Consider the following 57,671-nt stretch of genomic DNA (forward strand, 5'->3'; position numbering starts at 1 on the left):
CTCGATATTGTGGAATTGGTTTAATAGAAGCTATTTCTACTACTCCTTTAATTTGCTCATTGATTTTTAGGGGAACTATTAATATGCACCTTGGCAGTGTTTCTCCCAATCCGGATTTTATTTCAACAAAATTCTCAGGAACTTCTGTTAGATAAATTTTATCTCCTTCCTGAACAGCCTGGCCTATTAAACCCTCGCCAATGCTGATCTCTTTGTTTAGTCTTTTCCGTCTTTCATAAGCATAAGCTGCTTCAAGAACAATTTTGGGCTCTTCATCGTCATTCAAATCTGGCTCGGTAAGCACAAATAAAGCACCTTGATTGGCTTCCATGTATTTCACCAAATTTGAAATAATTTGATAGGATAGTTCTTCTATATTGTCATTATTGTTTCGCAGGATGTCTGCAAACTTGGCCAAACCTTCAGTTACCCAATTCCTCTCTCTGTCAGCTATTGCTGATTTCTGCATCTGATCACGCATTTTTAAGAGGGAATTAGCCAGTGAATTGCTATCATTTTTATCCACTCCCTGATAATCTGCATCCAATTTCCCTTCTCCTATTTTAGTAGTAAAATCAGTAGCATGTTTTAAAATGTCAGCTAAAGAATTGATATTTCTGGCTATATAACCTAATTCATTTTTACTGTCAAATTTTATCTGTTCAGATAGGTTCCCCTTTGCCAGTTCCCTGGAAGTTAGGGAGATTTTATAAATTGGACTTAAGATCAGGTAGCGTACAATCCAATAAATAAGGAAAATTAATAATACAATATAGGCTAATAATATAATTAGAGCGACATTCTCTTCCTTCTCTTCTGCTTTTGCCAAATTATGCACATCCATTTCAATAGCATTAGCTTCTTTCATAAAAGCAGCATACTTTGAAGTAAGCTCATCCGATAATTCGGACAGAGACTTTTGGCCATCTTTCCAGGAATAAATGAGGTTTTTATAAGGATCCCACTTTGCTCTTAAATCATCAAGTGATGCTTTTAATTCCTTGTCTGGTGCCGATACTTTAATGGTTTCCTTACCTTTCAAATATTTACCACCTTGTTCAAAAGTATACAATAGTTTCTCAATTTCCCGCACTATATTTTCTGCTTTGGCTTCATTCTGAGAGAGCATATCAGGGTGGAGTGGGAGGGCTATCTTATTAATGTTGCCTAGTTTTTCCGAGCGTAGCAGGCTTTCCTCTGTGTAACCCAAATTTGATATAATGTAAAACACAGCAATTGCCAGAAGAATCATACCTGCACCCATAATGTAGGTTAGTCTTCTGATTTTCCAATCGTATAAGTTTCTTGTAAATTTTCCCATTATCGTTAATTACTAAAAATGTATTCTTACTTTATTTTCTGAATATTAAAATCGATTGCCTGGTCCAAAGCATTAAAGCGAATATAGAGTGCCCTAAAATATTGATCACTATAATTTTCACATTTTTTTCCAGGTTCTAAGTAATATATAAAAAACTTTTGACTTCTTTCGTACAATTCGTGCTGGTCTGCCTGGCCCAATAAACTAATTATTTCTGTTTGAGACAGCCCTTTCAGCTTCTTTTTCTGGTTTATTATTTCGTTGGCAACTGAAATACGGTAGGAGTTACACCCATTTTTATCACTTTTCCATTGGTTTAAATCTATATTGTTTAATTCAGGCATGCTTGAACAGCCGTATAAAATACATAAGAGTAAAAGTGATAATAGCTTGTTTTTCATTAAATAGTTTTAGTTGATTGTTGTACTGTACTTACAGTTGTTCTCTTAAAAAACAAAAGAATTCCAATGGAGAGGAATGAATAAACGAATAATCCATAAAAGAAAGGATCGAAATTTCCGCCCAAAATGAGAAACCCGATAGAAACAGGGGTCACTATCAGTCGAAAAACTTCTAAAGTAAAACTATACTTATTTTCTTCCAGCAGCAATCCACAGCTGAGTACACTAAGAATGATGAGTGCTACAGCTATAATTTGTTGTAGCATGGAAAGTTTCTCCGCCTGAAATAGAAACAAAGCGGTTCCTCCCAGAATGATAATATACTGAACCAAAACATATAAGCTAATGGCTGCACCTGCTTTTTGATTATATTTTTGATCGTCTTTCTTTACTTCAGGAATGGGCATTTGGCCTCCCATTTCTTCCGGACGCCATCCGGGTTTATTAAAAATGTAATTTAATTTATTCTTAAACCCTTTCATTTGTTTTAAATCCCCGGCCATTTCTACATAATGCTGCAAGTTTACCCACACAGGGTTCCAGCTTGCTGTGGGCTTGGTAATACCATAAGTTGGCTTTTCTTCTTCTTCCTGAAAGGTGCCAAACATTCTATCCCATATAATAAATACGCCAGCATGGTTTTTATCAATGTATTTTGGATTTCTCCCATGATGTACCCTATGATGAGAAGGGGTGTTCATAATCCATTCAAAAGGGCCTAGTTTACCAATGGTCTCAGTATGAATCCAAAACTGGTATACAGTCACCAAACCTGACATTAGCACAAAACTTAAGGTGTCAAATCCTAAAATGGCAAGTGGAAAATAAAAGAAGAATGTCCAGATAATCTGAAAAGAGCCTTGCCTTAAAGCCACAGAAAAATTGTAATCCTCGCTTTGGTGATGAACCACATGGCCACCCCAGAACAAGTTGATTTCATGGCTTTTACGATGTGCCCAATAATAGAAGAAATCCGCTAAAACGAATAAAATAATGAGATTGTACCATGTAGGTAAAATTTCAAATAGTGCAAAATTTTCATACACAAACTGATAGGCGGTTATACTTAATATTTTAAAAAAAATCCCCGTTACCTGCTGGGTTATCCCGCAGCTAATATTTGTAATAGCGTCATTTAAACGATAAATTCTATATTTTCTAATTGCCTGAATTAATAATTCAATCCCAATGAGAGCGAAATAAATCGGAATAGATAATATAATTGGATTGAAATCCATAAAATATAATTTTGTGAAACTTACAAGCAATTAAATGCTTCTCTTGCGAAATATAACATTTTGTACAAAAACTTCCTCAATAAATGGGGAAATACTCGACAAAGCCTTTAATTTTGTCATCAAATAATATCTATGGAAAGAATAGCACGCGCATTTCTCCTTGCAACAGGATTAGCTTATACAGTTTTACTTTTTTACGCATATGCTTATTTTGCAGATGCATCGTATGTAAGATTAAAGATCACTGATGAATTCTATGAAATCAGTAATAATACCTTCTTTTATACGGGCTTGATTCTTCCTGCAATAGTTATCCTTGTGTGTTACATGCTGGCCACTATCATTAAAAAACAACCTATTTCCCCTAGTTCTTATTTTAAAAACGAGAACTCTCGCAAGAGCCTCTATAGCTGGAGTATAAGTTTGGCCGGTGCTTTTAATTTATTCTTTGCATCGCTTCTTACAGTAGTTATTTTTATAAATAATGAGGAAGGTCTTCAGCAAAATGGTTATGTTCCCCTTTTAATAGTTAGCTTACTGATCATTGTATTCTGGATTCTATGGTTGCCATTGATTTTAATCAAAAATAAATAATTTTTTTTCATTGTATCAGAGTCAATTATAAGGCAGTTGTTAAGATTGCCTAAATAGCTCATTATCAATTTAATTTGTAGTCTTAATTAATGTAATACTTCATTTAACAATAAAGTATTGTCCTCCGTTTAAGGCTGGTTTTATTCAACCGACTTCAGATCAAAAGCTTTAAAATTTCAAAAAGCTTTGTAATTTTAAAATTTGAGTCCGATTTATCATTCAAGAAACATAACAGATGGCAGAAGTTCAATATACCGAAGATAGTATCAAATCATTAGATTGGCGTGAGCATATCCGGCTTAGACCCGGGATGTACATTGGTAAGCTGGGAGATGGTTCTTCTCCTGACGATGGTATTTATGTACTGGTGAAAGAGGTGATTGATAACTCCATTGATGAACATATGATGGGCTATGGCAAAACCATAGAGGTAAAAATTACTGACCAGCGCGTGGAAATCAGAGACTATGGAAGAGGTATTCCATTAGGCAAAGTTGTGGACTGCGTGAGTAAAATCAATACTGGTGGAAAGTATGACTCCACGGCTTTTCAAAAGTCAGTTGGTTTAAATGGAGTAGGTACCAAAGCTGTAAATGCTTTATCAGGGTATTTCAAGGCTCAGGCTTTTCGGGAAGGCAAAACCAAAATAGCGGAATTTGAAAAGGGAATTATTAAAACTGATGGTGAAATTATTCCTTCCAGTGGAAGAAATGGCACCTTCATTGCTTTTGAGCCGGATCCTACTGTATTTAAAAATTATAACTTTATTCCCGGCTTTTTAGAAGAGCAAATATGGAATTATGCTTTCCTAAATGCAGGTCTGACCATTAATTTTAATGGAGAAAAGTTTCACTCTGCCCGTGGGTTGTATGATTTGTTGGAGCATAAAACCGATGAAGAAAACAACCGCTACCCGATTATTCAGATAAAAGGAGAGGATATTGAAGTGGCTATGACACATGCCAACCAATATGGAGAGGAGTATTATTCTTTTGTGAATGGTCAGAATACCACTCAGGGAGGTACTCACTTAATTGCCTTTAAAGAGGCAATAGTACGAACTATTCGTGATTTCTATGGGAAAAATTATGATCCTTCAGATATCAGGCAAAGCATTGTAGCTGCAGTTGCAGTTCGGGTGCAAGAGCCCGTATTTGAGTCACAAACGAAAACCAAACTAGGTTCTCAAAGCGTTGGGCCTGATGGACCGACTATGCGGACATTTATTAATGATTTTGTAAAGAAAGCGCTGGATGATTACCTTCATAAAAATCCTCAAACTGCTGATGCCCTGCAGAAACGAATTATGCAATCGGAGCGGGAACGTAAGGACATGGCAGGCATTAAAAAACTGGCCAATGAAAGAGCCAAAAAAGCCAATTTACATAATAAGAAATTAAGGGATTGCCGGATCCATTATGATACAAAGCACGAAAAGCGTGATGATACCATGATTTTTATTACCGAGGGGGATTCTGCTTCCGGTTCTATCACTAAGTCACGTGATGTGCAAACCCAGGCAGTATTTAGTTTGAGAGGTAAACCATTGAACTGCTATGGTAAAACCAAAAAACTGGTGTATGAAAATGAAGAATTCAATTTATTACAGCATGCACTGAATATTGAAGAAGGCCTGGAAGGATTACGCTACAGAAAAGTGATTATTGCTACTGATGCCGATGTAGATGGGATGCATATTCGCTTATTGTTGATGACTTTCTTCCTACAGTTTTTTCCTGATTTAGTAAGGGATGGCCATTTATATATTTTAGATACTCCTTTATTCAGGGTGAGAAATAAAAAAGAAACTATTTACTGCTATACCGATGAGGAGAGGAGAAATGCCATTGCCAAGTTGGGCAATAAACCGGAAATCACCCGATTTAAAGGTTTAGGTGAGATTTCTCCTGATGAATTTGGTGCTTTTATTGGCGAATACATCAAACTAGATCCTATTATTTTAAATAATCAGACCAAAATAAAAGATTTGCTAGGCTTTTATATGGGTACAAATACCATGGAAAGGCAATTGTTTATTATTGATAAATTAAGAGTAGAGAAAGATTTAGAAGAGGTGATTGCCAGTACAGCTGAATGATTTTATTGTAAAAAAATTGCAAAAACATATTATTTGTAATATTTTTACAAAATGAAATCTCATATAATAATGGCTGATATCATTAAAAGCTCTGATCATAATGGTTCGGAACTAATGTCAGCATTTAAAAATATAGTAAAACAGGTAAATGATCAGATGGCAAATGAAATTATCTCTCCTTTAACCATTACTTTAGGAGATGAATTTCAGGGAGTTGTAAAATCATTGCCGGCCGGTATAAATTTGGTTTTTCAATTTGATAGACTTTTGCTTGAAAAGGATTTCAATCTTAGGTTTGTTTTAAATTATGGAGAAATAGAGACAGCTATTAATCAGGATAATGCTTACGGCATGCTGGGAGAGGGCCTGACTCTGGCAAGGGAACAGCTGGAAACTGTAAAAAATGGAGATAACAGATTCAGCATCAATGGCTATAATGAAGAAATTGTAAGTTTGCTGAATAAAGGATTCAAGCTATACGATTATTTTTATAGCCAATGGACTACAAAAGAACGAATGATTGTAAGTGAGTTTTTGAAAGGAAAAGACTATAAGGAAGTAGCTAAAATATTTGAAAAAGATATTTCTACCATGTGGCGTAAAGAAAAGAGTTTAAATATTGCAGAATATAATACAGCAAAAGAAATGATTCAAATAATTGGTAAAAATGCAGCTTAACGCCTACCATGTTATAGGAGTGATTATTTTAATGGAATTATTAAGTATCCTGTTTTTTTGGATGCTTGCTAAATATAATAGCGGAAATATAAGCCTGAATAGTATACTAAAGGGGATCATGGAAAGATTTTTCGTGACTTTTGCTCTATGCCTTGGCTATCCGCAGGCTTTAACCTTATTTGCAGCTTTGAAGATTGCTACACGGATTAAAGATGATTCCAGCATTTCAAATGACTATTATTTAATTGGCAATTTGATTTCGATATCATTCGCCCTATTTTATACAGAATTGATTAAAACACATATCCTTTAAAGATAGAATGGAGGAAAACAACGAAAATAACGAGCACGAAAATCAACCAAACGGAGAAGAGAAAGCTAAAATCACGAACGTTATCCCGGTATCCGGAATGTACGAAAACTGGTTTTTGGATTATGCTTCCTATGTTATTCTGGAACGTGCAGTACCAGCCAACGAAGATGGCCTAAAGCCTGTTCAACGCAGGATCATGCATGCCATGAAAGAGATGGATGATGGTCGTTTCAATAAGGTAGCAAACATCATTGGCCAAACCATGCAGTATCACCCTCATGGGGATGCTTCTATTGGTGATGCCATTGTGAATTTGGGCCAAAAGGATCTGCTCATAGAAACTCAGGGGAACTGGGGAGATATCCGCACCGGTGACAGCTCAGCAGCACCAAGGTATATTGAGGCGCGTTTATCTAAATTTGCCCTCGATGTGGTATTTAATCCACAAACCACTAAATGGCAGCTCTCCTATGATGGACGTAAAAAGGAGCCTGTCACACTTCCGGTTAAATTCCCTTTGCTATTGGCGCAAGGGGTGGAAGGTATTGCTGTTGGGCTTTCTACAAAAATATTGCCCCACAACTTTATAGAATTGATTCATGCCTGTATTGATATCCTTAAAAATAAGAAAGTTGAGATATTTCCTGATTTCCCGACAGGAGGAATGGCTGATTTTTCAGAATATAACCAAGGCTTAAGAGGCAGTAGAATAAGAGTAAGAGCAAGAATTGAAGAAGGTGATAAACGTGTTTTATTAATAAAAGACATTCCATTTGGAACTACTACTACCGGTTTGATCGAATCTATTATCAAGGCTAATGATAAGGGCAAGATCAAAGTGAAAAAGGTGGTGGACAATACTGCCAAAGATGTAGAAATTGAAGTGCAATTGGCACCAGGACAATCTCCGGACATTACCATTGATGCCTTATATGCTTTTACGGATTGTGAAGTATCCATTTCACCTAATGCTTGTATCATTATAGAGGATAAGCCTCTTTTTATGCCGGTAGATGAAATTCTGAGAAGGAATGTGGCCGATACGGTCGACTTACTTCAGGCAGAGTTGGAAATCAGGAAAGCAGAACTGATGGAGAAAATCCTCTTTTCTTCCCTGGAAAAGATATTTATTGAAAATAGAATTTATCGGGATATAGAAGAATGTGAAACCTGGGATGCTGTTTTAACCACAATTGATAAAGGTTTAGAGCCATTCAAACCGCAGTTTTATAGAGAAATCGTGCAGGATGATATTCTTAAACTTACAGAGATCAAAATCAAGCGTATTTCCAAATTCGATAGCTTTAAAGCTGACGAAATTATGCGCAAGATGGAAGATGAGCTGAAAGAAGTTGAACACCATCTATTGCACATTACTGATTATGCCATTGCTTACTTCAAAAAACTATTGGAGAAATACGGTAAAGGCCGCGAAAGACAAACTGAAATCAAGAATTTTGACACCATTTCGGCCAATACAGTGGCTGCCAACAATCAAAAACTATATATCAATAGGGCAGAAGGCTTTATTGGTTATGGAATGAAAAAGGATGAGTTTGTCTGTGACTGCTCCGATTTGGATGATGTGATCATTTTCAGAAGGGATGGCGGTTATAAAGTAGTGAAGATTGATGAGAAAGTATTTGTGGGTAAAGATGTAATCCATGTGGATATTTTCCAGAAGAATGATGATCGAAAGGTATATAACGCAGCTTATCTGGATGGAAAAACCGGACGGACAATGGTAAAGCGCTTTCAGGTGCTTTCTGTCACACGTGATCGTGACTATGATCTGACAAAAGGCAGCAAAGGATCCAAGGTGTTGTACCTGGCAGCTCGTGCTAATGGTGAGGCGGAAGTAATTAATGTAAAACTTTCCAATTCCTGCCGGGCAAGAGTAAAGGTTTTTGATTTTGATTTCGCTGAACTGGAGATCAAGGGACGTGGAGCCGGAGGGAATATTTTAACCAAGCATCCGGTTAAAAAAATAGAGTTCAAACTGTTGGGAGAAAGCAGTTTTGGTGGGCTTAAAATCCATTACGACAGGTCTATAGGGAGATTGAATACAGATGGAAGGGGAGAGTTGATAGGATCTTTCCATGGAGATGACAATATATTGGTTATCAATAAAGATGGCTCCTACGAATTGAGCAACTATGAACTGACCAATCGATTTGATGCTGATAAAGTCCTGCTGATTCAGAAATTTGACCCTAAAAAAGTGGTCTCATGTGTGTATTTTGATGGCGCTTCAAAAACTTATTTCGTAAAGAGATTCCTTATTGAAACACGTACTCTCAATAAACCTTTTGTTTTTATTAGCGAGCATAAAAATTCGGAATTAACAGTAGTTACCACAGAAAAGGATCCGCAATTGGAAATTGAATTCAGAAAGGGAAAAGGTCGTGAAAAAGAGACTGCTATGTTTGATTTCGATATGCTGATAGATGTGAAAGGCTGGAAAGCTATAGGGAATAAACTCTCTCAGTATGAAGTAACTAAAGTCAACTTAATTGCTGGTAAAGCTGAAGAAGAAGAGAGTGATTCCAAGGATTTCAAAGTTGGCGACTCTGTTGATTTAAGCTTACGAAATGATGATGACCAGTTAAATTTATTTTAGTGGAACCCATGGATACTCACTTACAGCAATTTCTTATACAGAAATACAGCGAGTTTTTATCCGAAGAACGAAAGAATTACATTCATCAAGTACTTAGCAACAGAACAGAGTACATTCGTGTAGTACTGGAAGATCTGACAGATCCTCATAATGTAAATGCGGTTTTCCGAACGGGGGAATGCCTGGGTATACAACACTATGATGTAATCGAAAATAATAATCCCTTTAAAATAGGGAAAGGAGTAAGTAGAGGAGCTACAAAATGGATAGATATTCATCAATATAATCAGCAAACAGAGGGTAATACTTTATTTGCTTTAAAGAGTTTGAAAAAGAAGGGATATAAAATTCTGGTGACCAGTCCTAATGAAAAGGCCAAATCAATGGAAGAAATTGATATAAGCCAACCTATAGCCTTGGTTTTTGGAAATGAAAAGGAAGGAGTAAGTAGGGAAGCCCTGCAAATAGCAGATGAAATAATTAGTATACCCAATTATGGATTTACTGAAAGCTATAATGTTTCTGTTTCAGCGGCTATTTTACTCTATAATTTAATACACCGAATGTACAAAGAAGTGAACAGTTGGCAGTTTAGCCCTGAAGTGTATTCGAGATATCATTTAGCATGGCTCAAAAAATGTATGGCAAGACCTGACTATTATCAAAATTATTTCGTTAAGGCTTTTGACGATCAAAACAATATATGATTAAATTCATTATAAGATTACTTATATTCTTGTTGCTATTAGGAATTGTATTCACTATTTTTTCCAATGTATTGATTATAAGTAAAACCAAGCACAAAATTTATCACGACCTCTCTGAAGTACCCGCAAAGGAAATAGCTTTAGTTCTGGGCACCAGCAAGAACAATATTAAAGGAGAAGCCAATTCTTTTTTTGATAACAGAATTAAAGCTGCTACAGAACTTTATAATCGGGGCACTGTAAATAAGTTATTGCTTAGCGGGGATAACAGAACCATTTATTATAATGAGCCCAATGATATGAAAAAGGCTTTATTGAATAATGGAATTCCTGAATCTGCCATACTAATAGATACTGCAGGTTTTAGAACTATAGAAAGTATTTCCAGGTGTGCAAATGTATTCAACCACAATGATGTAGTGATTATTACGCAGGAATTTCATGCTTTCAGAGCTTTATATATTAGTCAGTATTACGATATGGATGCCATTGCTTTTTCTGCTGAAGAAGTTCCTGTATATTCGTCCACTAAAGTAAATATCAGAGAGTTTTTCGCAAGACCTAAAGCTATATTCGATTTGTATTTTCCCGGAAAATACAGCCGCACTACCATTCAATAGTACCATCAATGAGAAAAATATACTTTATTACTTTCATTCACCTTATTATATTGTTGCTTTCTACCAGGATTTATGCACAAACAGAAGTATATGGTTATGTAAAGGATGCAAATACACAAGAAGTTCTACCTTTTGTTAACGTATATTTTCAAGGTACCCAAACAGGTATAACAACTGATATCAAAGGCTTTTTTGAAATAAAAACCACCAAACCAGTCGATACTTTGGTAGTATCTTATATTGGCTACAAAAGCAAGAAAATTGATGTTCCTGCTAATAAAGTAACGGAAATAGAAGTGTTTTTAGAGCAGGATATTATCAGCTTGAAGGAAGTTCTGGTAAGGCCGGGAGAAAATCCTGCTTTTAAAGTGATGAGGAAAGCAGTTGAAAAGAAAAAAGATTATTCTGAAAAAAAATTAGAGGCTTATGAGGTGGAGAGCTACACAAAAATTGAGGCTTATATAGATAAAATGACTCCAACCCTGGAAAACAGGAAAGTTATTCAAAAAATCGTAGCTACTGTAGATAGTATTGCCCCGCTTCGAAATAAAAAGGGACAGAAAATGATCCCTATCTTTTTCTCGGAAAGTATTTCAAAACTCTATCTTAGAAACAATCCTCAATTGAGTAAGGAAGAAGTAATCAATAGTAATATCAAAGGGATTTTAGTGGGGGATAATTCTATTGCACAACAATTTGTAGGGTCTGCTTTTCAAAAATATGATTTTTACGATGATTGGATGGAGTTGTTTGGGAAACAATTTGTATCACCTTTGGCTAATGGGTGGAAATTGTATTATGATTACGAATTGACCGACTCCATTGAAATAGAGGGTAATATTTATTATCAGATTGAATTTGAGCCAAAAAACAAAAAAAACCTGGCATTTATTGGTAAAATGCTTATTGAGAAAGGAACATATGCGCTAAAGAGCATCAATGCCAATATTACGGAAAATACTAACATCAATTACCTCTCCGGAATGCAAATTGATCAGGAGATGGTGCTTTTTGAGGACAATAACGTTTTACTGCCTGAAACCGTTAATGTTAAACTGGATGTAGATCCAATTTTGGGAGTATATCCTGGAATGTACGTACAATTCAATTTATCCTATCAGGATTATTCGTTTATAGATCCCAAACCTAAAGATTTTTTTGATGTACCTGTGAAGGTTTTACCAAAGCCAATTTTGGCTGAAGAGGAGTTTTGGCAACAGAAAAGACATGTGCCTTTAAATGAAGGTAACCAACAGATTTCCAGTATGATTGACGATATCAGGGATATCAGAATGGTGAAGACTTATGAGGATTTGCTTGAGTTTGGTTTGACGGGCTATTTTGAATGGGGAAAATTGGATGTGGGTCCGTATCCGTATTTGTATACTTACAATGATGTTGAGGGAAGTAGGATCCAAATTGGAGGGCGTACTAATGATTTATTAAGCAACAAGTGGGAATTGGATGCATACCTTGGATTTGGTGAACGTGATGGTGAATTTAAATATAAAGCTTCCTTAACTCATATTCTATCAAGGGCACCCTGGAGAACTATTAACTACACACATACCTATGACCTTAACCAACTGGGACTAAAGGATGTAAATCCGGATGATAATCCGTTTTTCTATGCTTCTTCCAGATTTGGAACCTTGATCAAACCCTACTATAATAGAACTAATCAATTGAACTTTAAAAGTGACATCAGAAATGGCCTGTCAGTTGAAACTGGCATTAAAACATCTGATATACACCCTGACTTTGACTTTGGATTCTATGAAAACAGTATGGATTCAACAGGTTTTCAAAGCACTTTTAAAACAAGTGAATTAAGTGTTGGTATAAGATATGCAAAAGGGGAGAAGTTTTTGATCGATGGCAACAGAAAGTTGGTTGTAGGAAGAAACTCGTGGCCGGTATTAACATTGAAATATAATGCAGGGATCAAAGGTTTGTTGGATGGAGATTTTAATTATCATCAGTTGACAGCAGGAATGTCCTATTTTATTACATATGACGGTATTGGCCTGGGTAAATTAAATATGGAAGCCGGCAGAATGTTTTCAACTGTCCCTTACCCACTATTGAAAGTACATACTGGGAATGAAGGATATTTCTTTTCAGGCGCAGCTTTTAACCTCATGAATTTTTATGAATTTGTAAGTGACTCATATGTTTCTATGAAATATACACATTACTTTGAAGGTATTATTCTCAACAATGTTCCCCTCCTGAAAAAGTTGAATTGGCGACTGGTGGGTATTACAAATGTGGTTTATGGTGGCATGTCTTCTGAAAACAAAAAGTTGGCAGGGGAAGAATTGGGCACAGAAAATGGATTCCTAACACTAAATGAAAAGCCTTATGTGGAATTAGGTTATGGAATAGAAAACATCTTTAAAGTGATCCGGGTAGATTTTTATCATAGACTTACTTATCTGGACAATCCCAATATTTCAAAATTTGGTGTAAAGATAAACTTCCAAATTATATTATAGAGGGTTGAGAGAGTAGTAAGAGTTCAACTTAAGAAGAATAGAGTAGAACTATTGAGTCTTATTCTTAATGAGACTTATTCAATAGTATCATCAATCTCAAGAGTTTCTAAAATATCAGCCAATTCATCAAAATCCTTAAATCCCGGCCTGATTTCTTCTCCACCTTTTAAGGAAATTCCTTTGATAGCATTTTCCTGAGTTAATTGTAACACATTTTCCTCTGACACATTAAACCCCAGAATGATGGGAAAATCTTTCGCCCAATCTAAAACCTGATTTAAAATGTGTTCTTTGTAATGGATTCCTTTAACTGATTCAAAAAGGAAATAAGTGGCAAGGCCGGAACTTTTTTCCATGATCTCAGTAATTTTATTGGCATCCTGTATAACATCTACATTAAATCTTAAGATCAATTTTTGAGGAATATCAGTAAGCTGTGGAAGAATAGCCGGGTTATCCGTTTGTATATAGTGGATTTCATACTCGGGTAAAGATTTTTTAATTTCCTCTTCGCTTGCATCTCCAAATTCTCCTACAAAATCAACTCCGGAAACCCATCCTGTAAGCTCCATGAAATTCGCAGGATTTACATAAGAAAGAGAGCTTTCTACCAATGAAAAACCCATTAAATCAACAGTCATGCCAGCGCAATAACGGGCATCACTTAAATTATTTACTTCAGAAATTTTTACGAATGTTTTTAACGCCATCTTTTGGGATCAATCAGATTAAAAACACAAATTAAGGCATTTTGAATTTTAAAATGGAGTGTTTGCCTCAAAGTATTCTGAATTATTCCTCTTTAGGATGAATCTTAAACTTTATAAAAAAACAGCCCCTTCCAAAATAATTGGAAAGGGCCTTCCTGATAGAAAAAAACACCTAATTATTATTCAGGAATATTGTAGTATGCCATTGTGGCTTTATAGTCAGTATAATCCGGAGATTTGGTATTTGTGCGTGAAGAAGTACTTTGTTCTCCGGGTATTATAATATATCTGTATGAGCTAAATACATCGAATTTTCTTAAGTTTCCTGATATTGATGCTGCTGAAAGTAGAATGGAGCCCTCAGCAAATACGAATGTATAATAATCACCAATATTAGTATCAAGATAAGGTAATATTGTAGCTAAACCATCCTCTCCATACACTAGCACTACATCCTTATCTCTGTCAAAATTTATATTTTCTGCTAAAATCCCTACTTTAGAGGTTGCCAAAGCATCATCCCAAGGCGTCTCTATCCATTCAGAATAAATTACATTAGCTGTCCCGGGCTCTCCCTTATCTCCTTTTTCACCTTGCTCACCTTCAATTCCCGGATCTCCTTTAGGGCCTGGCTCACCATCTTCCGCACACCCTGTAATTAGTAATAAACTTATTGTAAGCAGAAAGCCTGCTTTAAGTAATCCCTTTTTCATAATATTATTATTTTAAGTTTAATTATGATGCAATTTATAATGAGTTTTTGTCATCATGATAGGATGATTGATGGATAAGCTATTCTGTTTGATGAATGATGGTATCGGTTTGATTCTTGAATAGCCCAAAATATTAAATGGTGCTGAGGAGAAACTATTTATAGAGCAAGCTATCTTAGTTGTGACATTTTCAAAAGAAATATATCCCGTTTTCCTTGAGAAATACTGATTTGTGCATCATTTTTCATTAAAATGTAGCCTCCTTCTGACTTTATAAACTTTTTCACCATCTCAAGATTCACTAAAAAGCTATTATGTACTCTCATAAATTGGTGGTTTTCAAAAAGGTGTTCATATTCTTTAAGGTTTTTACTTACCATCAGTTTTTTATTATCCACTAAATGAAAGTTAGTATATGAGCCACTAGCTTCACAATAGATTATATCTTTTATTGCTATAAACTCAAGTCCATCACCTGTAGCAAGGCAAATTTTGCTTTTCTCGTTGGGTTGTTCGGAAATATTTCGAAGTAGCAATTCTAGCTTTTCTTTATAATGCTCTTTGTCTTTCTTTAGTCTGACCTTAGCTATAGCCTGTTGTAATTCTTCCAGGTCAATCGGCTTCAATAAATAATCAATCGAACTAAATTTAATTGCTTTTAAGGCATATTGTTCAAAGGCGGTGGTGAATATGACTTCAAAATTCCGCTTTTTAATTTTTTGCAAGACTTCAAAGCCTGTACCTGTTTGTAACTCTATATCCAGAAAAATTAAGTCCGGATTATATGTTTCTATTATGCTGATGGCAGATGAAACATCATGAGCCATGTCAAGTACGGTAATATCTTTGCAAAACTTGTTTAATAGTAATTTTAAATTTTCTCTGCTTTTGAGTTCGTCTTCAATAATTATAACGTCCATTTCCCTATATTTTAGGTATAATAATATTTACAGTTGTTCCATTAGGTGAGTCTTCAAATATCACACTTGTTTTTAAAGATTTATTCTTGTTTAATATTTGTATTCTTTTTTCTGAAACAGAAAGTCCTCTAGGTAAGTAGTGTCTCACTTTCTCTATCAAAGAGGCTGCTTCTCTTCCAATTCCATTGTCCCTAATAATACATTGGATGTGTTCAGGAGCATCTATAAAAATAATAGTTAATGTTTTAGTGCCGTTTTTTTTTGGTAATAGACCATGTATAATAGCATTTTCTACATAAGGCTGAATGAGGAACAAAGGAATCTCCTGGTTATCGGTGTCCAGTTTATTATCAATATCAAATTCAAAATGAAATGAATTATTGAAGCGAAGAGATTCGAGTTCCAAATAGAGTTTAAGTAATTCAATTTCTCTCTTTAAAGAAACATTTAGCTCAATGGAGTTTTCCAGAATTTGCCTTACAAGATGTGAGAATTTACCCAAATATTTTAGCGCCCCGCATTTGTCATCCGAGCTAATTAAGTATTGTATAGAACTTAGGGAATTAAATATAAAATGTGGATTCAATTGGGCTCTTAATACACTTTGGCTCAAGTAGGAGGCTTCTTTCTCTATATTGTATTTCTCATCATACATGGCTTTAATTCTATACGCCAAACCTGTGGCGAAAACTATACTTTCCAGTCCGGCACACAAAATCATATATTCAATAGAACCAGTAAATAAAGTAATAAGCGCACCACTGAGAAAAATTAAGGTGGCAATAATCACGAAATAAACAAAGTTTGATTTTTTATTTAGATATAAATAAAAGACTCCAAATATTGTGAATAGTGTCATCAGCAAGCGATGAGCATTCATTATAAAGGGTTGGTATGCCGAATTAGGAGTGCTTACCAATAAAATAATCTCAGTCAGTATTAGGGCACTTAATATATATATTAAAATAGCGATTAATCTGTTGAGAAATGGATAATCCTGTTTCATATTCAGAAACGCCTTAATGAACAGGAGGTAAGTTAAGTTGATCAATATCTGGGATAGAGGAATTAAAATCCTGAAAAATAAGGGAAAGTAATATTCCCAGAAGCCATGTAAAGCTGTTGTCAGTCTTAAATAATAAAAAGCCTGAAAGAAAATAAACAGGCTATAGTATAAGTAAACTTTATTTTTTGAGTTGAAGTAAATCAGTATATTTAGTAAAAAAAAACCAATTGCCAGTCCTGAAAACAAATAGGCATAAAACCGTGGGGTAACTAGCTCTGGTAAAACTTTATTTTCTTGTGAAATCTGATGCTTATTGTGATGAAGGTAAAAAGGTATTTGCCTCCAATTATTTCTTCCAAAAATTTCGGTAACTTTTACTATAATATATCTATCGTTGATCAATTCAATTTTCCTAATGGGAAAAAATGAGCGGGTAATTAAAGCACTTTTATAGCTTGGCTTTGTGTTTAACCCCATCCTCTGTTTGACAATAGAATTGTCCATTTGTTTGAAAAAATATGCATTGTCAAAATTAATAGTGACCAGGTAGATAGTGTCATATTGATCAAATAAGTGAATAAATTCAGTGAAATCAAATTTTAACCAATAAACCATTTTAGGATCAATATCATGTATACTATCAATTATGGAGAAAGTAAGGCGGGGCATCTTGATAATTTCTTCCACACTCATGTTATTGAGTTTAGGAACAACTTCCACTTCGGGTTTAATGACTGTTTCTGTAAAATAATAATATTTACTTTGCCCGAGTATGGAGGTAATGGTTGCAAGTGAAAGTAACAGAAGAAGAAAAAAGCGATTCATTAGGCAAAAATGGTACTTTTAATTGAATAAATATTCCTTTTTAATTATTTTTTCTGAATCATTTGATCCTTAAGTTGTGCTTTTGCGAAAAGTATTTATTTTCAGTGATATAGGAGGTCCAAATAAATTGGGGAATTATGATCCAGCTTCCTCTTTTTTGGTGTAATAGTTGAGGAAGGCACTAGTGTATATTCTAATTATCTTAAACTTAATATTTAACATCATGAATAAAATCAAAACAACAATCCTTTCTTTTTCATTTGCTTTAGCCCTTAACGTTGGAGCGTTAAATGCACAACAATTTCTCACACCTGTAAATACCTTGACCGGAGATGCAAAAGTTGAAACAACAGATGGAAAAGTAATTGAAGGAGATATACGGACAGCCATGTTTGGAGGAAAAGGCCTGATGAGTTTCCGTATTAAAGATGAAACTACAGGTGATGTCACACGCTTTAAGGCGGAAGAGGTAAAATCTTTGAGAGTTAAAATGGACGGTTGGGGCAAAATGGCTATGCTATCTGAACAAACTTCAAGTCTGCAGAAAATGTCAAATGCCAATTTTGATGAATCTGTGGATAGGGAATATATTTACTACCACACCGTAAAATGGCCGGGTAAAAAGAATAAATACAGATTGGTACAACTCCTCAATGCAGGATTTGATAATGCCATAAAGGTGTATGACTATCCTGGAAAAAAAACAGCTTCGGTAGGCATGGGTGGAATGACCATTGCCGGAGGAAATGCTAAAACCTATGTAGTAGCTTATGGGGGCGAAACTGTTCTGGTGGAAAAGGGGAAGTACACTAAAAAACACTTTGATGAATTGTTCAAGGACTGCCCATCCTTAAATGAGTTGGATAAAAAAGATAAAGATTGGAGAGAATTTGCCTCCCATGTTTTTATCAATGAAACCTCATGTCAATAATTTATAGAACAAGCTATTGCTTTTTGGTCTATTCTGAGAGCCTTTAAATAAAAATTAAAGGCTCTTTTTCTGTTCTAAAATGAGTGGAAATAATTGTGTAGGTTTTTCAAAAGACCTCAAATATCTTCTTTTTTGATAGGTTTTACCCTCCATTGGTACTTTAGGATTTAAAAAAATAAAATTTTATAGAATTCTCCCGGTTTTTTACTATTTTGATTAAATAATCAGAAAAATAGGGGGGTGTTTAAATATTTCAAACTATATAATTGGTCAGGAATTGATAAAACTTTGCAGCAAAAGCCTAATATCTTCCTTTCACAATTTTCTATTATTGCAATTATAGCCTGCTTAATCCAGATAGTTAATGATACCATTTATATTAACTACGTAGCCATTTTATTGGATTTGATTGTTCTGCTGATTCCTTTAACAGCGTTGATCCTAAATGAAAAGCATAAGCATATGCCTGCCAAACTGGTTTTTACAGTGCTAGGCACAACCGTTTTATTTCTTTATGCTGCTGTTATACCTAAAGAAATCGGTGTTTACTTATTATTCTTTCCCATTCTCACAATTATTTTCCTGATTTTTAATAATGAGCAAAGAATCTTTAAATATGGTACGGCAGCTTTTGCCATCTCATTACTTGCAATTCTGGAAATAACCCACTACCAGCCATTTGGACAATATAATGTTACTGATGGATTGTCTGTTGAATCCTCATTTTATGTCAATCTCGCCATATCTGTTTTCATCATGGTTTTTTCTATGTACAATATTGATGTCATTAATAGGCAAATTGAACAGGTGAGGTTAGATGCAGAAATAGAGCTGAAGCAAAAAAACCTTGATTTGAAACAAGCCAATGAAGAACTCGACCATTTTGTATATAGTGCTTCGCATGATTTGAAAGCACCCCTTTCCTCTATTTTAGGCTTAATCAATATTGCCAAATATGAAGTTAAGGAAGATAAGGCCATGGATTATTTTGGTAGGATTGAAGACCGGATTCAACGACTTACTAAGTTCATCAAAGAAGTAATTGCTATATCAAGAAATACACGTACCCAGGTAGAGAAGACAGAAGTGAATTTAAATGAGTTAATTCATGATATTGTAGAAAACAATAATTATGTAGATTCTGTCAGTAACATTGAAATCACCAGGAAAACACAGGTCAATCATACCTTATTGCTGGACAAACCCCGATTGGAAGTGGTTTTGAATAATTTGATTTCGAATGCCATTAAATATCAAGATCCTGGCAAAGAGAACCCCCGTGTAATTATCTCTTCCAAAATTTCTGATGACATGCTTGAAATTTCCATTGCAGATAATGGAATAGGAATAGCCGCTGACCAACATGATAAAATCTTTGAAATGTTTTATAGGGGAGAGCAGAGTAAGGAAGGATCAGGATTGGGTTTGTATATAGTAAAGAATATGATTCAGAAACTTAAAGGCAATATCATGTTCAGCTCAAAAGTGGGGGAGGGAACAGAAATAATTATTCGATTGCCTGTTACTCAATTATCCTCGTTGAAGACAATGACGGCATAGTACTTCAGAATTTCCTCAAAATTCAATCATATTTTTGATAAATTCAATTTTTCGAATTAAAGCTGTAGTAGATTTTATAGGCATTTTATAAAAAAATAGAATTTATTATACTTGAATGTGAGTAGATAATTGAATATTGTCTACAATAAACGTATCCCTCATCGGAATGAAAGTACTGGTAGTAGAAGACGAAATAGAATTATCAAAAAATATTAAAGATTATCTCCAAAAGGAGGATTTTCAAGTAAGTTGCGCTTATGATTTTTTTACGGCAACAGATAAGATAGCTTCTTTTGAGTATGATTTAGTCATTATTGATTTAATGCTTCCTGATGGCTATGGGATGGATTTACTTTATTCACTACGGGCCAATCAAAAAAATGTGGGCACATTGATTTTATCCGCTAAAAATTCCCTTGATGATAAAATAAGAGGCCTTGATGCCGGGGCTGATGATTACCTGGCTAAACCTTTTCACCTGATAGAACTGAGTTCCAGGTTAAAGGCCATATATAGAACCCGAAAACTCCAGGGAAACAACAGTATTTCCATAGGGGAGATCGTTATTCTCACAGATAAACATGAAGTACACTGTAAAAAACAGTTAATCGAACTGACAAAAAAAGAGTATGAAATGTTGCTGTTTTTTGCGACAAATTCAAAGCGGATATTAACCAAACAAAATATTGCAGAGCATCTTTGGGGTGATTACATTGACCAGGCAGACTCCTTCGATTTTGTGTACCAGCATATTAAAAACCTAAGAAAGAAAATCCAAAAAATCAGTCAATTGGATGTAATAGAAACTGTATATGGGGTAGGCTATAAATTGAAATCCTTTTAAGCTATGCGATTAATCAATAAAATTATTCTAATATTTCTGGGAGTATCTTTTATAGTATTCCTGATTGGAGGCATGATGACCTACCAAATTATTGGAAATGAAATAAAAAAAGAAGAGCAATGGTTTTTAATGGAAAGACTAAGGTCAACTGAAAGGTTCATAACGAAGAAACAGCCAAAAAGACCCATAATTAGGGATAAAGTAATCATATTACCTCACTCAAAGCCTATTGAAACCGATAATATTATATTTTCAGATACTATAGTATACCACAGTACATTGGAGCGCCCGGAACTTCATAATAAGTTGGAGGTAGGTAAAAAAATTGAAGGGCGATACTATCAAATTACCTTATATGATATTATTATTGAGCAAGATGATATCATAGATGGCATTGTTGAGTCCCTTTTCAAGACCTATCTGATATTGCTGGCATTGGTATTAATCATGGGGTGGATTCTTTCAAAAAAGTTGCTAATCCCTTTTGAGAGGACACTTGAATCTATACAGGGTTTTGACATTAAAGAAAATGAAGCCATTGTTTTACCTAAAACAGGAACAAAAGAATTTCAAAGGCTGAATAGTTTTGTGGAAAATATGTCTTCCAAAATCAGGAATGATTATCAGTCATTAAAGGAATTTTCAGAAAATGCTTCACATGAAATTCAAACACCTTTAAGTGTTGCCAAAGGTAAACTTGAAATTCTACAAGACACCCAATTAGATGAAAATCAACATCTATTGGTAAAAGAAGCACAGAAAAGTATCAATAACCTTTCTAAACTGGGGAATATGCTTACTCTCCTGGCTAAAATTGACAACCGTGAATTTGAAAACATGGAAGAAATCAATTGTAGCAATCTTTTAGAGGATATATTGGAGGACTACAAAGAGCTAATACACCTTAAAGGCTTAAAGCTAAATGTTTCTATTGAAGATAATGTAGTGATTGTTACCAATACGGTCCTTTTTGAAATCCTGGTTAATAATCTTTTGAAAAATGCGGTTAAACATAATCTTGTATCTCAAGGTTATATCTCTATCAGTTTAAATAATGAACTCATGGAGATAAAAAATTCCGGTATCCCACTTAAAACAGATCCTGATAAATTGTTTGACAGATTTAAAAAGGGCAATAACAAAACCAACTCTCTGGGACTTGGCCTTTCAATTATCCGGAAAATTTGTCAGGTCAGCAATATGGGTGTAGAATATAAATGCCTTGAGGAAGAACATATATTAAGGATCAATTTTAGGTAGTTCAAATTGTCTTCAGAATTCAATCCTATTTTTGTAATAACATAATCAATTAAACCTTTTATACGGAATGATAAAGTCTTGTATTATTAAATATAATTTATTAGTCATTATAAGCTTTCTAACCATCAACATGGCTTTTTCCCAGAACACTACTGTCAAGGGAAAAGTAGTTGATCAGGCTACCAATGAGCCATTGGCCTATGCCAATGTGAGCCTCTTTGATGAGCAGGAAAACCTGATAACAGGAATGGTTACACCGGATGATGGTACGTTTCAATTACAAGTTCCGCAAGGGGAGTATATCCTTCGAATTCAGTTTGTTTCCTATAAAACAGTGAGCTTACCGATAGATGCCAATAAAAGTGTTACAGATTTGGGTAAAATGAGCTTGCAGGAGGATGTGAATCAGTTATCTGAAGTAGAAGTGGTTGCTAAAAAACCACAAATGGAAATGAAGCTTGATAAAAGGGTTTTTAATGTAGGTGAAGACTTGAGCAATATAGGCGGAAGTGCTGAGAGCATTTTGGATAACCTGCCAAGTGTAACAGTAGATGTAGAAGGCAATGTTTCCTTAAGAGGAAGCGGAAATGTTCGCATATTAATTAACGGGAGGCCTTCTGGTTTGGTGGGCATTAGCGGTGGTTCTGCTTTGCGTCAAATTCAGGCCGATATGATTGAAAGTATAGAAGTAATTACTAATCCATCTGCCAGGTACGAAGCAGAAGGCAATGCGGGGATTATCAATATAATTCTTAAAAAGGATAAAAAAGGTGGATTAAATGGAAGTTTCAGTACCAATGTTGGCTACCCGGCTATATATGGAGTAAATGCCAACCTGAATTATAGGAAAAACAAAATTAATATATTTGGTAATTACGGTGTCACTTACAGGGAGAATTTTGGAGGTGGATATATTGATCAATCCTTTTTCCCTAAAGATAGTACTGCCTATTTTACCTACGTAGACAGAGAAAGAGAAAGAAGTGGAGTTTCCCAAAATGCCAGATTCGGTATAGACTACAGCTTTACTGATAATACCACACTTACCGGTTCATTCTTGTATAGAGTGTCTGACGAAGACAATATTAGCTACAACTATTATTCGGATTTTGATGAAAACAGGGAACTATATAAAAAATCTGTAAGGATACAGGAAGAAAAAGAAGATGAATCCGTCCTTGAGTATGATTTAAATTTTACGCACAAGTTTAGTGGGGATGATGACCATAAACTAACAGCTGATTTCCAATATAGGAATAACAGTGAACAGGAAGATTCTGATTTATATAATAGATTATATAACCTGGATAGAGAACAATATGAGGATAGCATCTATCAACGCTCATTAATTGATGAATTTTCAGAAAATATAATGGCACAAGCCAATTATACAAAACCATTAGGAGAAAGTAGGTCCTTAGAGGTAGGCTGGAGAAGTACTCTAAGAACTATTACAAATGATTATTTAGTGGAGCAGGAACAGCAGGATGGAAGTTTTGAGAACCTTACTGATTTCACAAATGAATTCATCTATAATGAAGATATTCATGCATTGTATGCTATCTATAATAGTGAATTTGACAAGTTTACTTATCAGGTAGGTTTAAGAACCGAGCTAACTGATGTTAGAACTGAATTGGTTACAACAGATACTGTAAACACTCAAAATTACTTAAACTTGTTTCCAAGTCTTTTTTTGACCTATAAATTTAATAAATTAAACACATTGCAGGCCAGTTATAGCAGAAGATTTGACAGGCCCAGGTTTAGAGAATTGAACCCCTTCTCAAATTTCAATGATGATAGAAATATAAGGATAGGTAATCCTAACTTACAACCGGAATTCACCGATTCTTATGAAATAGGATTACTCAATAATTTCAAGGATGCTACTTTCTATAGCGGTTTATACTATAGACGTACCACAGGTGTTACGGATAGAATACAGACTGTTGAATACCGGGAAATTGAAGGTGAGACAGTTGCTGTAACTATACATAAACCTCAGAATTTGGCTGAAAGGAATTCAATTGGGCTGGAAAATACGTATTCACATGATTTAAATGATTGGTGGAGATTGAATGCTAATTTAAACGTATTTTATTCTGAGACATATGGAGAAGTAGAAGGGAAAGTGTTTGAAGCGGAAACTTTCACCATGTCCTCAAGAGCTACTTCTCAAATGACATTCTGGGAAGATGTTAGTTTTCAGCTAAGTGCTTTTTATCGTGCGCCTCAACAATCTACTCAGGGGACAAGAAAAGCCTTTTATATGATAGATTTGGGCCTGAGCAAAGAAATATTAAATAAAAAAGGAACCATTGCTTTGAATGTGAGAGACTTGCTAAATTCCAGGAAATGGAGAAGTACTACAGAAGGTGAAGATTTCTTTTATGATTCCGAATTTCAATGGAGAACAAGAACCTTTACTTTAACTTTTGATTACAGACTTAATAGCCAAAAACAAAAAGAAGGAAGAGGAGAAAGAGGTGACAATGATTTTGGAGGTGATGAGTTTTAATCCTTTTAAGGTAGATCGAATCACTATTCGAAACACTTTTTATAATTAATTTTGATTTACTCTTTAAATATATTACCTTAAAATTCTCAACGATATAAACATTCCTGTCACATGAGAGTGGATTTATAACGGAATGTGTTTGGCATAATTTTTGACTATAGTTCCCCAAAATACTCCCCCTTAGTAAAAATTGAATTTAATCAACCATAAAGTATAACGCAAATAAATTGCGTTATACAATTATTCTGTCTATAATTGCAATGTTGTTGCATTAGTAACGTTGTTTAGATATAGTCATAAGGAAAAGCAGTCGGTAGGGTTGAGGCAAGTAATTTTGTAGGTTTTTGGTTATAATCGATAAATAAACTCACTCACATCCTTCGACTGTTTTCCTTTTTTTATGAGAGAGTAGCGTTCCATTCCAAGGCCGTAAGCACAAAAGTTGATATGAAGGGTATTAGTGGCTTTTATTATATGCTTTCTTCATTGTGTTATGCTATTTCAGCACTGAAAAGTTCCCCTTAGCCAATGAAAAACTTGTACTTGAAAGGTCTTTAAATTTAAACTACAACAGCAGGTGAGACTCTTTATCTGAATTCTTTTCTTGGGCTATGGACTCAAGAAACTCTGAGAAATTACTCTCATGCTCAAGGTTCAACTTTTTACGGATTCTGTATCGCGCAGTTTCCACTCCCCGCACGGAAATATTAAGCAGTGGTGATATTTCTTTGTTCGTAAGGTTCATCTTAATAAATGCACACAACCGCAATTCTCTTAAAGTCAAACAAGGATAATGTTCTTTTAAATTTTTAAAAAAATCTTTATGAACCTGTTCAAAATTTGTTTCAAAAACATGTAGGTATTCTTCACCTATTAAATGCCGGTTGAGCTTTCCAAACATTTTTTGAAGCTTCTTTTTGGAGTTGTCATTACGCACCAACCCCCTTAGTTCAATGATATCCTCTCTTATTTCGGCAAAAATATCCTTCTTTTTCACCAGTAACATAGTGTAATTGGCCAACTCTTTACTTTTTATAATTACATCTTCCTGAAGCGATAATTTATCTTCATTTATTTGATCTTTCTCAGCTTTCAGCTTCATTTGAGCTAATTGTAGCTCTAATAGCTTCTTCGATTTTTGTACCTCTGCCTGTGCTTTTCGATTTTCATGTTCAATCTTTTTCCTCACTAACTTAATGGTAACTGCTATAAGAAAAATAGCTGCTAAAATAAATATAAACATCATCCATTGGGTTTGATACCATAATGGAACTATCTCGAAAGAGATACTGGCGATGTCTCCCTCAGTTCCCACCAAACTTCTGCTCTTTACCTGAAAATCATATTTCCCAGGTCTCAAATGTGAATATTCTTTATAGGATGCAAACTGCCAGGCAGACCAATCCTTGTCAACATTATCCAGCTTATAGGCATATTGAATATCTGCATCATTTTGCATTTTCGGAGTAGCAAAATCTATGCGCAATGAGTAGGTGCTGTTGGGGAGTTTAACAGGATTTTCAGCATGCAAAGGCAACCAGTTTTCTTTCTGATCAGTAAGGTATCGGGCACCGGTAATAAAGGTGCGGACTTTTTCATTCTTGTTTTTGTAGGTAAGATCAAACAAGTATAAACCCGTTTTTGTCCCTAATAGCACATGATCATTAGTAAGAGGCTGGATGTATTCCATACCACGATTAAAAGCTCCTTTGAATTGAAGAAAATAGCCTTTTTCCAGAACAGGATTGTCTGTATAAAAATACCCTACTTCATCGTCCTGTACAAACCATGTTTTATCCTGATGCTGGAATAATTTTCTGGTATTTTTAGTAGAATCAAGGATTTTGTTCAATGGTAAATAAGGAACAAATTGATTTTTATGCTTTTCATAAGTATAAATACCCTGATTAGAAGTGAAAACAATTTCTTTTCCCCATTCAAAAACATTAATGCTATATGGAAAAGTGAATCCGTTTTGCGTAGTAAAATGCTCAAATGAAACTACTTTTGTATAGTCCTCATTTATTTTTATGCGAAAAACACCTTTATAGCCATGACAAACCCAGAAAGTACCGGGAATTTCTGATTCAAGAATATCTCTGGATGATTCATCAAAACCTTCAATTTTGTGATCTACCCTCCACAACCCCTCTTTTTTACTGATTACATAAATTCCATGGTAACTGGCAGCCAAATAAATCCCTTTTTGTTTAGCTACAGGGACAACTTTCCAGATTCCACTGATATTTCCAATTTGTTTACTTTTCGTTTTATCTACTACAAACAAGCCTTTGTCATGTCCGACTAATATATCATTTTCTATTTTTTGAAGTGTCCATCCTTGCCCTTCAAGCCCTTTTATCTTTTGAAATTGAGGCTTTATTTCTTTTATATTTCGGGTATAGAACATTCCCTGATTAGTGGCTAAGTAAGCTTCATTTCCTGTAATTAACACATCATACAAAGAAGCCCCTTCAAATAAGGTGGTAACTGGCGAGTTAAAAGTAATGCAATCAAGTCCATTGTTTAGGAGTGCCCAAATGTTTCCCTGCCTGGTTTCAAAAAGGTTAAGGACACTTTTATCCTGTAAATCTTCAAAGGTAGGCTCATCTTTTAATACAGAGGCATTTTCATTGAGCGTAATTATACCACTGCTAAGTGTACCCAGGTAATAAACGCTGTCGTTTACTTCTACAGCGCACTCAACTTTATTAACTTCTGAAGGTCTGAACAGTTGTTTGTATAACGTAGCACTTTTATTGATAAGATCCAGCCGGAAAATTTCACCGGAAGCAGCTACTCCTAATACAATATTTTTTTGTTGGGTGCCCAGAAAAGCAATGATATCCTTTCCCTGGATTTGAGCATCAGAGAAATAGGGGATAAATTTCATGTTATCTATATCTAACCTAAGAATACCTCTTTTCTGATCCTGTACAAAATACTGACTATTTACCTCAAAAGATTTTATAAAATTACTGCTAGCGGGCAACTTAGTGATCTTACTACCATTAATTGCAATTAACTTACTAAAGCTTCTATAAATAATGGTGTTCTTAATAACATGTACCTGCCAAAGGTTTTCCATTTCATCATCATGAAATTTAAGCGGGTCAAGCAATGATTTATAATAAAACTGACCTGTGGAATCCTTCTTTATTAAACCAAATTCGTTAAACCCCCCGGCATACACATTTCCGGTTGAATCAGTTGCAAGGCAGCGAATGGAGGAATTGTTAGGAAGTACAACTTTATGCCACCTTTCCCCATCAAAAATAATTGCTCCATCATTATTACCAAAATAGAGTACCCCTTCATTATCTTCACAAACTGACCAGAATTGCGGATCTGCATTAAACTCATGACGGGAATAATGTACTACCTGGGGCAAACCCTTTAATACGGGAGTGCCAGTTTCCTTTTGCGAATCAATTTGCTCACCAAAAGATGATTCAGTGCAAAAAAATGTAAGTAATAAGATTAACCAATTTCTAAAATCCACTAAAGTATACTTAAAATAATATGTTAACATAGACATAATATTGTTTATTGGCAAGTCTTGTTCCCTGAAATGTAGTGATTTTACTATAATTTATCTAAATATAATTATCTGAATTTCATGAAGTTATTTTATTTGACGTAGTAATGACGTATTACTAAAATATTGTGGTGTAATTGAAGTGTAGAGTTCTTTTTTGATGAGCTAAGTAGTTAAGATATGTTTATACCCATGAACTGCAAGCAATTGCAGTGGGAACGATTAAACATATTATTAAACTAACTTAAATAATAATGAGAACAAAGCTTTACTTAATTGTATGTCTCCTATGTTGCTCTCAGTGGGTTACAGCTCAAACTGTCACCTTAACAGGGAAAGTATTGGATTCAGAAAACTCAAGTACATTGCCGGGAGTAAATGTCCTGGTGAAAAACACTGCTCAAGGAACCACCACTGACTTTAATGGAGAATTTACTCTTCAGGTAAACAAAGCTGATGTATTGGTTTTTTCTTTCATCGGTTACAAAAATACAGAAGTTACTGTAAGTAATCAATCCTCTATTGAAGTTGAACTGGAATATGATATTGAAACACTCCAGGAAGTGGTGGTGGTTGGATATGGTACTCAAAAGAAGAAGGTAGTTACAGGTGCTATCAGTAGTATTTCCTCCGAAGATTTAGAAACCTTGCCTATTAATAACGTAGGCCAGGCACTGCAGGGGAGAACTTCCGGTTTAACCATTGCTTCAAATTCAGGCCAACCTGGCTCAGGTGCTACTATCAGGGTAAGAGGTATTACTACCTTAAATAATAACGATCCGCTTTGGGTGGTTGATGGTGTAGTAGTTGATAATGGAGGGATTGGCTACCTGAACCAGTCAGATATTGAATCCATTGAAGTATTGAAGGATGCAGCTTCACAAGCTATATATGGCGCTCGTGCGGCAGCCGGGGTAATACTTGTAACAACTAAAAAAGGGAAAAAAGGTAGAATTTCTGTTAATTATAATGCCTTCTACGGCACTTCTTCCCCCGCAAGAAGGCTTAATTTGTTGAATGCTACAGAATATGCTACCCTACGAAATGAGTCTTCTATTGCAGCAGGCGATGGTGTGGTATTTGAAGACCCCGCCTCGTTGGGAGAAGGAACTGATTGGCAGGAAACTATTTTCAATAATGATGCTCGCAGACAAAATCATGAATTGAGTGTTAGCGGAGGAAACGATGTATCAACCTTTTATTTGTCTTTTGGCTATCTGGGACAAGACGGTATAGTAGCCACTGAAATTTCTCAATACGACCGCTATAATGTACGCCTTAATTCTACTCATAAAATCAATGACTGGATTACCGTTGGACAAAATCTCGGTTACTCTTATGAAAAAAGTACAGGATTGGGAAATACTAACAGCGAATTTGGCGGTCCTTTAAGCTCTGCCATTAATTTAGATCCAACCACACCTATTTACGAGACTGATCCTGCCAGGTTAAGCAGTTCCCCTTTCAATCAGGATTCTTTAGGTGCTGTGCGAGCTCCTAACGGTGCTTATTATGCCATTTCAGGACAAGTAGGCCAAGAGATGTCAAATCCGCTAGCCTATATCCAAACTCGATTGGGAAATTATGGCTGGTCTGACAATATAGTTGGTAATGCCTTTGTGGAGATGGAACCACTTAAAGGATTGGTTTTCAGATCAACTATTGGAACTAAGTTGGCATTTTGGGGTGGAGAGTCATTCACTCCACGCTACTATTTGAATGCTTCTACCAATACTAGCCAAACATCTTTTAATCGGAGTACCAACAGAAGAAGAGATTATAATCTGGAGAATACACTGGCATATACCAGAGAGTTTGGTAATCATAATTTGAATGTGTTGGTAGGTCAGGGCGCGTACCGCGATAATTTTGCTTATGGTGTGAGTCTTACCGTTTTTGATATCCCCGTAGACAATTTTGATGATGCATCTCTTAACTATGATGTACCTGTAGCTTCTACCAATCCCGGAGGTTATGAAAATGCACCTCACACCGTCAGCTCCATTTTCTCCAGAATTAACTATAATTATGATGAAAAATACCTGATGACAGCAGTCATAAGAAGAGATGGTTCCAGCCGTTTCGGAACTAATAATAAATACGGTTTCTTTCCATCTGCTTCTTTAGGTTGGGTAACCTCATCGGAGAATTTTTGGGTTGATAATGGAATTGTTGACTTTCTTAAAGTGAGAGGTAGTTATGGTGTAGTTGGCAACGACAACATTGGTGACTTTGCTTATATCTCAACCATCAGTGGTGGAAGAAACTATCAAATAGGTACAACTCCTGATGGGTACACAATCGGTTACAGCCCCGATGCTCCTGCAAATCCAGATTTAAAGTGGGAAGAAACCACACAAATGAATGTAGGTTTTGAAGCAACTGTTTTCACCGATTTTGATCTTACTTTTGATATCTATAAGAAGATTACTGAAGGTATTTTGCAAAATCCGCGTATTCCGGGCTACGTAGGGGCAATTTCAAATCCTGCTTCCAATGTAGGTACAATGGAAAATAGTGGTATTGAATTGGAGTTAGGATATCGTAAAAGTATAGGTGATTTAAATCTTAGTGTGAATGGTAATGTATCTTACCTGCAAAACAAGGTAACCTATTTGGGTGAGGGTGTTGAGTTTTTAGATGGAGGACAGTCCTTTCAGGCCAGCAGTGCACCAATTACCAGAACAGCAGTTGGCCAAGCTGTTAACTCCTTTTATGGGTATGAAATTCTGGGAGTCTTCCAAACTCCGGAAGAAGTGGCTGCTTATGTAAACTCTGAAGGTGCCTTAATACAACCTAATGCACAAGCTGGTGATTTTAAGTGGGCCGATAATAACAATGACGGTGAAATTACCGAAGCTGACCGCGATTTTTTAGGCAGTCCGGTACCGGATTGGTCGTTTGGCTTAACTATACGAACAGAGTATAAAAACTTTGATCTGACAATATTTGGTCAGGGCGTAGCGGGTAATCAAATTTTTCAAGGACTAAGAAGGTTGGATATCCCTAATGCTAATTACCAAAGCAGAGCCCTGGGAAGATGGACAGGTGAGGGGACTTCAAATGATTATCCAAGACTTAATGATGATGATCCGAACGGTAATTTCAGCCGCCCTTCAGAATTCTATTTGGAAGCAGGTGATTATTTTAGGATTAAAAATATCCAGTTAGGATATACTCTACCACAATCCACCAGCTTAAAAGCAGGTATGCAACAAGCCAGGGTTTATGTAATGGCTGAAAACCTATTCACATTCACTAACTACACAGGCTATGATCCTGAAATTGGAGGTGGGGTTTTTAGCATTGACCGCGGTATTTACCCGCAGGCACGCTCTTTAATGATGGGGCTTAATGTCACCTTTTAAAACCTGTAAGCTAAATTACTATGATGTTTAAATTAAAAAACACAGCAATGAAAACAAACTTAAAATATATAGCTTTACTGCTCACCGGCATGTTTTTGACGGGAGCTTGTAGCGATGAGTTCCTGGAAGTAGAGCCTAAAGGCAGAAGCCTGGAAGATAATTATTACAGAAATGCTGAAGAAGCCTATAAAGGTTTGATAGCAGCATATGATCCTATTGGTTGGGTAGGCGGTAATTTAATTACTAAAACCTTCGCTACTAATTCTGCCTCTGACGATCATGTGGCAGGTGGCGGAAACGCCAATGACATCACAGCGGCACAAGTGTGGTCTAGCTATAGTTTAGATGCCGCTACAGGTCCCCAGGATGTATTATGGAGCAAAGGTTTTTCCGGTATTTTCCGCGCGAATAAATTACTTGAAAAGTTGCCTGAAGCGGAAATGAATGAAGGTGTAAGGGAAAGATTTGCCGCGGAAGCCAGGTTTCTGAGAGCTTTCTACTATTTTGATTTAATCAGACTGTTTGATCTGATTCCTTTATTGACAGAGCCAATTCCCTCTTCCGAGATGTACAATGTAGAGCAAGCTAGCAGAGAAGCCGTATTTGAACAAATTGAGATAGATTTACTAGCAGCCATTCCTAATTTACCAACACAAGTTGATAAGACTACTGAGGCTGGAAGAGCCTCGGCAGGTACAGCTCTTGCCTTATTAGGTAAGGTGTACTTACAGCAAGAAAAATTTGGTCAGGCCACTGAACAATTGGCTAAAGTGAATGGAACCCCTGGCGCTACCAGTGAGTATGGATATCGTCTGGTCGATAATTTTGCAGATTTGTGGGACAGTAATAATAAATTCAACAGTGAGGCCATTTTAGAAGTTTCTCATACCTCACTTTCCAACGGTGTGTGGGACTGCATTGGTTGTACGGAAGGAAATGTGCTTAATATTATGTTGGCACCTAGAGGTTATTCCATAGAGAATGAAAATGCCGGGGCTCCTAATTTTGTATCAGGGTGGGGATTTAATCCTGTCACAGAAAGCTTAGCACAGGCTTTTCAATTGGGAGGGGGCTTATATGACCCTCGATATACTGCTACAGTTGTTAATCTCGACAGCCTGGAAGCTGCCGGTGTAGTGAGCTATGAAAAGTCCTATCAAAATACCGGTTACTTTCTAAGAAAATTTGCAGGAAAGCAAGATGATGTGTCAGAAGGCGGAGGAAACTATGAGTTGAATTTTTTCCAGGACACCTACGAAATTAGATTGGCAGATACTTACCTAATGGAAGCTGAGGCAATAGTAAGAGGGGGAGGAGATGCTGGCAGAGCACAAGCATTATTGGATGCAGTACGTGCCAGAGTAGGTTTAGGATCTGTTCCTGTCAGTTTTGATAATATCATGAGTGAAAGAAGGCTGGAATTAGCAGGTGAAGGACATAGATGGTTCGATTTGGTGCGTACAGGACGTGCAGCCCAGGCGCTGGAAGATAGAGGGTATGTGGAAGGGAAGCATGATAAACTGCCTATTCCTTTACTGGAGTTGACTAACACTTTACTAGAGCAAGACCCGGCTTATTAATCTTAAAACTGAAATAATGAAAAAATTAGATATAAAATTAAGAATCAAAAGTTTTGTAGTCCTTGGACTTTTGTTGATAGGGATTTCCTGTACCCCTGAAAATGAGGATTTATCATTGGGGCAAAAAGCGGAAGCTGCTTTTACTGTGGAAGCCATTGAAGGCATGAGAAACACCTATTTACTTAACAGCAGCACACATAATGCTTTCTTGTATGAATGGGATTTGGGAACAGGTGCCGAGCCTTTCGCAGGCGGCCAGACAGATACCGCCTTTTTTGAAGATAAAGGGTCTTATACCGTAACATTAACTACCTTAAGTGCAGGCGGACATTCCACTTCCTCAGAAGAAGTAGAAGTTGCTACGGATGCTGTGGCAGGTACCAGCGCTGTGGTGGGTGGAGATATGTCAGATCCTTCTGTCTGGAATTTTATGAATACAGGCAGCACTGAAACTGTTTATGAGTTTCAGGATGGAGCTGTTCATTTCTCAAACAGCGATCCTGCTCAATCTAATATTGCCATGTGGCAGGAAGTTACATTAAAAGGAGGCAGAGCATATACATTTGATGCAGATTTGCAAGGTTCAGGCATGATGAATTCATGGATGGAAGTCATACTGCTTGATGAAGCTCCGGAAGAAGGCATTGATCCGCAAGGAAGTGTTTTTACAGGTTTAAATACCTGGACAGGCTGCGGGACAGACGCTTTCGATAACGCTTTATCAGAGCTCTCTTGTTTGGGTGACGGTAATGTAAACATAGCTGAAGACGGTGAATATTATTTAGTCATCAAAATAGGAAGTTGGGATGGCTACTTAGGCACGGAAGGACTCATTTTGGACAATGTTGAATTTATTGCTCAGGAAAGACTGACAGAAGGAGCCAACATCTTAAGTGGAAGCAGTATGGACGATGCAAGCTTATGGACCATCACGGACATGGGTATGGCTTTAACTGATGTTGAAATTGCTGATGGTGTGATGAATTTCTCCAATGGCACAGAATCCACTCAAACCAATGTGGGGGTATGGCAGTCAGTAGAAGTGGAAGCAGGGCAAATCTACAAATTGAAAGCCACTGTAGATAATGCAGGTGCAACAGGCTCGTGGACTGAGTTTTATGTTTCTACCACTGCACCGGTAGATGGGGTAGATTATACCACTGGCAGAGTAGAGCCGGGAGCCACTAAATCCTTTGCAGAAGCAGGGACGGTTTATGTGCTGATAAAAGTAGGCAGCTGGGATGGTAATCTCGGAGCCGATGGAGTCACGATAGACGATGTGGAATTAGTAGAAATGAATTAAATAGAGCCTATTAGGCAATTAAATGAGAATCGATGGTATCCACTTAAAGTCAGCCCCGATAGTTATAGTGGGTGGCTATCATATTAAGTTAAGACAATTCTCCTTCTCACCTTGGGGAAGGATACAAGGATGGGGTATAAAATATAGCTTAACTTAATAGCATTGAGGGGGAACGTCTATCTTTTGTGTAATTTAATTTTAGTAAGCATAATTGTTTAGTTTAATTGCCGGCAGGATTTTTTTCTGTCGGTAATTTTTTAAAGAAATATATAAATATAAATAACTGATAATGAAGATTTTAAATTGTCTAATTCGATCATTTTCTTTTGGTCTGGTTTTGCTTTTATTGTTATTTGCTCAAAAAAGTCATTCTCAAGGCTTTTTAAGAGCTAATGGCACTCAGATTACCAATGAAGATGGTAATGAAATCATTTTCAGAGGAATAGGCTTGGGTGGCTGGATGCTTCAGGAAGGATACATGCTGGGCACTTCAGGACCTCAGCATGAATTGGAAGCCCGCATTGTAGAATTAATAGGATCAGAAAAAAAAGCAGCATTTTATGATGCCTGGCTCGCTAATCATGTACGAAAAATAGATATTGATTCCATGGCTTCATGGGGTTATAACCTGGTGCGATTACCTATGCATTATAAACTTTTCACACCTCCCATTGAGGAAGAAGCCGTGGAAGGTGAAATCACCTGGATAGACAAAGGATTTGAAATGACCGATGCGCTCCTGGAATGGTGTAAAGCCAATAATATGTACCTGATTTTAGATTTACATGCCGCGCCTGGCGGACAAGGTGAAAATGCTGATATCAGTGATTATGACCCTTCCAAACCTTCTTTATGGGAAAGCGAAGCCAACCGTGAAAAAACTGTTGCGCTCTGGAGAAAACTGGCAGAGCGATACAAAGACGAACCCATGTTGGCAGGTTATGACATTATAAATGAGCCCAATTGGGGATTTCAAAATCATGAATCAGACCCGAATGGATGTGCTGAATCTGAAAATGCATTGCTTTGGGAATTACAGCAAGATATTACTGAAGCCATCAGGGAAGTAGATGAAAACCATATCGTAATTATTGAAGGCAATTGCTGGGGAAATAATTATAGCGGACTCCCCACTTTATGGGATGATAACATTGTGATCAGCTACCATAAATACTGGAATGCGAATACAACCGAAGCTATTCAAGGGATGTTGGATATGCGTGAAGAGCGCAACGTGCCTATCTGGCTGGGAGAAACGGGAGAAAATTCTAACACCTGGTTTACGAATGCCATTTCGCTTTTTGAAGAAAACAAAATGGGCTGGGCATGGTGGCCGCTTAAAAAACTGGGAAGCAACAACCCTTTGCAGATTAAGAGAAATACCGGTTATGAGGATATTCTGAACTATTGGAACAATGACGGAGAAAAACCTTCTGAATCTGAGGCCTATGAAGCTCTCATGCAAATGACAGAAGATTTGAAGCTGGAAAATAACATCTACCATAAAGGGGTAGTGGATGCCAAAATCAGACAACCTCATACTGATGAAACTATTCCATATAATTCTAATCTGATTACTCCTCAGGGAGAAAACATCATTTTTGCGGTGAATTATGATTTGGGTAAGGAAGGATTCGCTTATCATGATAATGTATCATCCAACACCACAGGTAATGCCGGTGGCGCTACCTGGAACAGCGGTTACAGTTACCGAAATGATGGCGTAGATATTGAAGCCACTGAAGATGAACCGGGCAATGGCTACAATGTTGGCTGGATAGAAGATGGAGAATGGTTACTTTATACCATTAATGTGGAAGAAGAAGGCAACTATCAATTGAATATCAGAACCGCCTCGACTAATACAAGCGGTAAAATGAAAGTATTGATAGATGATGTTGCCGCTACAGAAGTGATTGCTTTGCCAAATACTTCTGATTATCAAACGTTTGAGACAACCACAGTAAAAGATGTTTACTTGAAAGAAGGAACACAAAAGCTTAAGCTGTATTTTGAAACCGGGGGATTCAATTTGAACTATTTCCAGTTGGAGGGGCCGGAAGCCTCCGTTGAGCAGCCAAAAGCCATCGAAAAGAAAGCAACCCATAAAAAAAAAGAGGTAAAACTAATCTTTAACCAGGCCTTTAATGAAGTTCCTGAAGATGCTGGTTTTTCGGTGAGTATTAACGGAGCAGATGCTACTATAAATTCTGTTGTTCATGACTCTGAAAATCAAAGAGTTATTACCTTACAGCTGGAGGAACAATTGCTTTACCATGATACGGTTTTAGTAAGCTATTCCGGATCTTCTGTCACTACTCAATCCGGAGTGGTGATGGAAGATTTCACCAATGAATCAGTCACAATAGAACTGGAAAATGGCGTAATTCCTCATGTGGTGCCTGGGAGGATTCAGGCAGAGGATTTTGTTTTGAACAACGGATTTGAACTGGAAGAAACAGAAGACAGTGGTGGAGGAATGAATGTGGGCTATACCGACAATGGCGATTATCTCGATTATATGATAGATGTGGAAGAATCAGGCAGTTATTCTGTGAAATACAGAGTGGCTTCACAAGATAATGGAGGCGCTTTGGCACTTAAATTAATCCCTGATGAAGGAGCTGAAGAAACTTTAAGTGAAGTAGAATTCTCCGCTACCGGAGGCTGGCAAACATGGGCCAGTGCCGAAGGAAGTAATGCCACACTGGAAAAAGGTTTGCATAAAATCAGGTTATTGGCAAAAGCTTCTTTATTTAACATCAACTGGTTCTCTTTAAGTAAAATTCCTGATGGGGAAGTACCTACAGCCAATCGGGAACTTTTGAAAGATGAGCTGGTTACTATCTTTCCAAACCCCTCACAATCTTCCTTCACCATAAAATTTACAGGTTCAGAGCGCCCGGAATTTATATTTATTCATTCAGTTGATGGTGAAACTTTAATGAAATTGATGCCTGAAGATGGAGCAGAAGAATTAGTAGTAAACCATCAGTTGGATTCAGGTTTATACCTGCTAACTGTTATAACTTCTCAATACAGGGCTGTCCAAAAAGTATTGATTAAATAAATCCTTACAAAAACCTTATAAAATAGTAGAATGCAAAATTTTAGAGTAAGCGTATGCCTGCTGTTTTTAGCGGTTGTTTATGGATTGTCGGCTTGCCGGTCCGGTAAAGCAGAGGATGAAAAAACCGAAAAATCAGTAATTGTAATGCGTAGCACAGCAGATGAGTCTAAGAAACTTTTTGAGGAGCAGATTAGCTTTTCCAATACAGAATCTGATGAGCTTCCGGTCATAATTATACAACCGGACAGCACCTATCAGGAAATGGATGGCTTTGGCTTTACGTTGACAGGCGGAAGTGCCAAGCATTTATTTTTAATGGATTCTGCCATCCGTAAGGAATTGTTAAAGGAATTATTTAGTGCTCAGGAAGGCATTGGGGTGAGTTATTTGCGCTTGAGTTTGGGCGCCTCCGACCTGGATGAACAAATATTTTCCTATCATGATGTAAAAGATGGGGAAACAGATCCTGAATTAAAGCAATTTGATTTAGGCTATGATAGAAAGTACTTAATTCCTGTATTAAAGGAAATCCTGACTATTTATCCTGAGTTGAAATTGATGGCTTCGCCCTGGTCTCCACCGGTTTGGATGAAAGACAATAATGATACCCGGGGTGGTAGTTTATTGAAGGATCATTATCCGGCCTATGCTTTGTATTTCGTAAAATATGTACAGCAAATGGCCAAAGAAGGGATTACTATTGATGCCATCACAGTGCAAAATGAGCCTTTACATCCGGGAAATAACCCAAGTCTGTTAATGCTCCCTGAAGCACAGGCTGTGTTTATTAAAAACCATCTGGGACCGGCTTTTGAGTCTGCAAGCTTGAAGACAAAAATCATCATCTATGATCATAATGCAGATAGGCCGGATTACCCGATCAGCATTTTGAATGATCCGGAAGCCAACAAGTACATAGATGGCTCGGCCTTTCATTTATATGGCGGTGAAATTGAAGCGATTTCTGAGGTGCATGAAGCACATCCGGATAAAAACCTCTATTTCACTGAGCAATGGATAGGTGCTCCGGGAGATTTCCCCGATAATTTGTCGTGGCATACGAGGGAGCTGATCATTGGCGCCACCAGAAATTGGTGCAAAACTGTGTTGGAATGGAATTTGGCCGCTGATGAAAATCAGGAACCGCATACCGACAGAGGCGGTTGCGACAGATGCCTGGGCGCTATCACGATTGATGGCAATGAGGTGACCAGAAATCCTGCGTATTACATAATTGCCCAGGCTTCTAAATACGTTAGGCCCGGTGGCAAAAGAATAGCTTCCAATATACCGGAGCAATTGCCCAATGTAGCATTTCGAAACACCGATGGCAGCACGGTAGTGATCGTTTTGAATGATGGCACAGGAAGCAAACAATTTAATATTTCACTGAATAAACAAACAGTTCAAACAAAACTGCAGGCTGGGGAAGTGGCGACTTATGTGCTTTGAATAGTCTATCAATGGTCTGTGAGCCACAGACCAAGGCCGACATTGTAGGAACATTAAAATAATTAAAAACGACATTAGAACACAACGGCCTGATTCATTTTAGGTATTTTTCATTAAACATTGGATCAGAAATGAAAGTGTCTGACCGCAGGGAGTTTCTTTCATTTCCCAATGGATGATGAAAAATGGCGTTAAAAAATGAATCCAGCCTTGATCTTTTTGAATACTTTTTCCATCAAGGGAAAAAGTATTGCCAGCCCGGCGAGGGCATATAAAGAGGATTAAACAAAACTTAAAAAAGATAAGAATCAATGGTCTGTGAGCCACAGACCATGGCAGAGATTAGTAATTCTTTAAAAGTTTAAGAGAAATTAAAACAGAAGTAGAATCGCTCCCCCTAAATAAAAGCCTGTCCCGACCGCATCGGGAGGGGATAATGGGGGATTTTTTGAAATAAGGAGGTTAAAAATAGTGAAACCGTGGTCTGTGGCTCACAGACCACCGTAAATGAATAAACTAAACATAATTAAAACAACACAATCAAACAGCATGAACTATAGAATAGGACTTATAATAAGCTTGTTTATCGCAAGTATTTGCATAGTAAAAGGCCAGTCACCAAACGAAAAAATAGAAAAACTCCTTCAGCAAATGACGCTGGAAGAGAAAGTAGGTCAAATGGCCCAAATCACCCTGGATGTGGTAGGAAAAGGGCAAACCCGATTTGCCAGCGATGAACCCCTGGCTTTGGATCCCGATTCCCTGAGACGTGCTTTGGTGGATTATCATATCGGATCCGTATTGAACACCGCCAATAACCGTGCACTTACGACTAAAAAATGGTATGAAATCATCAGTGAAATACAAAAAGTAGCGATGGAAGAAACCCGTTTGGGCATTCCCATTATTTATGGAGTAGATGAAATCCATGGAGCCACTTACACGGTGGGTGCTACCATGTTTCCGCAGCAAATTGGTCAGGCTGCCAGCCGTAACCGTGATTTAGTAAGAAAAGGTGCTGAAATTACTGCCTATGAAACCCGTGCGAGCAATATTCCATGGAATTTCTCTCCAGTATTGGACTTAGGCCTCGACCCGCGCTTTTCACGCATGTGGGAATCTTTCGGGGAAGATCCTTATTTAAGCACAGTATTAGGTGTGGAAATGATCAATGGTTACGAAGGAGAAGAAAACAATATTGGTGATCCTACGCATGTCGCTTCCAGCTTGAAGCACTTTTTAGGCTACCATGCTACTGTTTCTGGTAAGGACAGAACACCGGCTTATATCTCTCCTGATGCATTGAGGGAATATCATTTGCCCGCTTTTAAAGCAGCCATTGAAGCCGGAGCACATACCATTATGATCAATTCAGGTATTATCAACGGCATTCCGGTGCATGCGAACTACGACTTGCTGACCAAGCTTTTGAAGGAGGAGCTAGGCTTTGAAGGTTTGGTGGTAACCGACTGGGCTGATATCGAAAACCTGCACAGACGTGACCGAGTAGCACCCAACAACAAAGAAGCGGTACGAATGGCCATTAATGCCGGAATCGACATGTCCATGATTCCCTACCAATATGAGCCGTTCTGCGAAGGTTTGGTGGAACTGGTGAATGAAGGAGAGGTGAAAATGGAGCGTATTGATGATGCGGTAAGAAGAATCCTGAAGGTTAAAATGGCCTTAAATCTTTTTGAGAAGCCCAACACGCACTACAGTGATTACCCGAAATTTGGCAGCCAAGAATTTGAAAAAGCAGCTTATGACATGGCAGCAGAATCCATCACTTTATTGAAGAATACTGAGAATATTCTACCGCTGGCTAAAAGCTCAAAAGTACTGGTAACCGGTCCTAATGCTAATTCTATGCGGACTTTAAACGGTGCCTGGACTTATTCATGGCAAGGGGAGAAGACGGAGGAATATGCCGGTCAGTACAATACCGTTTTAGAAGCGGTGCAAAAAGAAATAGGAGAGAAGAATGTGTATTATAAGCCGGGTGTCAGCTACAAAATGGATGGCGCTTACTATGAAGATCATTTGGATGGACTGGAAGAAGCTGTTAAAATGGCCGCTAAAGCAGATGTGATTTTACTATGCGTAGGGGAGAACACCTACACCGAAAAGCCGGGCGATTTAAATGATTTGTATTTGTCTGATAATCAAACCGAGCTAGCCAAAAGATTAGCAGCCACCGGCAAACCTGTTATTTTAATCCTAAATGAAGGCCGTCCGCGCATCATTAGTAAGTTTGAGCAGGAAATGGACGCCATTGTGCAGACTTACCTGCCGGGCAACTTCGGAGGAGATGCATTGGCAGATATCATTTTCGGAGATGTAAACCCAAGTGGTAAATTACCTTATACCTATCCTCGCTACCCCAACGCGACCATTTCTTATATTCATAAACCCTCTGAAGAGCAGAAAAAAGCAGAAGGCGTGTACAATTATGAAGCAGATTATAACCCGCAATTCAGATTTGGGGAAGGCTTAAGCTATACCACTTTTGCGTATAAAAACTTAAAGTTGGCTAAAAACACCTTTTCAAAAGGCGAAACCATTAAAGTGAGTGTGGACGTGCAAAATACCGGAAAAAGAGCCGGAAAAGAGGTGGTTCAGCTGTTTAGCAGCGATTTATATGCCAGCAAAATTACGCCTGATGTAAAACGCTTAAGAAGGTTTGAGAAAATTAGCCTGGCAGCGGGAGAAAGCAAAACGGTAACTTTTGAGTTAACTGCAGACGACTTAAAATACTTTGATGCCACCGGAAAAGCGATCACAGAAGCCGGTGAATTTGAATTATCCGTAGCTGATTTGATTGTTGAATTTGAACTGGTTGATTAAATATAAATTACACTCTTATAGAAACTCCGCAGTGCTTGAGAAAGGGGCTAGGGATTTTAGCACCTGTTAGCAGTTTGTACATTTCTTTTAATAAGCTTTGTCCATTGCATCATCGATTTCTTTTAGTACTGAAAGCTTAGTTTCATACTTTCGAGAGAATTCAATAAAACGAATAATCATAATCCTGACACTCCGTTGAAAAATTGCAAGATCATTAAGTTGAAATTCTTTATTCTTTCCATGGTGCACGATTCCACTACGAACAGCATACATGGCTGGTAATATACGTTTCATGAGAGCTCGATCTTCTGTATTCTTGGTAACAATTTTGGGGAAATACTTGGTTAAAGAACTCAATATTGGTTCGGTCTCATTCTTTATTAAAAAGGATTCAACGATAATAAAAAGATCCACAATCCTTCTGTATGTATCACCTGTTGACATAGCTAGCGCATACAAATGAATCCCTTTCTTAACCAACTGACCGATTTCGTTCTTTGATGGACTAGCAATAAATTTTGAAACCACCTCAAAACCTTCTTGTACCATCATCTCATAATACTCTTTAATGAGTATGAAATGGTTTGGGTTTCTTTGGATATGGTCTTGTAGATCTTTAGGGTTTATTGCAACTCCTTCCATTTCAATTTCCATTGACAGAAAGTTCATACTTGGATTCAACCTTACTCGGTATTCAATGTCGAAATCTGTATATATAGATGGAAAATCTACAGTTTGACAATACATTTTTATACCATCAATTGCTAAACCACATGCTTTAAAAGCTTCAATTTTTGCCTTCTCCCGATCGTAAAAACCTAGGGCAACAGATGCCATTACTTGACCAGAAAATCTCTTTTTGTAACGATCAATAACTTCACTTTTCAAGCCAATGGATTTACCGAAAGAATCAAAATCTGAATCCTTCAGAAAGTCGATGCTGACTTTTCCCGATTGAAAACCCTTTTCAATTTCCAGGAACATTACAGGAAAGAAAAACCAGTAAGTCTTGAAGTTTTCATTCAGCGTACGGAGTAAATAATCTGCAAAGCTTGGAATATTTTCCTCCTTGTAAGTTCTGATCATCCAATCAAAGCAGGTTGATTCTACTAAATCATATGATATGTGCTTTTGAATCTTATTTTGTTTGTAGATAGATCTAACGAATTTTAAATATTCACTCCTTGATTCGTAATCCAGAAACCCTGTGATTTCTCCTTTTCTATTTGTGGCGTAAGTTCCAAATTCATCTTTCCAATCCATTCCATCAATTGGTCCAAGATTAAGGATAGGATGTTTGTGTAAGATTGAATTCTCTTGCTTAGGCGTGTTACTTTTCGGCCTATCTTTAGTCGATTTGATTATCTTAATCAGCTCTTTACTTTTCGAGTTATAATGATCCTTTGCCTTTTCTGGTAATTCTATCATCTAAGTGGGATAACTGTTAACGGTCTAGTATAAGAATAGTAGCGTAACTTTTCGCTTTAATATAGACCTTTTTTATATTTTCTTACTGTCGTTCTATCACTTAAACCGCTATAATTTCTTAAACATTGTTAGGTGCTGGCCTTTCTCCATATTTATCTTAAGCGAACACATCCGCAATTAATTTTTTGATTGTTAGGTTTTCCAATTTTGCTGCGATTGGTGAAACATTATCTTGGTTCAACTTCCAATGCATCCCTTCATTATATATTATTCCTAATAAATAGTGAGATTCTGGTGAGGTAAAACCAATTTCTTCTGCTTTTTCCAATTTACTTCTAGTTTTATGAGTACCTAGAAAGGCAGATCTCGCATCAGGACTTTGAAGTTTGTTATAAGCAATTTCTTCTATTCTTATTCTTAAACCACCACATACAGCAAAAGGGTCGAAAGGTTGGTCGGATAAATAGTTTTGTACTTCATTGTTTAAGTGATTTTTGAAATTGTCATTTTCTCCCCAAAGTTCAGGTATATTTAATGCTCTAAATTCATTCCGCTTGTTAATTGTTGCTGGGTCGTAATGAAGTAAATATTTAGACACATCATCTTTGATAGACAAATCTTCTCTATTTCTCAAAAGGTTAATTATTCCTTGTGCAACTTGAATAGTGGACTTGTTGAGATAATAGACCTTTTGATTACTGAATGTGAAATTTTTAAAATAATTAGGATTTAAATGTGTCAATATTAATGGATAAATATTTTTGTCGGCAAGCTTAAAATCTTTTATAAATTGAGTAATGTAATATTGAGCTGCTGTTAGATTTGCATCATCTAAATAATCAAATACTTCATCAATTATTAAAATATTTGCACCTTTTTTTAAATGTCTTTTAGCTCTAAATAGCATTGATATAAATGTCAAAATATCCCTTTGACCATTTGAAATATGTATCGCTTGTGGAAATTTCACTACTAGTTTTCCAGCTGTCTGACTTGTGCTTATATTTCTCCAAGTACAATTAAAAGTTGTAAGAGTTTGGTCAAAACGTTGCTTGTCTAAACGGTAATTACTAAAAGTACAAGCGGCTTTAAAATTATTTGGGTCGTTGTTATAAAGTGAAATTACTTGAATAGCAGCCAAATAACTTTTGGTTTCACAATTGTAACCAATATCAAATTCATTAATTAAATTTCCAATTGTGTTTAAATAGTCAATCTGTTTTAAGTCGTCTAAACAGTTTAGAGAAACCCAATTATTTAATTCGTTGGCTGTTGCTTTTGAATCTTGGGTATTTATTGAGTCGATTATGAGATTTAACCTTTGTTGTATTCTATTTCCATTTGCACGTTGTAATGCCAGGTAGTTCTCACTCAATTTTTCTACCAAAACTAAATTTGTCAAAACAGAATTTGCATTTGGAAGAACTTTACCACAATTACCGAGATCAGTTTGATTATTTCTATAAGAATAATTGAATTGTGTGTTTGCAGGAATTCTATCAACTAAAACAACATCCTTTATTTCCAATCTTGCAGTTGCATTGCCGAAACGTGAACCAATTCCCTTTGGTTTAGTTAAGTTATTTATCACGAAATAGTCAAAATGCGAGCTTATCGTATTAGAATCATTGGTTGCCTCTAAATTATGCGTTGTTCCATTTACATCAATATATTCAATTGCTATTCGTGGTAGATTTGCAACATTTTCAGCGTGCAAATCATCTTCGGCAAGAACAATGCGATTGTTATTCATAGAATTGAATGCAGTAGCTAACGAACTTTTTCCAAAACCATTTGGTGCAACCAATAAGCTTGGTTTATTAGGATAAATTCCGAGGTCAAGAGTTTTTTGTGCAATCCCTTTTATATTTTCAATTTCAATTATCTTAATCATAAATTTTAACTGGTTGGTTTTTTCGGCTTGGACCTAACGTTTAGTATATGAAAAGTAGGCGATTTCGAAGCATTGAACTTTCGGTTAAGCACAAAGTTTGACACGAGCCAAAAGCCTTGATTTTACTGCTATTACGCCTATTTTTATATACATTGCTGGCATTTCGTTTTTATTTCATTCGGAAATATATTTCCCCTGTTTGAGATGCGTGTCTGCGTTTTATCAAAATCAATTCATTTAATCTTATTCGACCTTCCAAAACTTGCATTAAGTCCATTCCGTCCATTAAAATCATTGATTTGGTAATTGGGCTTCCCGTTTCAGTGCAATCGTTAGAGTAAGGCCCAAGAGAAATAAAAAGTCCTAACGTATTTTTTAACTTCCCTGATATTTTGCCGCCAAAAGTATATAAGTCAGCAGCATTAATTTCAGTTTTTTCTTGCCATTTCGCTTCTAACAAATAATCATTATTGTCAAACGTGAATGCACCGTCAATCTGTTCTCCTGTTACTTTAAATGCTGATTTTGGGTCTAAGTCAAAGAAGATGAATAATTCGTTGAGAAACTTTTCAAATTGAAAACCTTTTTTTTGAGCATTTGGATTCGAAGCAATTTCATAAAAATTCATTTTCAAGTCATCTAATTTTTGTTGGTAAGAGATGCTTGATTTTAATTTCTCTTGATTAGATTCACGCCTTTCTTCTGCCTTTTTTAATTCCGAAATTGTTGCGAAATATCCTTTTGCTTGGTTTCTTAATTTGGTGACTGATGCTTTAGCCTTTTCAATTTTTGTTTTTGAATCGTCCCAATATTCCAAATGTGAAAAATCATTTATGTTTCCAACTTCTTGAACAAGTTTAAGTAAGTCGGTTTGGTACATATCTTGTCTTTTGGTCATTCTGTCAACTAGCTGAGAAACACTTTCATATTTTGTGTTTTCATTCCAATCTATTGTAGAAACAATTAATGGATTCTCAAGTGTCAATTCGATAAATTGTCTTAAATCTTTCTTTCTCCAATAGATAGCAACTAAAGCTTCTTTTAGAGCTAAAATTGCAGATGCTGTTATTTTCTTGTTTATACTCAAACTCTTCGTATTTATTCGTGTTGTATGTAAAAACGTTCTAATAAATCCATTATCAAATCTGACGGGTCTTCATTTCTGTCTTTAATCAATAGCATTTCTTTTAACTGGTCTTTTGTCATAAAAAGAACAACTTTATTGTCCTGATTAAATACAATATTTCTTTGTCGATGCGCTGCTTCATTGGGTGTTTTACTGCAAATCATGATTGAAAGCCGACCCATTGCTGCTGTCATATAGTTCCGCGTTTGATTGACTTCATCGTGTCCAATTTCAGTTGCATCATAATTTTTGAATTCAAAGAGAATCATTCTTGCATCTAATTCAATATAGAGGTGATGCCAATTTTTAGAATTAGGGTCGTTGTTAGATGTAATATTTCGATTTGGCATTATTGCATCTCGTCTATTTACACCTGAATAGGTTCTTCCTTGTCTTGTAGCAGGATTTAGAGGTGGGACAAGCAAGAAAGTTAAAATATCTGTACATAAATTCTCAAATTGAGACCAACCTGCGTTACCTAATGGGCAAGCATCCAATCTCTGAATGAAATCGTTTACTTGGCTCATCTTAAGAAGTATTTATTTAAAAGTCGCTTACGTTTTGAAACTACTTTTTTAAGTTTAGCTCCATCTAAAACTTTTATTTCAATATTTCTATTTCTTTGTGTTTCTTCAATGAATTCTTCTGCAACAGAAGTTAACACACTGTTTGTTATAAGTAATATTTTTGCGTCAATCCTATTTATGTAGTTAAAAGACTCTATAATTCTATGGAGTGAGTTTATACTAAATCTTTCCTCTCTATAAAATTTAGTTTCAATCATCCAAACTTCTTTATTTGGAAAACCAAAAACATCTTTAGTGTATGATTCTGCAATAAAATCAACTCCAAAGTCATTTACTCTTTGTTCTCGTTGAATATTTTTAAAACCGTATGCCTTCAGTAAGTCATACGTGAACTCTTCAAATTCCATTGGACTGAAGCGGTCGAATGAAATTTCAGGGATAATTTTTAATTTTTGAACGATTCGTTGTAGCCCTTTTTCAAAATCATTAGTTAGGTTTATTATTTCGTATTCAAGAAAATCACTAGGGATTTGGCATTTTTCAACTAGTATGGGGATAATATTCACCTTTCTTTTTCGAGCTTCATCAAAAAAATATTTTGGAAATTCATATCTGAAATAGTCAGAGGTAAAGAGTGATTGAGACAAAAGAACTATAACTGTTTCACTGGTCTCATACATATAACGTATTTGGTCGAAAACATTTTCTCCAACACTTATGTCTTTATAATCAAAAACGACATCAATGTTTTCCCTTTGCAAAGAATCCGATATTCTGTGAGCAATAGAGCTATCATTATGATTGTAGGACATAAAAACTCTATTTCTATTGTTTGTCATTTATCGTAATCGTTTTAAAATGAATGCCAACAGTGATATAATAACACAAAAGTTGTCATTATATCACTTATGTTTTTCCTGCACCCGACTACAAACGCTTGTAAATGCTTAAGACCATTTAAAAGCCATTCTTTGTATTAGGTTCATAAAAGCTCTCCAACATACTTCCATTCTCTATTAAATCCTAACTGTTCATCGAACAACAATGCAAAATACCTATATGTAGGTAGTGGTTTTTACAAAAAAGCGGGGGAATGGCAGAAATAATCTAAAACCTGGCCAACACATCTCTTTCTCACAAATTATCCTTCGTTTAAGCTTAAAAATCACTTAATTTGCCTTTTGAAATAAATAAACAATATGGCTTCAGGATTTTTTGCCATCTTAGATGATGTGGCTACGTTGATGGACGATGTGGCAAGTATGACCAAAATTGCGGGAAAGAAAACCGCAGGTCTTTTAGGGGACGATTTGGCGGTAAATGCTGAAAAAGCTTCAGGTTTTATGTCTGAAAGGGAACTCCCGGTACTCTGGGCTATTACAAAAGGTTCCTTACTTAATAAAGTAATCATTTTACCTGTTGCCTTTTTATTGAGTGCATTTGTTCCCACAGCCATTATCATTATTTTGTTGATTGGCGGCTTATACCTGGCCTATGAAGGGGCAGAAAAAATATATGAATACCTCGTACCACATGCTCATAAGAAAGCTGCACCAACAGTTAAAAAGCTTCCGAAAGAGGAAATACTGACTGTAGAAAAAGAAAAGATAAAATCAGCTATTGTCACTGATTTTATATTGTCAGTAGAAATAGTAATTATAGCATTGGGCACGGTCACTCAGCAATCGCTGTCAATACAGATCGGAGTGGTGACCATCATTGCGCTGATCGCCACTGTGGGTGTGTATGGTGTTGTGGCGCTTATTGTGCGTATGGATGATTTAGGAATCAGGTTGATCAACCGTAATGAGGATGATAATAGCTTTTCTGCTAAGATTGGAAAGTTTTTAGTAGCCGCCTTGCCTAAAGTGATAAAAAGTCTCACAGTAATAGGTACCATCGCTCTTTTGCTGGTTTCCGGAGGTATATTTGCGCACAACCTGGATTTTATCCATCACCTGGGAGAAAGTATTCACATTCCCGCTCTGCTATTTGAATTTCTGGTTGGGCTAATAGTTGGAGCAGTGGTGCTTTTGGTAGTGATGCTGGGTAAGAAATTGTGGAAATTGATGAAGAAGTAGGGAGGCTTTTGAAGTCACCCTACACTGATATTTATTGAACCAGCCAGAGGATGGCAGAGCAAGACCTTCTCGCATCTAAACAAAGGCATCTTACAATATAACAATGCCTGCTTACACTCAAACAATGACCTCTTACAGTCGTACAAGGCCTTCTTACATCCAAACAATGCCTGCTTACAGTCATGCAAAGTCTCCTTACAGTCATACAAAGACCTCTTACGTTCATACAAGGCCTCCTTACATTCGTGCAAAGACATCTTACAGTCGTGCAAAAGAAATTTAGCGATTTGCCCCTGGTGAGCTATCTGCGTAATATTTTAGATGATTTATGAGACTTCAGCTTTCCCCAACTCATCCCGATCCCGCTACGCGGAACCACCCTTCTTACCGATGGGTCGGCACATGCTTTTTGGGAAGAGAAGGGAATATTAGTAGCAGTCATTTTTAAATGGTAATTTTTGTGCATATAGTTTTTTAAGGATTACATAGATTATCACGAGATTTCTCCCCTCTTTCCTCGGGAGAGAGGGGAAAGATTTGTCGAAGACGAATCATGGGTGAGTTTTGAAAAATACGGCTTAGCAACTGACTATCCAGTTTAGGGTACTCTTGATAAATACTCCACTGTTCAAAAACCAAATAAACTTTACTCGAGAAAGCGGGTGGGAGGACAAAAAGGCGGGGAGCGCGTGGAATTGCAGCGTGGAAGCCAGCCAAAGGCTGATCAGCCTCTGGCTGACATCTTTTGTCCCGAGTACTCGGGACAAAAGATGAAGAATAAAACTTGGTTTAAAAATGCATAAAATTTAAGTTAAACCTTAATATTAAATGAAATTCCTGTTTTCTGAGGTTTTGTACTTAGATTTTAATTTTCATACACACTAATAAAAGCAAGAATATCCAATTTATAGGTAAAATTTATCTCATTAGGAGCCTACTTATCATCAACATATTCCAAAATATCTCCTGGTTGGCAGTCTAAGGCATTACAAATAGCTTCCAAGGTGCTAAACCGGATGGCCTTTGCCTTTCCTGTCTTTAGGATAGATAGATTAGATAATGTCAACTCAACTCTTTCAGAAAGTTCATTCAGAGAAACTTTTCGTTTGGCCATCATCACATCTAAGTTTACAACAATTGGCATAGGTTAAACAGTTAAATCGTTTTCGTTTTGGAGTTCAACTCCCTTTTTAAAAATAGTCGCAATCACATAAATGATAGCTGCCATCAATATAAATGCCTGACTATCTGCCCAAAACCCGTTTAGGTTGTCAATCATATACCCATGATGTTGCAGGTTTTTGACTGTTTGTCGTGCTATAAAACTAAATATTCCAATGGAAAAAGTGTAGTAACTAATTTGTATGATTTGTTCAGAAACAAAACTGTTGAATGGCTTTGATAAATTTAATTTGCTTAATAACCTGATAACTACATAAAACAAATATGCTTTCAGAAGCGAGATGAACAAGATAAAACTATACATACTAAAAAAGACCCATTTGCTACGACTATACATTTCACTTAAGTCTAACTTTTGATACAGGTTTTGTACAAATGCAGGATTGTAGATACTAAAGAAAAAATTGACCAGCAATCCACCGGCTTCTATGCATAAGCCAACGAAGATGATCCATGCAACGATGTGTAAGCCTTTAAATACGAAAGTGTTTCCTTTTGACATAATTCATAATAGTTAAAATTATGATGCTAAGGTAATAGTTATTTATTGATAAACAATAAATATATATCAATATTCAAAATATTTTTTCAGAATTAGTCGATGAATTCCAGTCATTTGCTTTCGAAGTCAATGGCTTATTTATATAGTGTGCTATAGGATATTTTTGGTTTTTTCTTTTTTTGTCCCATTTGTAAAATATTTAAATGAAGCAAATATTATTGCACCTCCAATTCCTTGTTCTACTATATGATAAATTGTATTGGTAATTTCATATGAAATTGAAGACTCGTGTATTGCAGCCATAGTTAATCCATGAGGAAATACCCACAAAACACCGATTATCATTCCAATTCTAATTCCTTTTAATAATGAGTCATTATCTTCCTTTGAATTCTTATAGAAGTAGCTCATTAATAATCCAAGTAAGATGTACGCGATTAGTGTAATACCAAGGCCTTCATGATGAGGATGTATATTTTCATTTACTGCAGGCATAATTAAGTTATGATAAATCCCGCCAACAACCCACATCACAAATCCTGAAAAAACGGAGGATATTACCCACCTGAAAATGTTCTTTTTTGTGTCCATAATTTTAAAATTTAGAAACCTGAGTTTTATTTTAAAATTGACGTAAAACTATATTAGGACGTCATCTCGGAAATTTTCTTTTTACATTTTTCAAAAAAAGAAAATTATCCGTGATCTCATTAATATTTAGCATGAGATACTGGATAAATTAAGACTTTTTGAAAAGGTAAGTCTTAATTTTCCGGCATGACGGTATTCAATAACAAACTCAAGTTAGTAGTAAATTAATATAGGTCACAAAGTTCATATTCATGTTTGATCAAAACTTGAATAAACAGACTATTTTAAAATAGTAGATGGTTTTATGCCAAAATTTTCTTTAAATGTCCTTGTAAGATGTGGTTGATCAGAAAACCCTCCAATAAATGATGCTTCTGTCAAATTATTATTCTCATACACTGCGAAAATTGATTTTATGAGTTTGCTGTGTAGTACAAATCTGCGAAATGTAAGTCCTGTTTCTTTCTTAAATAGTCTATTGAAATGACTTATTGATAAATTAACAGCTACGGAAATTTTATCTACATGCAATTTTTCATCCTCACTGTCCATTATCAGGGTCATCGCTTTCAAAATACGATCATCCATTACTTTCTTTTCTTTGCAAGCACCTGTAATCAGGGATATAGCATCAAGGATATTTTCAACTATTTCCTGGGTATTAACATTAGAATAAAACCAATCTTTTATCAAGCTTAAACTGTCCTGAAGTTTTAAACTGTCGAGTTTTAAAATAGGATGAGCATTATCTGTAAGCCTCATTCCTGCCTCAGAGTATGGTACGATATGAATAAAGGCAACATACTCATTTTTACAAGTTTCAATACTGAAATCAATATTCTTTTGAATCAGGACAGCTTGATAATCATCCTGATTATCCTTTGAAGTATATAAGCTGAATAATTTTCCAAACGATACAATTACTGTTAAAGCGTAATGTTTATGGAAATCTGAGACAATATCTTTTCCAATAAATATCCCTCCAATTTTTGAAAATCCTATTTTTGATATTTTATTAATCATATATTAGGATGCATTTGATACGGAGTTTTTTAAAAAGTGCTCAACAGCATTCAGCTATCGGGTTTATGCCCTCAAGCAGTGAATAGCACTAAAGTAGTGAAATCTGCCGGAGTCCACAACGATTCAGAGAACCATTACGAGTAGAAGTAAGTAGAAAGTGTCACCATTTCTCAGTGCCAGATTCACGGTCGAGTTGCATGGAAAGCTATTTGGCATATATTTTTATATCAATTAAACCTTCACACTCTCCAATTCCTGCATAATCTCAGCAAATGATTGATAAGATTTCAATCTGTCATTATGATCATAAATATGGGAGACCACCATCAGTTCATTTACCTGAGTGGCTTTCAGAAATTCACGGGTATTATTTTTTACATGCTCCTTGTCCCCAATAAAAGCATACTTTAACATCTTTTGAAAAGCCGGGTTCATGGCTAATTCCTTCAGGTCGGGAGTCATTTCTGTTGGAGGCTGCATATAATCAATATTATTGGTCATCACCCCCAGCATCATTTTAATAAGTGAGGTAGAGATTCTTTCAGCTTCTTCGTTTGTTTCTGCAGCTATCACATTGATACAAGCGATAGTGTAAGGCTCTTGTAATTGTGCTGAGGGTTGAAAATTGTTGTAATAAATTTGTAAGGCCTCCATCAACTGTCCCGGGGCAAAATGGCTTGCAAATGCATAAGGCAAACCGTTTTTGGCAGCAACGTGTGCACTGTCGGTACTTGAACCCAATATATACAAAGGGACATCCACGCCTTCAGCAACCGTTGCGCGTACGCTGGCACTCGCATTTTCAGTGGAAAAGTACTGCTGGATCTGGTTTACCTCATCAGGAAAACGATATACCGACTGCATTCTGTCAGAGCGGATGGCGTGGGCCGTAGTTTGATCAGTTCCGGGGGCTCTTCCTAAACCTAAATCAATTCGGCCGGGGTACAAAGCTCCCAAGGTTCCAAATTGTTCTGATACAATCAACGGAGAATGATTAGGTAACATGATGCCACCGGAACCAACTCTTAATGTTTTTGTACCTCCTGCAATACGTCCAATAAGCACCGAAGTAGCGGAACTGGCAATACTTTTCATATTATGATGTTCGGCCAGCCAAAAACGATGGTAACCCCATGACTCTGCTTTTTGTGCCAGATCCAGGGCTTTATGAAAAGCATCCGCAGGTTTTTCACCTTGAGATACTGTTGCCAATTCTAAAATTGAATAGGGGGTATTAAAACTCATGTAAATCTATGTTTCGGGAAAAATTATGTAAAGTCATTATCATTACGATCTCCTCATTTAAAAGTTGAGGGAGGTATAACCAACGTCCTCAAGGACAAAAACGAGTGGGTGGGCAAGTACGCACATTTTGAACTGAACTAAAGAAAGATAACTGGAAAACCTTATAAAGGATTTAATGCTTCAGCTTTTTGAACTCATCCCGATCCCGCTCTGCGGGACCACCCTTCTCTTTTTGAAGAGAAGGGAATACTAAGGAGATTATTCTAAAGTTTTTAATTCTCTTACCATTTATGATTTTAAGAAAAATAAAAATTTGCACGAAATCTTTCCCCCTTTCCTTCAAAGGGGGAAGAAGGGGGGGGTTGTAAATAGAAATGAAATCCACTTCGAGAAAGCATGATGAGGGTACAGATTTGTTAAAGACTAATCAGAGGAGCCTGCCAGCATATGGCTGGTGAGTAAATGAAATCAACCTTTGATTTTCACTGTCAGCAATGCTTCCACTAATTCACTTCTAAAATCCTCTTTTTGCATTTCTTCTGATAGCATTTCAGCTTTATCCTTAAAAGGCTGATGTGTCCAAAGGTCAAGTATTTTAGAGGCCAGTTTCTTTTTACTGATTTTGCTGATTTTAATACCCTTCGGTCCAATGCCTTTTTCGTACAATAGCTGATTCCACATAAACTGGTCAACTATATGAGGGATAATCATGGAAGCGCATCCATATTTAGCACCCAAATGAGTAGTGCCTGAGCCACCATGATGGACTACTCCATACATTTTAGGTAAAATCCAGTGGTAGGGTAGACCTTCTTCAAAATGAATGAGAGCATTATCATACTCATCTAATTTTACTAAGCCTCCATATGCGGTGTTAATAATGGCAGGAATTTCATATTCTGAGAGTATTTCACAAAACATGCGTGTGATTTTCTCCGGCCATGGATTGGTCATACTGCCGAAAGTGATGAATAGTATTTTATTATGCCGCTGAATAAATTGTTGCAGTTCATCACTGGGTTCCCAGTGGGTTTCAACAGATTTTTCATGATAACCTAAAACCTTTACAGGGCTGTCAGGGTCTATTTCTCCGGAGAAAAGTGAAGGGGAAATAGTATATATCAGCGGAGTGTTCAATAAGCAATCTTTTAGTGCTTTTCGGCCGGGCCGTTTATTGTGCTTTAACTTTTTTGACCAGGAAGAAACAAAACTTAGCAAACCAAAATTAGCCAGGCTATAACTCCATTTTTCAATATTGATCCCTAAAATTTTCTTTCTAAAACCTAAATGAGGATAGCCCTTAATATGATGGATCAGATAGGGGACAGGGGAAACAATTATTTGCGGGATATGATCCTGCACTTCTTTATAAATAGGATAAACAGCTTTGTTATGATGAATGATTAAATCAGGTTGAACACTTTCAGTAATTTCGTGCTGCTCAGCCATCATTACTTTATTCACTTCTATTCCTTTTTGAGCCAGTCGGACGAAAGAAAGTATTTTGCCCCATAATGATTTCCCTCCACCCATTACCACCTCTCCATCTTTACTATGCAGTAATTCCAGAAAGGCGGGATTTAGGCCATGAAATTCAATATTGAGGTCATCTGTCATTTTACGGAACTGCTCCGGAAAGGCGCATACAATTTCATGTCCTTTTGCTTTTAGAAGTTCCGCTATTGCCAGAAAGGGTTCTACATCACCTCGAGTACCTATGGAAATCAGTAAAATTCTCATTTTTCAGCTGTTTTGCTTAGAAAGTTGAAATGTAAGGATTTTCCATTGGTATTCAACAGCTAAAATGCCATCTGACCTAGATCCTACCTAGGTCAGACGATAGTCAGTACCGGGCCAGGCTTTACCTACACTCTCTTAATGGTCTGACTTCTTCCCTGGCTTGTGGCTCACAAACCAGTAACTGATCAAAGTCGGCACTGATCTGGAATCCTACTTAGGTCAGACGATAGTCAGCACCGGATTATGCCTGTTCTAATTAACGCAGACCACAATCACATTTTTACTTTCCGCTCAATCTCTTTCAGGTTCTCCATTTTTTTGTTGCGCAGGAAGCCATTGATATCTTCAAAATGTTCTTTCACTCGTTTGTTGCCAAATTCAAATACTTTATTGGCTAATCCATCTAGGAAATCTCTATCGTGAGAAACCAGTATTAGCGTCCCTTCAAAAGCTTTTAAGGCATCTTTAAGTATCTCTTTCGTTTTGATATCCAGGTGGTTAGTAGGTTCATCCAGAATCAATAAATTAACAGGCTGTAATAATAATTTAATCATGGCCAACCTGGTACGCTCACCTCCCGATAACACTTTCACTTTCTTATCAATGGCATCGCCACTGAACATGAAAGCACCTAACATGTCTTTCACACTGGTACGCACTTCACCTTTAGCGATATTGTCTATTGTTTGAAAAACAGTCAGATCTCCATCTAACAAAGCAGCCTGATTCTGGGCAAAATAGCCAATCATGCTGTTGTGGCCAAGCTGTAACTCACCATCAAAATCAATTTCACCCATGATGGCTTTCACTAAGGTAGATTTACCTTCTCCATTTTTACCAACAAAAGCTATTTTCTCGCCACGGGCAATGGTGAGGGATACATCTTTAAACACTACATGTTCTCCATAAGCTTTAGATAAATCATTCGCTATTACAGGATAGTTACCTGAACGAGGGGCAGGAGGGAACTTCAAGTTTAATGCAGCAGTATCTACTTCGTCTACTTCAACTATTTCCATTTTCTCCAGCATTTTCACTCTTGATTGTACCTGAAGTGTTTTAGAATAGGTGCCTTTAAATCTATCAATAAACTGCTGAATATCAGCCATCTGCTTAGCCTGATCATCAAATTGCTTCTGCTGTTGTTCACGTCTTTCTTTACGAAGCTCCAGGTAGTGGGAGTAATTGGTTTTATAATCGTAAATACGGCCGCGAGTGATTTCAATCGTACGGTTGGTCAGGTTATCCACAAAGGCTTTATCGTGGCTGATCACCATCACAGCTTTGGCATTGTTGGTCAAAAAATCTTCCAGCCATTGTACAGATTCTATATCAAGGTGGTTAGTTGGCTCATCCAGCAAGATCAAATCAGGCTTCTGAAGCAATATTTTAGCTAATTCTATTCGCATACGCCATCCACCGCTGAATTCTGCTGTAGAGCGGCTAAGATCGGATCTCACAAAGCCTAAACCCATAAGAGTTTTCTCAATTTCAGCATCTATATTGACTTCATCAATGCTGTAATATTTCTCACTCAGCTCAGAAACCTTTTCAATTATTTTGCTATAAGCATCTGATTCATAGTCAGTACGGGTTTCCAGTTGATGGTTACACTCGTCCATTTCCTTTTTCATCTCCATCATAACTGAAAAAGCTTTAGCTGCTTCTTCAAAAACAGTGCACTCATCTTCTGTTAACAAATGCTGTGGCAGGTAAGCAATAACAGCATCTTTAGGAGCAGAAATTTTACCGGAAGTAGGTTTACTGGCACCGGCAATTATTTTGAGCAATGTAGACTTGCCTGCTCCATTTTTACCCATCAGAGCGATGCGGTCGTTGGTATTGATATTAAAGGTAAGGTTACTGAATAGGGTAGAGCCACTAAATTCAACCCCGACTGCATCTACTGAAATCATATCTTCTAAAATTTGGGGCAAAGGTATTAATAAATTAATTCAGAAATATGAAAGCCGGAATATGTTTTATGAACTGAGTTCATCCAAGATAATCAGAAAGGGTTTAAAATAGTGTGGTCAAGAAAATGCCGTGAAATCTATTTAAGTACATATAGAAAACACCCCTATAATCCCCGCAATGCTATTAAGTTAAGACAACTTTCCTTCTCTCTTTGGAGAAGGATGCAAGGTTGAGGTTTAAATTAAAGCTTAACTTAATAGCATTGGATAGCCTCACAGATTTAAATTAGCAGAAATGAGCATGTTTTAACTACCCCAATTGGTCCCATGTTCCAGTAAATAAAACAATAAAAGAAAAGGCCTCATCCCCCAATAACTTATGTGGATTCTCTTCACTGTAGCACCACCGTCCATTTACATTTGAGTGGTCCTCTACAAAACAAAACCTGCTCTTATACATCACAATTGTATTTTTCTTCGTAAAAAAAGAGGTAGTTCAATTAGTAATTGAAGAAACTTAAAACAACCACTATGAGGTCAATATGGAATGGATCAATAAGTTTTGGGTTAGTCTCTATCCCTGTGAAGCTATATTCGGGCAGTGAGGACAGAAGAATAGATTTGGATATGCTGGATAGTTCAGACCATGCCAGAATCCGTTATAAAAGGGTCAATGAAAACACCGGTGAAGAGGTAGAATGGAAGGATATTGTCAAGGGTTTTAAAAAGGATGATAAATACATAGTATTAGAGGATGAGGATTTTGAACAGGCCAATGTTAAGAAGAGTAAAACTATTGATATTGAGGAGTTTATTGAAGAAGACCAGGTGGCGGAAGTGTTATATAAAAAGCCCTATTTTATAGAACCTCAAAAAGAAG

Annotated in this window: 41 protein-coding genes (2 of these 41 cut by a window edge); 21 read left to right on the forward strand and 20 right to left on the reverse strand. The window is 36.5% G+C overall.

The window, feature by feature from the left end:
* The 3 genes in view from JKA74_RS04650 to JKA74_RS04660 are tightly spaced (at most 26 nt apart) and all read right to left on the reverse strand, a layout consistent with a single transcriptional unit that may run on beyond the window.
* On the reverse strand, nt 1-1,321 hold the 5' portion of the coding sequence (locus JKA74_RS04650) for a PAS domain S-box protein (protein WP_201429980.1). Its footprint begins 1,001 nt before the window's first position; the window shows 1,321 of its 2,322 coding nt (coding positions 1-1,321); it begins with the start codon at nt 1,319-1,321; its stop codon lies off the left edge, out of view.
* Between the two features lie 26 nt (nt 1,322-1,347).
* Nucleotides 1,348-1,722 carry a hypothetical protein gene (locus JKA74_RS04655; protein ID WP_201429981.1) on the reverse strand — a complete coding sequence of 125 codons (375 nt, stop codon included), beginning with the start codon at nt 1,720-1,722 and terminating at the stop codon, nt 1,348-1,350.
* The gene (locus JKA74_RS04660) at nt 1,722-2,960 is read right to left on the reverse strand and encodes a sterol desaturase family protein (RefSeq protein WP_201429982.1); all 1,239 of its coding nucleotides are present in this window, start codon (nt 2,958-2,960) and stop codon (nt 1,722-1,724) included. Before JKA74_RS04660 ends, JKA74_RS04655 begins: the two co-directional genes overlap by 1 nt.
* A 132-nt stretch (nt 2,961-3,092) precedes the next feature.
* Here JKA74_RS04660 and JKA74_RS04665 point away from each other — a divergent pair, with 132 nt between their 5' ends.
* The 8 genes from JKA74_RS04665 (at nt 3,093) to JKA74_RS04700 (ending at nt 13,088) form a co-directional block, all read left to right on the forward strand.
* Nucleotides 3,093-3,554 (forward strand): hypothetical protein, encoded by a 462-nt coding sequence (locus JKA74_RS04665; protein ID WP_201429983.1) that lies wholly within the window; start codon nt 3,093-3,095, stop codon nt 3,552-3,554.
* Between the two features lie 235 nt (nt 3,555-3,789).
* On the forward strand, nt 3,790-5,652 hold the full coding sequence (locus JKA74_RS04670; protein ID WP_201429984.1) for a DNA topoisomerase IV subunit B: 1,863 nt from the start codon (nt 3,790-3,792) through the stop codon (nt 5,650-5,652).
* Nucleotides 5,653-5,703: 51 nt separating this feature from the next.
* Nucleotides 5,704-6,330 (forward strand): SatD family protein, encoded by a 627-nt coding sequence (locus JKA74_RS04675; protein WP_201429985.1) that lies wholly within the window; start codon nt 5,704-5,706, stop codon nt 6,328-6,330.
* Nucleotides 6,320-6,643, forward strand: a complete 324-nt coding sequence (locus tag JKA74_RS04680; RefSeq protein ID WP_201429986.1) for a hypothetical protein — start codon at nt 6,320-6,322, stop codon at nt 6,641-6,643. The genes JKA74_RS04675 and JKA74_RS04680 overlap by 11 nt, the downstream gene beginning before the upstream one ends.
* Before the next feature lie 7 nt (nt 6,644-6,650).
* Complete coding sequence (locus JKA74_RS04685) at nt 6,651-9,263, forward strand: DNA gyrase/topoisomerase IV subunit A (protein WP_201429987.1); 2,613 nt, start codon at nt 6,651-6,653, stop codon at nt 9,261-9,263.
* An 8-nt stretch (nt 9,264-9,271) separates the two neighbouring features.
* On the forward strand, nt 9,272-9,970 hold the full coding sequence (locus JKA74_RS04690) for a TrmH family RNA methyltransferase (RefSeq protein ID WP_201429988.1): 699 nt from the start codon (nt 9,272-9,274) through the stop codon (nt 9,968-9,970).
* Entirely contained in the window at nt 9,967-10,590 is a 624-nt protein-coding gene (locus JKA74_RS04695) for a SanA/YdcF family protein (protein ID WP_201429989.1), read from the forward strand. The genes JKA74_RS04690 and JKA74_RS04695 overlap by 4 nt, the downstream gene beginning before the upstream one ends.
* Nucleotides 10,591-10,598: 8 nt before the next feature.
* Entirely contained in the window at nt 10,599-13,088 is a 2,490-nt protein-coding gene (locus JKA74_RS04700) for a DUF5686 and carboxypeptidase-like regulatory domain-containing protein (RefSeq protein WP_201429990.1), read from the forward strand.
* A 74-nt stretch (nt 13,089-13,162) separates the two neighbouring features.
* On the opposite strand, the gene trpF is transcribed toward JKA74_RS04700, so the two are convergent.
* From trpF to JKA74_RS04720, 4 genes are all read right to left on the reverse strand, one after another.
* Complete coding sequence (gene trpF / locus JKA74_RS04705) at nt 13,163-13,798, reverse strand: phosphoribosylanthranilate isomerase (RefSeq protein WP_201429991.1); 636 nt, start codon at nt 13,796-13,798, stop codon at nt 13,163-13,165.
* Between the two features lie 179 nt (nt 13,799-13,977).
* Entirely contained in the window at nt 13,978-14,511 is a 534-nt protein-coding gene (locus tag JKA74_RS04710; protein WP_201429992.1) for a collagen-like triple helix repeat-containing protein, read from the reverse strand.
* A 170-nt stretch (nt 14,512-14,681) separates the two neighbouring features.
* Nucleotides 14,682-15,431: a LytR/AlgR family response regulator transcription factor gene (locus JKA74_RS04715; protein WP_201429993.1), complete on the reverse strand. Its 750-nt coding sequence runs from the start codon at nt 15,429-15,431 to the stop codon at nt 14,682-14,684.
* A gap of 4 nt (nt 15,432-15,435) precedes the next feature.
* Nucleotides 15,436-17,262, reverse strand: a complete 1,827-nt coding sequence (locus tag JKA74_RS04720; RefSeq protein WP_201429994.1) for a sensor histidine kinase — start codon at nt 17,260-17,262, stop codon at nt 15,436-15,438.
* Nucleotides 17,263-17,485: 223 nt separating this feature from the next.
* Here JKA74_RS04720 and JKA74_RS04725 point away from each other — a divergent pair, with 223 nt between their 5' ends.
* The 5 genes from JKA74_RS04725 (at nt 17,486) to JKA74_RS04745 (ending at nt 24,378) form a co-directional block, all read left to right on the forward strand.
* Nucleotides 17,486-18,193 carry a hypothetical protein gene (locus JKA74_RS04725; RefSeq protein ID WP_201429995.1) on the forward strand — a complete coding sequence of 236 codons (708 nt, stop codon included), beginning with the start codon at nt 17,486-17,488 and terminating at the stop codon, nt 18,191-18,193.
* Nucleotides 18,194-18,433: 240 nt separating this feature from the next.
* A complete protein-coding gene (locus JKA74_RS20940; RefSeq protein ID WP_201429996.1) occupies nt 18,434-19,753 on the forward strand; it encodes a sensor histidine kinase in 1,320 nt (439 codons plus the stop codon).
* A 166-nt stretch (nt 19,754-19,919) separates the two neighbouring features.
* Nucleotides 19,920-20,597 (forward strand): response regulator transcription factor, encoded by a 678-nt coding sequence (locus tag JKA74_RS04735; RefSeq protein ID WP_201430185.1) that lies wholly within the window; start codon nt 19,920-19,922, stop codon nt 20,595-20,597.
* A 3-nt stretch (nt 20,598-20,600) separates the two neighbouring features.
* Nucleotides 20,601-21,857 (forward strand): sensor histidine kinase, encoded by a 1,257-nt coding sequence (locus tag JKA74_RS04740; protein WP_201429997.1) that lies wholly within the window; start codon nt 20,601-20,603, stop codon nt 21,855-21,857.
* A gap of 67 nt (nt 21,858-21,924) precedes the next feature.
* Nucleotides 21,925-24,378: a TonB-dependent receptor domain-containing protein gene (locus tag JKA74_RS04745; RefSeq protein WP_201429998.1), complete on the forward strand. Its 2,454-nt coding sequence runs from the start codon at nt 21,925-21,927 to the stop codon at nt 24,376-24,378.
* A 565-nt stretch (nt 24,379-24,943) separates the two neighbouring features.
* Here JKA74_RS04745 and JKA74_RS04750 read toward each other — a convergent pair.
* Nucleotides 24,944-27,910 (reverse strand): triple tyrosine motif-containing protein, encoded by a 2,967-nt coding sequence (locus JKA74_RS04750; RefSeq protein WP_236587501.1) that lies wholly within the window; start codon nt 27,908-27,910, stop codon nt 24,944-24,946.
* Between the two features lie 260 nt (nt 27,911-28,170).
* Between JKA74_RS04750 and JKA74_RS04755 the strand changes: the two genes are divergently transcribed.
* The 6 genes from JKA74_RS04755 to JKA74_RS04780 all read left to right on the forward strand — a co-directional run bounded on the left by JKA74_RS04755 (nt 28,171) and on the right by JKA74_RS04780 (nt 41,536).
* A complete protein-coding gene (locus JKA74_RS04755) occupies nt 28,171-31,284 on the forward strand; it encodes a SusC/RagA family TonB-linked outer membrane protein (RefSeq protein ID WP_201430000.1) in 3,114 nt (1,037 codons plus the stop codon).
* A gap of 47 nt (nt 31,285-31,331) precedes the next feature.
* Entirely contained in the window at nt 31,332-32,864 is a 1,533-nt protein-coding gene (locus JKA74_RS04760) for a RagB/SusD family nutrient uptake outer membrane protein (RefSeq protein ID WP_201430001.1), read from the forward strand.
* 16 nt (nt 32,865-32,880) lie between these two features.
* A complete protein-coding gene (locus tag JKA74_RS04765) occupies nt 32,881-34,167 on the forward strand; it encodes a PKD domain-containing protein (RefSeq protein ID WP_201430002.1) in 1,287 nt (428 codons plus the stop codon).
* Between the two features lie 289 nt (nt 34,168-34,456).
* Nucleotides 34,457-37,237, forward strand: coding sequence for a carbohydrate-binding protein (locus JKA74_RS04770; protein WP_201430003.1), 2,781 nt, complete (start codon nt 34,457-34,459; stop codon nt 37,235-37,237).
* A 30-nt stretch (nt 37,238-37,267) separates the two neighbouring features.
* Nucleotides 37,268-38,689, forward strand: coding sequence for a glycoside hydrolase family 30 protein (locus JKA74_RS04775; RefSeq protein ID WP_201430004.1), 1,422 nt, complete (start codon nt 37,268-37,270; stop codon nt 38,687-38,689).
* 549 nt (nt 38,690-39,238) lie between these two features.
* A complete protein-coding gene (locus JKA74_RS04780; RefSeq protein WP_201430005.1) occupies nt 39,239-41,536 on the forward strand; it encodes a glycoside hydrolase family 3 N-terminal domain-containing protein in 2,298 nt (765 codons plus the stop codon).
* Nucleotides 41,537-41,623: 87 nt separating this feature from the next.
* On the opposite strand, the gene JKA74_RS04785 is transcribed toward JKA74_RS04780, so the two are convergent.
* From JKA74_RS04785 to JKA74_RS04805, 5 genes are all read right to left on the reverse strand, one after another.
* The gene (locus JKA74_RS04785; protein ID WP_201430006.1) at nt 41,624-42,964 is read right to left on the reverse strand and encodes a HEPN domain-containing protein; all 1,341 of its coding nucleotides are present in this window, start codon (nt 42,962-42,964) and stop codon (nt 41,624-41,626) included.
* 157 nt (nt 42,965-43,121) lie between these two features.
* Nucleotides 43,122-44,858, reverse strand: coding sequence for a hypothetical protein (locus JKA74_RS04790; protein WP_201430007.1), 1,737 nt, complete (start codon nt 44,856-44,858; stop codon nt 43,122-43,124).
* 169 nt (nt 44,859-45,027) lie between these two features.
* Nucleotides 45,028-45,945 (reverse strand): hypothetical protein, encoded by a 918-nt coding sequence (locus tag JKA74_RS04795; protein WP_201430008.1) that lies wholly within the window; start codon nt 45,943-45,945, stop codon nt 45,028-45,030.
* A gap of 11 nt (nt 45,946-45,956) precedes the next feature.
* Nucleotides 45,957-46,511, reverse strand: coding sequence for a hypothetical protein (locus tag JKA74_RS04800; protein WP_201430009.1), 555 nt, complete (start codon nt 46,509-46,511; stop codon nt 45,957-45,959).
* Nucleotides 46,508-47,323 (reverse strand): TIR domain-containing protein, encoded by an 816-nt coding sequence (locus tag JKA74_RS04805; RefSeq protein WP_236587502.1) that lies wholly within the window; start codon nt 47,321-47,323, stop codon nt 46,508-46,510. The genes JKA74_RS04800 and JKA74_RS04805 overlap by 4 nt, the downstream gene beginning before the upstream one ends.
* Nucleotides 47,324-47,710: 387 nt before the next feature.
* On the opposite strand from JKA74_RS04805, the gene JKA74_RS04810 reads away from it, so the two are divergent.
* Nucleotides 47,711-48,592 carry a DUF808 domain-containing protein gene (locus JKA74_RS04810; RefSeq protein WP_201430011.1) on the forward strand — a complete coding sequence of 294 codons (882 nt, stop codon included), beginning with the start codon at nt 47,711-47,713 and terminating at the stop codon, nt 48,590-48,592.
* Nucleotides 48,593-49,526: 934 nt separating this feature from the next.
* Here the strand turns inward: JKA74_RS04810 and JKA74_RS04815 are convergent.
* The 7 genes from JKA74_RS04815 to JKA74_RS04845 form a co-directional block, all read right to left on the reverse strand.
* On the reverse strand, nt 49,527-49,736 hold the full coding sequence (locus JKA74_RS04815) for a helix-turn-helix domain-containing protein (protein ID WP_201430012.1): 210 nt from the start codon (nt 49,734-49,736) through the stop codon (nt 49,527-49,529).
* 3 nt (nt 49,737-49,739) lie between these two features.
* Nucleotides 49,740-50,276 (reverse strand): DUF2975 domain-containing protein, encoded by a 537-nt coding sequence (locus JKA74_RS04820; RefSeq protein WP_201430013.1) that lies wholly within the window; start codon nt 50,274-50,276, stop codon nt 49,740-49,742.
* Nucleotides 50,277-50,426: 150 nt separating this feature from the next.
* Nucleotides 50,427-50,867, reverse strand: coding sequence for a hypothetical protein (locus JKA74_RS04825; RefSeq protein WP_201430014.1), 441 nt, complete (start codon nt 50,865-50,867; stop codon nt 50,427-50,429).
* A gap of 279 nt (nt 50,868-51,146) precedes the next feature.
* Nucleotides 51,147-51,890, reverse strand: coding sequence for a helix-turn-helix domain-containing protein (locus JKA74_RS04830; RefSeq protein WP_201430015.1), 744 nt, complete (start codon nt 51,888-51,890; stop codon nt 51,147-51,149).
* A 231-nt stretch (nt 51,891-52,121) separates the two neighbouring features.
* The gene (locus JKA74_RS04835) at nt 52,122-53,135 is read right to left on the reverse strand and encodes an LLM class flavin-dependent oxidoreductase (protein ID WP_201430016.1); all 1,014 of its coding nucleotides are present in this window, start codon (nt 53,133-53,135) and stop codon (nt 52,122-52,124) included.
* Nucleotides 53,136-53,603: 468 nt separating this feature from the next.
* A complete protein-coding gene (locus JKA74_RS04840; RefSeq protein WP_201430017.1) occupies nt 53,604-54,875 on the reverse strand; it encodes a glycosyltransferase in 1,272 nt (423 codons plus the stop codon).
* 272 nt (nt 54,876-55,147) lie between these two features.
* Nucleotides 55,148-56,791, reverse strand: a complete 1,644-nt coding sequence (locus tag JKA74_RS04845) for an ABC-F family ATP-binding cassette domain-containing protein (RefSeq protein ID WP_201430018.1) — start codon at nt 56,789-56,791, stop codon at nt 55,148-55,150.
* Between the two features lie 531 nt (nt 56,792-57,322).
* On the opposite strand from JKA74_RS04845, the gene ku reads away from it, so the two are divergent.
* Nucleotides 57,323-57,671: the start of a non-homologous end joining protein Ku gene (gene ku / locus JKA74_RS04850; protein WP_201430019.1), read on the forward strand. It continues 425 nt past the right edge of the window; the window shows 349 of its 774 coding nt (coding positions 1-349); it begins with the start codon at nt 57,323-57,325; its stop codon lies beyond the right edge, outside the window.

The sequence above is a fragment of the Marivirga aurantiaca genome (assembly GCF_016679925.1).
GTDB lineage: Bacteria > Bacteroidota > Bacteroidia > Cytophagales > Cyclobacteriaceae > Marivirga > Marivirga aurantiaca.

Coding starts and splice junctions, on each gene's coding strand:
- JKA74_RS04790 (WP_201430007.1), bottom strand. CDS start 44,858: ATGATTAAGATAATTGAAATTGAAAATATAAAAGGGATTGCACAAAAA.
- JKA74_RS04685 (WP_201429987.1), top strand. CDS start 6,651: ATGGAGGAAAACAACGAAAATAACGAGCACGAAAATCAACCAAACGGA.
- JKA74_RS04660 (WP_201429982.1), bottom strand. CDS start 2,960: ATGGATTTCAATCCAATTATATTATCTATTCCGATTTATTTCGCTCTC.
- JKA74_RS04845 (WP_201430018.1), bottom strand. CDS start 56,791: ATGATTTCAGTAGATGCAGTCGGGGTTGAATTTAGTGGCTCTACCCTA.
- JKA74_RS04835 (WP_201430016.1), bottom strand. CDS start 53,135: ATGAGTTTTAATACCCCCTATTCAATTTTAGAATTGGCAACAGTATCT.
- JKA74_RS04720 (WP_201429994.1), bottom strand. CDS start 17,262: ATGAATCGCTTTTTTCTTCTTCTGTTACTTTCACTTGCAACCATTACC.
- JKA74_RS04735 (WP_201430185.1), top strand. CDS start 19,920: ATGAAAGTACTGGTAGTAGAAGACGAAATAGAATTATCAAAAAATATT.
- JKA74_RS04770 (WP_201430003.1), top strand. CDS start 34,457: ATGAAGATTTTAAATTGTCTAATTCGATCATTTTCTTTTGGTCTGGTT.
- JKA74_RS04815 (WP_201430012.1), bottom strand. CDS start 49,736: ATGCCAATTGTTGTAAACTTAGATGTGATGATGGCCAAACGAAAAGTT.
- JKA74_RS04820 (WP_201430013.1), bottom strand. CDS start 50,276: ATGTCAAAAGGAAACACTTTCGTATTTAAAGGCTTACACATCGTTGCA.
- JKA74_RS04710 (WP_201429992.1), bottom strand. CDS start 14,511: ATGAAAAAGGGATTACTTAAAGCAGGCTTTCTGCTTACAATAAGTTTA.
- JKA74_RS04805 (WP_236587502.1), bottom strand. CDS start 47,323: ATGTCCTACAATCATAATGATAGCTCTATTGCTCACAGAATATCGGAT.
- JKA74_RS04680 (WP_201429986.1), top strand. CDS start 6,320: ATGCAGCTTAACGCCTACCATGTTATAGGAGTGATTATTTTAATGGAA.
- JKA74_RS04765 (WP_201430002.1), top strand. CDS start 32,881: ATGAAAAAATTAGATATAAAATTAAGAATCAAAAGTTTTGTAGTCCTT.
- JKA74_RS04715 (WP_201429993.1), bottom strand. CDS start 15,431: ATGGACGTTATAATTATTGAAGACGAACTCAAAAGCAGAGAAAATTTA.
- JKA74_RS04675 (WP_201429985.1), top strand. CDS start 5,704: ATGAAATCTCATATAATAATGGCTGATATCATTAAAAGCTCTGATCAT.
- JKA74_RS04830 (WP_201430015.1), bottom strand. CDS start 51,890: ATGATTAATAAAATATCAAAAATAGGATTTTCAAAAATTGGAGGGATA.
- JKA74_RS04780 (WP_201430005.1), top strand. CDS start 39,239: ATGAACTATAGAATAGGACTTATAATAAGCTTGTTTATCGCAAGTATT.
- JKA74_RS04755 (WP_201430000.1), top strand. CDS start 28,171: ATGAGAACAAAGCTTTACTTAATTGTATGTCTCCTATGTTGCTCTCAG.
- JKA74_RS04825 (WP_201430014.1), bottom strand. CDS start 50,867: ATGGACACAAAAAAGAACATTTTCAGGTGGGTAATATCCTCCGTTTTT.
- JKA74_RS04760 (WP_201430001.1), top strand. CDS start 31,332: ATGAAAACAAACTTAAAATATATAGCTTTACTGCTCACCGGCATGTTT.
- JKA74_RS04840 (WP_201430017.1), bottom strand. CDS start 54,875: ATGAGAATTTTACTGATTTCCATAGGTACTCGAGGTGATGTAGAACCC.
- JKA74_RS04670 (WP_201429984.1), top strand. CDS start 3,790: ATGGCAGAAGTTCAATATACCGAAGATAGTATCAAATCATTAGATTGG.
- JKA74_RS04785 (WP_201430006.1), bottom strand. CDS start 42,964: ATGATAGAATTACCAGAAAAGGCAAAGGATCATTATAACTCGAAAAGT.
- JKA74_RS04740 (WP_201429997.1), top strand. CDS start 20,601: ATGCGATTAATCAATAAAATTATTCTAATATTTCTGGGAGTATCTTTT.
- JKA74_RS04725 (WP_201429995.1), top strand. CDS start 17,486: ATGAATAAAATCAAAACAACAATCCTTTCTTTTTCATTTGCTTTAGCC.
- JKA74_RS04700 (WP_201429990.1), top strand. CDS start 10,599: ATGAGAAAAATATACTTTATTACTTTCATTCACCTTATTATATTGTTG.
- JKA74_RS04800 (WP_201430009.1), bottom strand. CDS start 46,511: ATGAGCCAAGTAAACGATTTCATTCAGAGATTGGATGCTTGCCCATTA.
- JKA74_RS04655 (WP_201429981.1), bottom strand. CDS start 1,722: ATGAAAAACAAGCTATTATCACTTTTACTCTTATGTATTTTATACGGC.
- trpF (WP_201429991.1), bottom strand. CDS start 13,798: ATGGCGTTAAAAACATTCGTAAAAATTTCTGAAGTAAATAATTTAAGT.
- JKA74_RS04750 (WP_236587501.1), bottom strand. CDS start 27,910: ATGTTAACATATTATTTTAAGTATACTTTAGTGGATTTTAGAAATTGG.
- JKA74_RS04775 (WP_201430004.1), top strand. CDS start 37,268: ATGCAAAATTTTAGAGTAAGCGTATGCCTGCTGTTTTTAGCGGTTGTT.
- JKA74_RS04810 (WP_201430011.1), top strand. CDS start 47,711: ATGGCTTCAGGATTTTTTGCCATCTTAGATGATGTGGCTACGTTGATG.
- JKA74_RS04690 (WP_201429988.1), top strand. CDS start 9,272: ATGGATACTCACTTACAGCAATTTCTTATACAGAAATACAGCGAGTTT.
- JKA74_RS04665 (WP_201429983.1), top strand. CDS start 3,093: ATGGAAAGAATAGCACGCGCATTTCTCCTTGCAACAGGATTAGCTTAT.
- JKA74_RS04695 (WP_201429989.1), top strand. CDS start 9,967: ATGATTAAATTCATTATAAGATTACTTATATTCTTGTTGCTATTAGGA.
- JKA74_RS04745 (WP_201429998.1), top strand. CDS start 21,925: ATGATAAAGTCTTGTATTATTAAATATAATTTATTAGTCATTATAAGC.